The organism is Nocardia sp. NPDC041819, assembly GCF_055590505.1.
Genome location: NZ_JBVJAP010000007.1, coordinates 181,051 through 238,721 on the forward strand (window position 1 = coordinate 181,051; position 57,671 = coordinate 238,721).

General features: G+C 64.4%; 31 protein-coding genes and 1 pseudogene (1 of these 32 running past the window's edge). 20 read left to right on the top strand and 12 right to left on the bottom strand.

What is annotated here, in order from left to right; genetic code table 11:
• Positions 1-292: 292 nt before the first annotated feature.
• Positions 293-2,566, top strand: a complete 2,274-nt coding sequence (locus ACZ6DL_RS21430; protein WP_466053492.1) for a hypothetical protein — start codon at positions 293-295, stop codon at positions 2,564-2,566.
• A gap of 918 nt (positions 2,567-3,484) precedes the next feature.
• On the top strand, positions 3,485-4,435 hold the full coding sequence (locus ACZ6DL_RS21435; protein WP_466053494.1) for a hypothetical protein: 951 nt from the start codon (positions 3,485-3,487) through the stop codon (positions 4,433-4,435).
• A 431-nt stretch (positions 4,436-4,866) separates the two neighbouring features.
• Here the strand turns inward: ACZ6DL_RS21435 and ACZ6DL_RS21440 are convergent, their stop codons facing one another.
• Positions 4,867-5,001 (bottom strand): hypothetical protein, encoded by a 135-nt coding sequence (locus ACZ6DL_RS21440; protein ID WP_466053496.1) that lies wholly within the window; start codon positions 4,999-5,001, stop codon positions 4,867-4,869.
• Positions 5,002-5,353: 352 nt separating this feature from the next.
• Here ACZ6DL_RS21440 and ACZ6DL_RS21445 point away from each other — a divergent pair.
• The 9 genes and pseudogenes from ACZ6DL_RS21445 to ACZ6DL_RS21485 all read left to right on the top strand — a co-directional run.
• A pseudogene (locus tag ACZ6DL_RS21445) lies at positions 5,354-5,521 on the top strand (bifunctional adenosylcobinamide kinase/adenosylcobinamide-phosphate guanylyltransferase); the annotation flags it as partial.
• A 419-nt stretch (positions 5,522-5,940) separates the two neighbouring features.
• Complete coding sequence (locus ACZ6DL_RS21450) at positions 5,941-6,546, top strand: transposase (RefSeq protein ID WP_466053498.1); 606 nt, start codon at positions 5,941-5,943, stop codon at positions 6,544-6,546.
• A gap of 97 nt (positions 6,547-6,643) precedes the next feature.
• On the top strand, positions 6,644-6,823 hold the full coding sequence (locus tag ACZ6DL_RS21455; RefSeq protein WP_466053500.1) for a hypothetical protein: 180 nt from the start codon (positions 6,644-6,646) through the stop codon (positions 6,821-6,823).
• A gap of 391 nt (positions 6,824-7,214) precedes the next feature.
• Complete coding sequence (locus tag ACZ6DL_RS21460) at positions 7,215-7,457, top strand: transposase (protein ID WP_466053502.1); 243 nt, start codon at positions 7,215-7,217, stop codon at positions 7,455-7,457.
• Positions 7,458-7,871: 414 nt separating this feature from the next.
• Positions 7,872-15,857 (top strand): SpvB/TcaC N-terminal domain-containing protein, encoded by a 7,986-nt coding sequence (locus tag ACZ6DL_RS21465; protein ID WP_466053504.1) that lies wholly within the window; start codon positions 7,872-7,874, stop codon positions 15,855-15,857.
• 19 nt (positions 15,858-15,876) lie between these two features.
• On the top strand, positions 15,877-26,598 hold the full coding sequence (locus tag ACZ6DL_RS21470) for a Tc toxin subunit A-related protein (protein WP_466053506.1): 10,722 nt from the start codon (positions 15,877-15,879) through the stop codon (positions 26,596-26,598).
• A 345-nt stretch (positions 26,599-26,943) separates the two neighbouring features.
• Positions 26,944-28,578, top strand: a complete 1,635-nt coding sequence (locus tag ACZ6DL_RS21475; protein WP_466053788.1) for an ISL3 family transposase — start codon at positions 26,944-26,946, stop codon at positions 28,576-28,578.
• Positions 28,579-28,763: 185 nt separating this feature from the next.
• The gene (locus ACZ6DL_RS21480) at positions 28,764-28,943 is read left to right on the top strand and encodes a hypothetical protein (protein ID WP_466053508.1); all 180 of its coding nucleotides are present in this window, start codon (positions 28,764-28,766) and stop codon (positions 28,941-28,943) included.
• A 253-nt stretch (positions 28,944-29,196) separates the two neighbouring features.
• Complete coding sequence (locus ACZ6DL_RS21485) at positions 29,197-30,255, top strand: dTDP-glucose 4,6-dehydratase (RefSeq protein WP_466053509.1); 1,059 nt, start codon at positions 29,197-29,199, stop codon at positions 30,253-30,255.
• A 98-nt stretch (positions 30,256-30,353) separates the two neighbouring features.
• Here ACZ6DL_RS21485 and ACZ6DL_RS21490 read toward each other — a convergent pair whose 3' ends face one another.
• The 5 genes from ACZ6DL_RS21490 to ACZ6DL_RS21510 are packed head-to-tail and all read right to left on the bottom strand — an operon-like array spanning position 30,354 to position 36,023.
• Positions 30,354-31,157 (bottom strand): class I SAM-dependent methyltransferase, encoded by an 804-nt coding sequence (locus ACZ6DL_RS21490; RefSeq protein ID WP_466053511.1) that lies wholly within the window; start codon positions 31,155-31,157, stop codon positions 30,354-30,356.
• 2 nt (positions 31,158-31,159) lie between these two features.
• Positions 31,160-32,773 (bottom strand): carbamoyltransferase family protein, encoded by a 1,614-nt coding sequence (locus tag ACZ6DL_RS21495; RefSeq protein WP_466053513.1) that lies wholly within the window; start codon positions 32,771-32,773, stop codon positions 31,160-31,162.
• 5 nt (positions 32,774-32,778) lie between these two features.
• Positions 32,779-33,723 (bottom strand): NAD-dependent epimerase/dehydratase family protein, encoded by a 945-nt coding sequence (locus tag ACZ6DL_RS21500; RefSeq protein ID WP_466053515.1) that lies wholly within the window; start codon positions 33,721-33,723, stop codon positions 32,779-32,781.
• Between the two features lie 6 nt (positions 33,724-33,729).
• Positions 33,730-34,839, bottom strand: a complete 1,110-nt coding sequence (locus tag ACZ6DL_RS21505; RefSeq protein WP_466053517.1) for a DegT/DnrJ/EryC1/StrS family aminotransferase — start codon at positions 34,837-34,839, stop codon at positions 33,730-33,732.
• Positions 34,836-36,023: an NAD(P)/FAD-dependent oxidoreductase gene (locus tag ACZ6DL_RS21510; protein WP_466053519.1), complete on the bottom strand. Its 1,188-nt coding sequence runs from the start codon at positions 36,021-36,023 to the stop codon at positions 34,836-34,838. The genes ACZ6DL_RS21505 and ACZ6DL_RS21510 overlap by 4 nt, the downstream gene beginning before the upstream one ends.
• A gap of 380 nt (positions 36,024-36,403) precedes the next feature.
• Between ACZ6DL_RS21510 and ACZ6DL_RS21515 the strand changes: the two genes are divergently transcribed.
• Together ACZ6DL_RS21515 and ACZ6DL_RS21520 are read left to right on the top strand one after the other, a co-directional pair.
• The gene (locus tag ACZ6DL_RS21515; RefSeq protein WP_466053521.1) at positions 36,404-37,618 is read left to right on the top strand and encodes a hypothetical protein; all 1,215 of its coding nucleotides are present in this window, start codon (positions 36,404-36,406) and stop codon (positions 37,616-37,618) included.
• A 255-nt stretch (positions 37,619-37,873) separates the two neighbouring features.
• Entirely contained in the window at positions 37,874-38,428 is a 555-nt protein-coding gene (locus tag ACZ6DL_RS21520; protein WP_466053523.1) for a hypothetical protein, read from the top strand.
• A 348-nt stretch (positions 38,429-38,776) separates the two neighbouring features.
• Here the strand turns inward: ACZ6DL_RS21520 and ACZ6DL_RS21525 are convergent, their stop codons facing one another.
• From ACZ6DL_RS21525 to ACZ6DL_RS21550, 6 genes are all read right to left on the bottom strand, one after another.
• Positions 38,777-39,376 (bottom strand): hypothetical protein, encoded by a 600-nt coding sequence (locus tag ACZ6DL_RS21525; protein ID WP_466053525.1) that lies wholly within the window; start codon positions 39,374-39,376, stop codon positions 38,777-38,779.
• A 228-nt stretch (positions 39,377-39,604) separates the two neighbouring features.
• Positions 39,605-40,066, bottom strand: a complete 462-nt coding sequence (locus ACZ6DL_RS21530; protein WP_466053527.1) for a hypothetical protein — start codon at positions 40,064-40,066, stop codon at positions 39,605-39,607.
• Positions 40,063-40,206, bottom strand: a complete 144-nt coding sequence (locus ACZ6DL_RS21535; protein WP_466053529.1) for a hypothetical protein — start codon at positions 40,204-40,206, stop codon at positions 40,063-40,065. Before ACZ6DL_RS21535 ends, ACZ6DL_RS21530 begins: the two co-directional genes overlap by 4 nt.
• Before the next feature lie 741 nt (positions 40,207-40,947).
• Positions 40,948-42,486 carry a UvrD-helicase domain-containing protein gene (locus ACZ6DL_RS21540; protein WP_466053531.1) on the bottom strand — a complete coding sequence of 513 codons (1,539 nt, stop codon included), beginning with the start codon at positions 42,484-42,486 and terminating at the stop codon, positions 40,948-40,950.
• Positions 42,483-44,462 carry an ATP-dependent nuclease gene (locus tag ACZ6DL_RS21545; protein ID WP_466053533.1) on the bottom strand — a complete coding sequence of 660 codons (1,980 nt, stop codon included), beginning with the start codon at positions 44,460-44,462 and terminating at the stop codon, positions 42,483-42,485. The genes ACZ6DL_RS21540 and ACZ6DL_RS21545 overlap by 4 nt, the downstream gene beginning before the upstream one ends.
• A gap of 1,065 nt (positions 44,463-45,527) precedes the next feature.
• Positions 45,528-46,442, bottom strand: a complete 915-nt coding sequence (locus tag ACZ6DL_RS21550) for a hypothetical protein (protein ID WP_466053535.1) — start codon at positions 46,440-46,442, stop codon at positions 45,528-45,530.
• A 358-nt stretch (positions 46,443-46,800) separates the two neighbouring features.
• Here ACZ6DL_RS21550 and ACZ6DL_RS21555 point away from each other — a divergent pair, with 358 nt between their 5' ends.
• The 7 genes from ACZ6DL_RS21555 to ACZ6DL_RS21585 form a co-directional block, all read left to right on the top strand.
• Complete coding sequence (locus tag ACZ6DL_RS21555; RefSeq protein ID WP_466053537.1) at positions 46,801-48,015, top strand: DNA cytosine methyltransferase; 1,215 nt, start codon at positions 46,801-46,803, stop codon at positions 48,013-48,015.
• Positions 48,016-48,181: 166 nt separating this feature from the next.
• Positions 48,182-49,153 (top strand): DUF4928 family protein, encoded by a 972-nt coding sequence (locus ACZ6DL_RS21560; RefSeq protein WP_466053539.1) that lies wholly within the window; start codon positions 48,182-48,184, stop codon positions 49,151-49,153.
• A 65-nt stretch (positions 49,154-49,218) separates the two neighbouring features.
• Positions 49,219-49,578: a very short patch repair endonuclease gene (locus tag ACZ6DL_RS21565; RefSeq protein WP_466053541.1), complete on the top strand. Its 360-nt coding sequence runs from the start codon at positions 49,219-49,221 to the stop codon at positions 49,576-49,578.
• Between the two features lie 121 nt (positions 49,579-49,699).
• Positions 49,700-50,536: a GIY-YIG nuclease family protein gene (locus ACZ6DL_RS21570; RefSeq protein WP_466053543.1), complete on the top strand. Its 837-nt coding sequence runs from the start codon at positions 49,700-49,702 to the stop codon at positions 50,534-50,536.
• A 68-nt stretch (positions 50,537-50,604) separates the two neighbouring features.
• Positions 50,605-51,000 carry a hypothetical protein gene (locus ACZ6DL_RS21575; RefSeq protein WP_466053545.1) on the top strand — a complete coding sequence of 132 codons (396 nt, stop codon included), beginning with the start codon at positions 50,605-50,607 and terminating at the stop codon, positions 50,998-51,000.
• A gap of 291 nt (positions 51,001-51,291) precedes the next feature.
• Positions 51,292-54,351 carry a hypothetical protein gene (locus tag ACZ6DL_RS21580; RefSeq protein ID WP_466053547.1) on the top strand — a complete coding sequence of 1,020 codons (3,060 nt, stop codon included), beginning with the start codon at positions 51,292-51,294 and terminating at the stop codon, positions 54,349-54,351.
• A gap of 8 nt (positions 54,352-54,359) precedes the next feature.
• Positions 54,360-57,671, top strand: the 5' portion of a protein-coding gene (locus ACZ6DL_RS21585; RefSeq protein ID WP_466053549.1) for a DEAD/DEAH box helicase. It continues 1,965 nt past the right edge of the window; only the first 3,312 of its 5,277 coding nucleotides appear in the window; the start codon lies at positions 54,360-54,362; its stop codon lies beyond the right edge, outside the window.

Genomic DNA, 57,671 nt, shown 5'->3' on the forward strand with positions numbered 1-57,671 from the left:
CACGACAGAGACTCGCCGCTGGAGTCGGCTTGACCGGCCGACTCACAACCCCCGAAAAACGCGTAGTGCCCCCAGTTGACGGCTGAGGGCACTACCAACAACACAACCCTGAAGGCTGCTGATGCCAAGCACCCCCAAGGGTAGCTCACGCCTGCGCGCACCATCAACCGCTGCCAACCGCAGCGGCGACCACGCACGCCCTCCTGAAGCCGAGCTACCCGCTGTACCCGAAAGCCGTTCGCGCACAACCGGTAATGATCAGACTGATGCCGCCGCGGCGCGTGCGGTGTTCATGCGGTTGGCACCCGTGCTGGCCGCGCGCCGCTCGATGCGCCTGTGGAACCCGAGCCTGGGGCGCTACAACGACCACGCCCGGACTCTGACCCGGAAACTGCCCGATCAGCCTGCGGCGGTGCCGATCTATCGCGACGGCCGCACCCGACTGCTGGCGCTGGATTTCGACAGCACCCGCGACGGCACCGCAACGGTCGAACGCGACCTCCAGCGCTGCCTGGGATGGGTTCGGGAGGCCGGCGGCCGCGCGATCACCGACTGCTCCACCAGCGGCGGCCGCCACATCCTCATCCCGCTGCCCCTCGGGGTCACCCTCGACCTCGCCCAGGCCGAAGCCCTCGTGCGGCTGCTCGCTGCGCGGCTGCCCAGCCTGGACATCACACCGATGCTCAACCCCGCCACAGGCTGCATCACCCCGCCCGGATCACGCTGCAAACAAGGCGGATACCGCCGACTGGACGGCACCATCGACGACGCGATCGACACCCTCACCACCCGATCCGCGCCCGGCTTCGTCACCCGACTGCACCACCTGCTGGCCGGAACCACGCACGACGCGGACACCGCGCGCGCAGCGTGCGCGACTCCGCGCGCATCACGCGCGGCCAGCACGACCGCGCACGCCATGCAGCTGTGGGAAGGGGAAGGCGAGCGTGCGCGGTTGCGCGCGGAATACCGCCGCCACGGCCCGATCTCCGCCACCGTCGAAGCCTTCGCGCGCGAGGGCGCTGCGCCCGCTGATGGCCGCTGGATGACGCGCGCGGGTCGGCTGGATCGCTCCGCGGCACGCCAATCCGTGCTCGCCGCCGCGGTCGTGCGCGGCTACTCCTACCTCGACGTGCGCGCCCAACTGCCTACCGCCGGGGGCAGCTGGCGCGGGTTCGCCGACGCCTACCACCGCTACGGCCGCGGCGGCGACGCAGCGATGCGCCGTGACTGGGTCTCCGTCTGCCGGTGGGCCGAGCGCACCGTCCCCGAATTCCTGTCCGTGGCGCACAAGACAAAAGACACAGGGGGTACACCCCGGCCCCGCCTGGCGGCACACCTACAGCAGCGGTGGCTGGCGGCCGCGACGCTGTGGGTGCACGCGCAGTGGCCGAGATCCCCGCGACGGTGGACCGTGCTGACAGTGTTGCAGGCATTGGCATGGGCTTCCGCGGTCAGCGGGCAGATCGCACGTGGCGTGCCCCTCGCCGAGTTCGGCGGCCGATCCCTGTCCCTGGCCGCGGGCGACCTACCCGAATCCACCGTATGGGGCGTCCTACGGGAACTGCGCGACCTACCCGGCGCACCGATCCTCCGCATCCGCCCAGGCCAACGACTCCTCGCCGACCGCTACGCCTTGGTCACACCCCACCACGGCGTCCACCCCATCCGCCCCGACGAGGCTCAAATCAGCCGCGCACGAGTGGAACCCGTCCATCCCGCCTGGTCAGTCCTCGGCCTGTACTGCCGACATCTATACGAACTCATCACCCGCGAAGGGCTCACCACTCCAGCCGACGTGTTCGCCGCCGCTTCCATCAGCCTCAGCGCCGGATACAACGCCGTGGCCGTCCTCACCACCGCCGGACTGATCACCCATACCCACGGACGCCTACAACCCGGGACTACCAGCCTCGACGACGTCGCGCACGCGCACGGCCTCCACCACCGGCGCATCGAACGCCTCACCCGTCACCACCAACACCGCTCAGCCTGGAAACACTGGCTCCACCAGCACACCGGAGGCGACCATTGCCACGCTCAACTCCGCGCCGTGGCCAGGCAGCAGCGGCCGACCGACATAGCCACCGCGCTCCACCGAACCGAGGCACGAAGAAACCTCAACCCCTGCGCAGGCACCGCAGCGTCTGACGGATCCCGACTCGGGAGCGCCCGTGAGGCGGAATACCAGCCCCATGTGTTTACACCCGGCGCAGTGGCGGTTGCGCCCACCGTACGGGGCGGATCCGCGCGCGGCGTGCGCGCCATGCCCGAGACCGGCGACCGCGAGCGCAGTGCCTGGCCCAGGCTGTCCGCGCAGCGCGCGCGATCGTCGGCCAGCACCATCGATGAACGCGCGCACACGCCATCCGGCCCCACCTGCCCGCGCGTCCCAGTCGAGATCTACATGGAGACATCCGCCGCGCCGATCGCTGGTGGGCGTTGGTTGATCGAAGCAGACTCGACTGTGATCTACGAGCGCCCCACCGGGGTGAAGGTGGCTTCCACTGTTCCCGCAGCCCTCCTTCGGAACTCACCATCATGGAGACGGGTTCGTAGCGGGTGATCGGCCGAGGTGGAGCCGTCCGTAAACCGAAGAGTCACCGTGTTTTCGGTGTGTCGGCATGTAACGGTCGGCGCTGTCGCGGCGAATAACAGCTGGGTGCAGGTGTTGTGGTTACCGCTCCGGTGGCCGGTACCCGACGTTGGATGCGCGCGCTGCCGCCGAACCAAGCACACGATTCCCCTTGCCCGGCGGCAGCGCCCCCACTGCAGGGTGCCCACTCCTACCCGGTGAGCGGGTATCGGGCTCATGCCGGGCCCACGGTAATCGGCGGCGTGACCACCATCCACGCCGCCACGGTGGAGCGCACAAGCTGGCCGATGAGGTGGCCGTCGTTGATCTGCTCGAAGTGCGGTGGTGTCCGTGCGAGGAGGGCACTGCTACTTCGAGCCGGGCAGAGCCCTGGCCAGCCCGGCCCACACACGGCAGCCGGTGAGAGGCACGCCATGAGAGGGCCACACCGATCAGGCTGGCGGGCAGCCGCATTGAGGAGCATCTCACTGGTCCCCTGGACCCAATCCTGGCCGGGCCCCGGCCCCGAGACCAGTCGCACCTAGCCGATGCGTGAGTGCTGCTCAGTTGAATCGGCTTGATGTGGGCCAGGTGCCGTGCTCGTATTGAACGATGTATGAGGGATCGTACTGGTCGACCGAAGCCGGTCTTCGCCTCAAGGATATTTACCGATCCGTATCAACGCTGCGGCTTGGCCTCGATCAAAACCCGATTACGAAGGAGACGAAGGGAAAAGCGCGCAAGCGAGAACTCCGTGATCGCATGCTCCGGGACGCCGCCACGTGGCATCGGATGGACGAAAAGTACGGTGGCCGGTGGCCGCGTTCCCGGGCGCACCTTGCGCTGGACATCTGACTACGCACAACCAAGCGTGACCCCGCCCGCATCGACAAGTACTGCAAGTGGTTATTGGACGAACTCGGCGGCACACATGGCGATCCGATCGTGTACACCGATGACCGGCAAGTAAAGATGCTCTTCGCTCGCCTTCGCCGCGATGCGGACGAGCCGTCGATCTACGTCACCGCGCAGACAGTGGCGCAGGTGCGAGAAGGGCTTCGGCGCGTCGACAACCTCGATGCCCGATGGACGGTTGGCCATGCCAACTGGCAGCTGGACATGCACAGCGATCGGGATGACGGCTACTACGACGGCGTGCCCGTCGGCTTCTGGCACGCGGTCGGCGCAGATGCTGACACCATCGATGAATTCGCCCTTCGTGACCACGTTCGGCGCCGACTACGCGACCAGCTTGACAGCTTGGCGGTTACCGACCAGCTGTCGTCGTCCACAGTGTTCGCTTATGCCGATGAACGTTTCCGCAAGCGCGCACGCCTGCCGGCCACGAACGAGGCACTACACCGGCTACTGGACTATGGTCTCGCCGTCAATTTGGGTCCGTTACCGACACGACCAGGTGAATCTTCAGCATTCAAGACGCGGACAGCTTTCGGATTGGCCAAGCTGTTGACCAGGCGGCCCTGGATGACTCCGTTGTTGCCGTCAGTCGGAGTCACGGTGTTCTACCTCGAAACCGGTGCAGGTAAAGACCTCGACAACATCTTCGGTGACCCCGAGATTTTACCGATCTTCATCGACACAGTGAGGCCGCCCGTCTCCCCGTTGGCGGACCATTCACCGATCGACGATCTACGAACGTGGCGGGAACATGACCGCGACCGGTCTCCCACGGCCACCGGCGACATAGCATTCATCGAAGCAGTCGCGTTGAAAGACATCACGGATGAACGACTTTTGCCTGGCGCCGTCGTTGTAGCGCTCTCACACGGGGAACGGTTGGAGAGCTGGTGGGACAGCGCGCTCGGCTTTCTGGACGATGACAACGACGGAGCCAACTGATCCGCGGGCCCCAAATCGCAGACTCGGAGCTTGTCGATCGGAAGCAGGATCGCGCGCAAGACCGGCAACGACTCCCCGCTCGGAGTGAGTCGTGGTGTGCGCGCAGTGCGCGACACACTCGAATCTGGGGACATCACAAGCCTATCGCGCGCGATCGTTGGTTAGTGCAGTCTGTGAACGCACGCTCGGCATCCTGTCCGTGCGCACGTGGTGGTCGCGATCCACAGAGAAGCGGCGGCCGCCGCGCCCATTCTGGGTGGACGCTGGTAGACAGCGTGGACTCGTCACACGCCTGTACGCGGTAGTGGCCGAGACCGCGCGCGGCATACACCATCCCGAGCGCGCCGCGCGCGACAGCGCAATCGCGCGCGGGCCTGCAAGTGTGGGAGGTGAGTGCGAGCGAGCGCGCGGAGTGCCGCCGCGGCCAGCCATCATCCCGGGACCGCGTCACCCAACGGGTAGTCAAGGTCGGCGTCGATGGCGGGCCCGTTGTCGCCGCTATAACCCTCGGTGCCGGTCCCCGCCACCGTGGTAATGGCCTCGATAGCGATAGCTGCTGTGCTCATGGAAGCCTCCGTCTTCTCGAGTTCCCGGATAACGACGGTGCATCACAAGTGCTGTGAGGGCACCGCTTCGTGGTGCCCTCACGCAGGAATACCCCCCCACCCCCCGAATACCCCACAGACAAAAAAGCTACGGAGAAAACGAGGGCTGACCTGTGATGATGCGGTTGCGCTACGGAAATGAAGCAGTACTGCCGATGGCCAGAACAAGATCATCAAGCTGAGCTTCGGTGCGCCTACGAGGGGTTATCCACCCGAGGACCAAGCAATCCCTCGGCCTGGGCTGTGAGGCGACACGAAATCGTCAGTTGCTGCGCGACATCAGACGAGGTGGCCGATTTGATCGCTCAGCTTGAACAGGCCAGTGGTGATCGTCAGCCCGGAGGTCGGCATGGGCGTCATTCCCGCCACGCGCTCCGGCCGCCTCTTCCGCGACGAGATCGGCATCCTCAACCGGCGCCTCGCCCAGGTCTGCGAGGAAGCCTTCCTCGTCGTCGCCGGGCTCCCGCTGCGACTCAAATAGCGCCGCGCGCTGCACTGCCGCCCCGCGCCGGTGCGCGAGCCCGCTCGACGAGATACGACCCGCCGTGCAGGTGGTCCGTAGACCCCTATTGTAGCGCCGCACAGGAAGCGCTGAAACAACAGCCGGCCACGCAAGGCGCGACTCATGGCATCACCTTTTGACCAGCCAGTGTCGTTTGCCACCGTTGTGGGTTCTGGCGCAGGAAACGTGACGGCGCGCTGGTCGGAGTGTTGCAGTCCGACGGTGGTCAGTGGTAACAGTGACATGCGTGCGCTGGTGATCTTGTCCGAAAGTTGTTGCCACACTTGGACTCTGTGGTGATCGGGGACGTCCGGAGCGACGGCGATGGGGTGGTCGTGGAGGCTATGGTTGCCACGCCGATGGCCCGGTGCTCTGGATGCGGAACAGCGTCTGGGCGTGTGCATTCCCGCTACCGGCGCCAGCTGGCCGACGCTGCGGTTGCCGGGCGCACGATGGTTCTGTCGCTGGTCGTGCGACGCTTCTTCTGCAGGAATACCGATTGTTCGGCAAAGACTTTCGCCGAACAGGTGGACGGGCTCACCGCCAAGCGGTCACGTCGGACCAACCAGCTGACGTCGATGCTGACCACGATCGGACTGACCCTGGCCGGTCGAGCCGGCGCACGCTTGGCACAGCGGCTCGGATTGTCGGCCAGCCGGGACACGCTGCTGCGACTGGTCCGTGGAGTGCCAGATCCACCGGTTGGCGCGGTAAAAGTGCTGGGTGTCGACGATTTCGCCGTCCGGCGGGGCCGCAGGTACGGCACCGTGCTGCTGGACATGGCCACGCACCGCCCGATCGACATCCTCGCAGATCGGGAGGCCGACACCTTGGCAGTGTGGCTGTCGGCGCATCCGGGGATCGAGGTCATCACCCGGGATCGCGCCGGCACCATTGGAGGGCGCCCGGCGCGGTGCGCCGCAAGCTACCCAATGTGCCGATCGCTGGCATTTGTGGCGGAACCTGGGCCAAGCGGTGGAGAAAACGGTCATCGCGCATCGTGATTGCTTGCGCGAATCATTCACTGCAACAGCAGGTTTCCGCAACACACCTCGACCTGTCCGATCGGGCCGCGTCGAGGCCGCCGATTCGGTACCGCGGGTGGAAGTATCCGAGGTCGGGGATCGGTTCGCGCAGTTGCGGGCCCGCACCATCGAGCGTTATCGCGCGGTGCAACAGTTGCGCAGCGAAGGCAAGGGCCTGCGCACGATCGCGAAGAGCTTGGCATCGACCGGAAAACGGCCCGGCGGTTCGCCACCGCGGTCGATCCGGAAGACGTGATCGCCGCTGCCACCTCCCGGGCAGCGCTGCTGGACGATTTCGTTCCGCACCTCCTCGCGCGGTGGAACGCTGGATGCACCGATGTCACGGTCCTCACCAAGGAGCTTCGCCAGCTCGGCTACCGAGGCAGCCAGCGCACCGTCTACCGCTACCTGCAGCCCTACCGCGCCGGCCGGAGGAAGACACGGCCCGCGGTGGTCCCGTCGGCGGCGCCGAAGATCCGCACCGTGACCGCATGGATCATGCGGGACCCGGACACACTAGCCACCGACGATGCTCTACAACTCGCAGCAATTCTGGCCTGCTGCCCGGAACTCGAGGCCACCCGCCGCCACGTCGGCGCGTTCGCTGTCATGATGCGCGACCTGCGCGGTGACCCCTTCCTGAGTGGATGGCACAAGTCCGCGCCGATGATCTGCCGGCGCTGCACTCGTTCGTCAACGGACTCGAACACGACTTCGCAGCGGTCACCGCCGGGCTGACTCTCCGGTGGAGCAATGGCCCTGTTGAAGGCACCGTTAACAAACTCAAGCACCAGAAACGCCAGTGCTTCGGCCGGGCGAAACTGGATCTGCTGCGCAAGCGTCTGCTGCTCAGCCACGCTACCGTCGACCAGCACCGCCCGGCGAAATGATCACGCTTCCCGCGCCCGGGCCCTTCACCCTGGCAGGCGACACGAACCCTCTCGACGCACCGTGCACAACCAGGGCTCGGCCCTAGCGGAACTCAATGCACGGAACTCGGCTACTTAAGACTACTTATCAGCGAACGGTGCTTCGGCGAGCACGGACACCTACTTAACACAGGACCGTCGGGGGATCTCACGCCAGATCGGTGCCGGGTCCTGATGCGTCGTTTGTCAGTTGGCCGGGTCGAGGCGACGGTGTGTCGTCCCGACTCGGCCGTCGGAGTGTGGGATTGTTCGTGGTTCGAGTCAACACCTTGAACTGAAGCTGTGATCGATCGCCGTGCGTCGGAAATCGTGTCGACAAATCGAAGCTAATCTAAGCCGCATCTGCTGAGAACAGGAACGGGCAAAGGGGGCATCGTGGAAAATGCTGATTCGCGGATCGCGCGTGATGATGTCGCGCCGGCTGTCGGAATGAGCAACCCCAAACAGGCCGACAATGACTCCTTCTTCGTGTCCGCGCCAACCGTCTCACTGCCTAAGAGCGGCGGTGCCATCAAAGGCATCGGCGAGAAGTGGTCGGTCAACGCCGTGACCGGCACCGGTAGCCTGGCCGTGCCCATCGAAACCTCGCCCGGACGGTCGGGGCTGCGCCCGGAGCTGTCACTGACCTATGACTCCGGCACGGGCAACAGTGTGTTCGGTCTCGGCTGGCAGTTGTCGTCCGCAGCAGTAACGCGCAAGACAGACAAGGGAATTCCCAGATACCGCGACGCTGAGGACAGCGACGTCTTCGTCATGACCGGCAGCGACGATTTGGTTCCCGTTGACATCGCGGGAGCCCGCTTCGAAGACCGGACCACGGCACCCGGGTACGTGATACACCGGTACCGTCCGCGCATCGAGAGCCAATTCGCGCGCACCGAGCGCTGGACACGGCTCAGCGATCCCGCCGACGTGCACTGGCGCTGCTGGTCGCGAACGAACGTTCTGACGGTATTCGGCCGCAACACGGACTCCAGAATCACCGATCCCGAAGATCCCACGCGGATTTTCAGTTGGCTCGTCTGCGAGACGCGCGATGCCTACGGCAATGCCGTTCTCTATAACTACAAGCCTGAAGATGCAACGAACGTTCACCTCAGCGACGCATGCGAAGTCAACCGAGGGATATCCGGGGACCCTCGCCGCAAAGTCGCTCGGTATCTCAAGAACATCACTTACGGCAACCGTATTCCGTTGCTGGCCAACGACGGAACCCGTCCGACGTGGCTGACAACCCAACAGATCGCCGACGCCCAATGGATGTTCGAGGTCGTCTTCGACTATGGCGAACACAACGAAGGCACACCCACACCCGCCGACAACGGCGCGTGGCTGGCTCGCCTCGACCCGTATTCGACCCGACGGGCCGGCTTTGAGATCCGCACCCACCGCCTATGCCGACGCGTACTGACGTTTCATCATTTCCCCACCGAGCCCAACATCGGCACAAACTGCCTTGTTCGCGCCACATCGTTCGCGTACGACGAGAACCCCATCGCCACTTTCCTGACCTCTATCACCCCCAGCTGCCATCGGCGCGTCACCGGCGGCTATCTCTCCCGCACCATGCCGCGACTGGAATTCGACTACAGCCAGCCCGTCGTTGGCACCGCGATAGGCGACATCGACGAAGCCAGCCTCGAGAACCTCCCCGCCGGTGCATCAGGCCCGCCCTACATGTGGGCCGACCTCGACGGCGAAGGACTGACGGGACTACTGGCTGAACAGGCCGGCGGCTGGCACTACAAGCGCAACGAGTCGCCACTGAATCGGACGGCCGCAGCGCCAACGTGGGACGCTCGCTTGGCCCCGCTGGAGACCATCGATCCGATCCCCAACGCGGCACCACTGTCCGACAACGCCGTCAAGCTGCTCGACCTGGCCGGCGACGGGCGCCTAGATGTCGTCGAATTCGATGCGCCGCTGCGCGGCTTCTACGAGCGCCGTGACCGCACCGGCTGGCACGTACTACGTCCATTCGAGGCGATCCCCAACATCGCGTGGACCGATCCGAACCTGCGCTTCATCGACCTCACCGGTGACGGACTGGCAGACATCCTCATCACCGATGATGATGTCCTGACCTGGCATGCCTCGTTAGGTGAGGACGGCTTCGCCGATGAACAGCGCAGCTCCCCCACCCCCGACGAGGAGCGCGGCCCGCGCGCGGTCTTCGCCGACTCCACCGAGGCAATCCTGCAGGCCGACATGACCGGCGACGGATTGACCGACATCGTGCGCATCCGCAACGGCGAAGTGTGTTACTGGCCCAACTGTGGGTACGGCCGTTTCGGCCCGCGGATTCCGATGAAGGACTCACCGTGGCTCGCCTCGGCGGAGGAATTCGACGCCCGCCGTGTCCGGCTCGCGGACATCGACGGATCCGGACCCACCGACCTCATATATCTCGGGTTGTCCACAACACGATTCTGGCGCAATCATTCTGGCAACGGGTTCAGTGAACCCACCGAGCTGATGACGCTACCTCCGGTGGACAACATCGTCACCATCACGACAGCGGACATACTCGCCAATGGCACCACGGCACTCGTCTGGTCCTCCGCGATGACCGACGGTGTAACGGCGCCTATGAAGATGCTCAGTCTGATGGCCGACGGCAAGCCCCACCTGTTGACCAGGGTGCGCAACAACCTTGGCGCCGAGACCCGCATCCACTATGCGCCCTCGACCTACTTCTATCTCAAGGATCGAGCCGAGGGCCACCCCTGGATCACGCGCCTTCCATTCCCCGTCCATGTCGTCGAACGCGTCGAGGTCTACGACCGAATCAGCCACAACCGGTTCGTCACCCAGTACAGCTACCACCACGGCCACTTCGACGGACAGGAACGCGAGTTCCGCGGCTTCGGCCGAGTCGACCAACTCGACACGGAAGAACTCGGGGCGCTGCGACCGCCAGGCGCAGCCCCGGCAGGAGACAACTTCAACGAAAGTTCCTGGACTCCACCAACCTTGACAAAGACGTGGTTCCACACCGGTGTGCACGCCGGCCACAATCGGGTGTCCCGATACTTCGCCGGTCTGTCCAACGCGGGCGACCTCGGCGAGTACTACCGCGAGCCGGGCTGGAATGACCAACAGGCCAGTGACAACCTCCTCGACGACACCACTCTGCCCGATCTGCTGACTCCAGGCGAAGAGGCCGAGGCCTGCCGCGCACTCAAGGGCTCGATGCTGCGCCAGGAACTGTACGCACTTGACGACACCCCCGCCGCGAAGCATCCATACCTGGTGACGGAACACAACTACACGGTCGTGATGTTACAGCCCAAGAACCACAACCGAAATGCGGTCTTCTTCGCGCACGACGCTCAGGTGCTGACGTACAACTACGAGCGCAACCCCGCTGACCCGCGGATCTCACACCAAATCACCCTGCAAGTCGACGAGGTCGGCAACGTCGTCAAAGAAGCGGCCATCGGTTACGGCCGACGTACACCCATCGCCACCGAGTCGCTGGAGCCGGCCGACATTGATCGCCAAGCGCGCACCCTGATCACCTACGCCGAGCACCGGATGACCAACGCGGTCAACACCGGCACCGACTACCGAATCCAGGTGCCGTGCGAGAAAAGAAGTTTCGAGCTAGCCGGCTACCCCGCCTCCGGTGCCGCGGGACGCTACCAACCCTCGGACTTCATTGCATCTGGTACCTCCACCCCGCTCTTCGACAGCGAGATCGTCTACGAAGCGACGCCGACCGGCGGACGCCAACGCCGATGCGTCGAACACACGCGAACACTGTTCCGGCCCAACGACTTCGGTGCCGCCGCGGGTGACCCCGACGCCCTGCTACCCCTGGGCGCCATGCAATCGCTGGCCCTGCAGGGACAGAGCTACCGCCTGGTGTTCACCCCGGGGCTGCTCGCACGCCTCTACACCCGCAACGGCACCTCGCTGCTGCCGGCCAACCCTGGGCTCCTCTTACGCGGCGCCGGCCCCGACAAGGGCGGCTACATCGACAGCGCAAGCCTCACCGCAACCGGGATCTTCCCCAACACCGATGTCGCCAGCTGGTGGTGGGCACCGTCGGGGCGCGTGTTCCTCTCCCCCTCCACCACCGACACCGCCGGCGCCGAGCGGGATTTCGCGCGAACGCACTTCTACCTCGCCCACCGCTACCGCAGCCCGTTCGAACACACGACCAGAGTTAGTTACGACACCCATCTGTTGCTCGTCGTCGACACCACCGACCCCGTGGGCAATCGCATCACCGCCGGCGAACGCAGCGCTGGAGGCGTCATCGACCCGACCAAGCCCGGCAACGACTACCGAGTATTACTGCCCGCACGCGTCATGGACGCCAACCGCAACCGCATTCAGGTGCTCTACGACACGCTGGGCATGGTCGCGGCCACCGCCGTGATGGGCAAGCCGGAGCAGAACCTCGGCGACACCCTGGCTGGGCTCGATCCCGACCCGCCGACTGCCGACGTCCTCAACCACATCGACCACCCGCTGACGAACCCGCAGGCAATCCTCGGCGGAGCCACGAACCGCGTGTTGTACGACGTGTTCGCCTACCAACGGACGCAGGCGCTAGCCCAACCACTGCCGGTGTGTGCCTTCACCGTCGCACGCGAGACGCACGCCAGTGAACCGGCGCCTCCCGGCGGGGTGAAGATCAACGCGGCCTTTGCCTTCTTCGATGGATTCGGTCAGGAAATCCAACGCAAGGTTCGCGCCGAACCGGGACCGGTACCCGCGCGCGACGCCGCGGGCGCGGTCATCGTAGGCGCCGATGGCCAGCCCCAAATGACCGCAAACGCGGCTGACCCTCGCTGGGTGGGCAACGGCTGGACCACGTTCAACAACAAGGGTAAGCCGGTCCGGCAGTTCGAACCCTTTTTCACCAACCGGCACAGATTCGAATTCGATGTCCGCATCGGCGTCGGCCCCGTAACGTTCTACGACCCCCTTTCGCGGGTGGCGGCGACATTGTTCCCCGACCACACCTGGACCAAGGTGCGCATCGGTGCCTGGCGCACCGAAAGCTGGGACACCACAGACACATTGACCGTCACAGACCCAGGAAAGGACGCCGATGTCGGCGACTTCTTCAGCCGGCTCGACAACGACCTGTACCTGCCGACATGGCTTTCGCTGCGGCAGAGCGGCGCTCTGGGACCCGCCGAGCAGGACGCCGCCACCAAGTCGAAGCCGCTAGCTATGACTCCGGCGGAGTCCTACACCGATCCGATGGGCCGACCCTTCCTCACCGTCGCGCACAACAGAACCAACTACAGCGACACCGCCCCGGTCGACACCCGCCTGCGGTCCGTGGTCGAGATCGACATCGAGGGCAATCCCCGTAGCTTCACCGATGCCGCCGACCGGTTAGTCCTGGCCTGCGACTACGACATGGCTGGGCACCGACTGCGATCCGCGACCATGGACACCGGAACTCGGTGGCGGCTGCTGGACGCCACTGGACAGCCGCTTCACACCTGGAACGAGCGACGCAATGATCAGCGCACCGAGTACGACTCGCTTCGCCGACCCGTGGCGACATGGCTGTCGGAGATGGGCACACCCGAGAAACTCCTCGGCCGCACGGTATACGGCGAATCTGTACCGACGCCGGAAGCGCAGAACATGCGTGGTCAGCCGGTGCGCACCTACGATCAGGCCGGCGTTGCCGTAGGCGACGAGTTCGATTTCAAAGGCAACCCGTTGTCCGCCTCCCGTCAGCTGACACAAAGCTATGACTCCGTCGTGGACTGGTCGCAAGCCGTCGCGCTGCAGCCGGAAATCTACGTCACACGGTCCCGCTATGACGCCATGAACCGCATCGTGCAGGCGGTGACTCCCACCGACCCGGTAACCGGCTCCGGTGTCAGCGTCGCGCAACCGTCGTTCAACGAGGCAGGCCTACTCGACGCGATGCACGTCTGGCTCGCACGAGCGGGCGCCCCTGCAGGGCTGCTCACCACCGCCAGCGCCGACATGGCCGTGATCACCAACGTCGACTACGACGCCCACGGCCGCCGCACCCAAATCGACTACGGGAACCGCGCCAGCACCAAGCTTCAATACGACCCACTCACCGGGCGGCTTCGCCGCAGGCTCACCACACGCCCGCCGGCGACGTTCCCCAACGACTGCCCCACTCCAGTGCCCGTCGATTGGCCCGGCTGCCAGATCCAGAACCTCAGTTACACCTACGACGCGTCGGGGCGCCTCACCGCGATCAAAGACAACGCTCAACAAACCATCTTCTTCGCTAACCGCCGTGTGGACCCCGACACCGGCTACACCTACGACGCGATCGGTCAGCTTCTGGAAGCCACCGGCCGCGAACACCTCAGTGTCGGCGCTCCGACATCCCACGACTACAACGACGCCGCGCGCACCAACCTACCGGTCATGGGTGACGGCAACGCGGTAGGACGGTACCGCGAACGCTATACATACGACCTCAGCGGCAATATCTCAGCTCTCAAACACGTTGGAACCTCGCCGATTAACGCCGGCTGGACTCGCGAATACGTGTACACCGAACCCAGTCGGCTACAACCCACCAAGACATCCAACCGGCTCACCCGCACCGTCGTAGGAGCGCAGACCGAAACCTACAGCACTGGCGGAAACGGCTACGACGCAGACGGCAACCTGCTAGCCGCCCCCCAATTGTCGGCGATGCAGTGGGACTCCTCCGATCGGTTGGCTATGACTCAGCGGCAGGCGGTCAACGCTTCCGACGCCGACGGCATCGCCCACGCCGCAGAACGGACCTACTATGTCTACGACGGCGCCGGATCCCGCGTACGCAAGGTCACCCGCGCGGCAACAGGTCAACTCCGTGAGGAACGAATCTACCTCGACGGCATGGAAATTCACCGCCGCTACGGTGCCAACGCCGTCATCCGCGAGACCCTGCACATCAACGACGGCATCCACCGGATCGCGATGGTGCAGACCCGAACGCAAGGCAACGAGCCCGGAGTGCCGGCCAGAAAGACCCGATACCAGCTGCCCGACCACCTGAGCTCATCCACGCTGGAACTTGACGAGAACGCTGCGGTCGCCTCCTACGAGGAGTTCACCCCGTACGGCAGCACCGCCTACCAAGCGGTCAGCGCCAACATCGAAGTGCCCAAACGCTATCGGTTCACCGGCATGGAGCGAGACCCTGAAACCGGCTGGGAATACCACGGCGCTCGCTACTACGCGCCATGGCTGGGCCGCTGGATCAGCGCCGACCCGATCGGCATCGCCGGCGGCACCAACCTCTACAGCTACGTGCACAACAACCCGACCGGGAGCGTGGATCCCACGGGCACCGAAGACAAACCGATCACCCCCAGCGCAGATTGGCAAGCCGAAATCAAACGGCTGGCCGGCGAAGCGCGAGAAGGCCCGGTGCTTTACATCGCACCCGACGGCTCCGTCCAAACCATCAAGCAAGCCCAAACAACCGTGCTCTACGCACGCGGAGGAGTCGCCTACGACGAGCCGCAACCGACTCCCGCGCCTCCGCCACCTCAGCAGCCGCCACCAGAGCCCGATCACCACCTGGGCTTCTACCCGATGACTCAGGCCAAGGAGCAACTGCAGACTCAGGCAATGGAATCGTTCAAACGCGGCCAGATCGCCCAAGGCCTGATCGGTTGGGGGCTCAGCGAATTCATGAAACCCTTCGAAGCCGCCGAACTACTCATGCCCTACAACATTCCGGATCACTTCCTGTCCGCCGGCCAGTACGCGAAGCGCTGGGTGTGGTACGACATGCGCGGTCAATCGGCGCGCGGCCTGTGGGAGCTGTTCAAAGGTCACAGTGAAGCCAGCGCAGCCGTCGGCTCCGTGGAATTGATGGGAGCCGCGGCCTCTGCGCTCATGCCATCGGGCCTGAAGCCGTTGCCAGAACCGGTGATCGGCGGTGCATCGGGCAAGCCGCAGGCCAATCAGACGCTCCTGAACACCGAGCGGGGCTACCAAGGCACCGACAACTGCACACGGTGCACGGCGGCGTGGCTGGAAACCATCCAGTCTGAGGGCGAAGCGGGCGAATTCCACTCCAGCCAGTACCCCAAGATGGATCCCAATAAGCGGAACGTCGCCAACATCAACGAGTGGCTGCGACAAGAGACAGCGCTTGAAATCGGTGAACAAGGCGTCACGAACAACATGACCGGCGAGGGCGTATACGTCGTGCACCTGAACCCGTTCGTCATCCCGCAGAACTCGCCCGTGCCAGCGATGCGAGGCACGCTGGCCTCACCCCATGTGATGGTCGGCTGGAAAGTATTCGGCGAAATCACCCTCTACGACCCTCAAATCAACGCGGTCTGGCCGTCATCGACTCCCTATATCGCGTTTCCCACCAGCCTCAAGTTCTGACCCTCCCGAGGAGGACACCATGCAACTCGACGGACGAATTCTGCGTCCGGGAGACACCGGCGCCGACGTGGCGCGCCTGCACACAGAACTGGCTGTGCTCGGTTTCGACATCCCGCCCACCGAACGTCGGCGTAAACAGTTCGACGCGGCCACCAAAGACGCGGTGGAGTTCCTGCAGCAGACCTTCCCATCTGATCTGGCGGCATTGGCATGGGGCGGTGAGGCCGGCGTTGTCGATGTCGCCACGGCGCGGCTCATCGACAACCTGGTTGCGCGGCGGCGACCTGACGTATCCAGTCCACCGCGTCACCGCGTCGATGGCGTCGTCTCCGACCGATCGGGCCATCCATGCGCTGGTCTGACCGTGCACGTCTACGACCAGAACGTCACCGCCAAGAGGAGTCTGGGCAGCGACGACACCGACGCCGACGGCATCTTCGGCGTGTCGTTCGACTTCCCTGACGATTCCCCCGGCGAGACGCGCGAAGACACAGCCCCACCGCGGCCGGATCTCGTCTTCGAGGTGACCGACGAGGATGACTGCGCGCGCCCGGTGCTCGGAATTACCGTCGCCACCTTGTCGGGTGAGGTTGCTGTGCCTCCCATCGCACCAAGCCCCGACGCGCCGCTCATTCTCGTCAACAGCGCGCCGCAGGTTCGTGTCCGGCTGTACGTCGACGCCGCCGACGGAGAGCGTCCGGTCTCCGAACTCGAACGTGTCCGTGCCCGGCTGGCTCCTGCACTTCGCGGACTGCCATACCACCAGATACAGGAAAGCGATGGCCGCTACCAGGTGTCGTTCCTGACCGCGGAGACCGGAGTGGTGCGCGAGCTGATCGAACGATTGATCGCCGCTGCGCACGCCAGCCGACAATGCGGTGAGCACGGACACGAGATATCACTGGCGGTGTTCTACGGACTGGCCTACGCCGGGCTGGGCAGTCAATTGGCCGCACTGGCTCAACAGACGCGCGCCACGCTGAGCCGGGGCCTCCGCGATGCGGTCAAGGCCATAATCATTCCCCACCGCGGCGGGGAACAGATCGAATCCGACATCGACCATCTACTCGTCGCGGCGACCGATCAAGCGTTAGGCACCGCGAATTCCGACAACCCCAGCGGGCGTGACTGGTTGCAGATCGTCGGGCTTTCGCCACAGCAGCAACGCTTGCTGTTTCGCCGGCTGACCGATAGCGACCAACCCGAGGACGTGATCTGGCAACAGATGCGCGACGACCCCGAATTGGGCGGAGCAGCACGCGTCAACCGGGCGGCGCTCGTGATGCGTCTGGCAGACTTCACCGAAAGCAATGCGGCACTCGTTGATCTGCTGCTGCACCACGATTCCACGAATATCCGCACCCCCGACGACATAGCTCGCCTCGACGAGCCGACGCTGCGCAGACTGGTCGACAGCGCGGGGTTGCCCCCGTCCGCCGAACCCGGCGACGACGAGGACGCGGCGCGCGCCGCATACGTCCAGCGCCTCTTGCACGGGGCGCAGATCGCGTGGCCCACGACAGCGGTGGAGACCACCATCGCCCGTCAGCACGCTGAACTGAACGTCGACCCCGATGCAGCGCGATGGCTACGCGCCGCCAGCCGGGCCGCCTACGCCGGCGCAGCGCCGCCGTTCGACCTCAAAGCCAGCCACATCGATCGCTACATCGCCGAACACGGTGAAGCACTTGACATTCACCCCGAAAACCCCGAACGCACCCGCGCCGACCTCAAACGGCTCCAACGCACCCTGATGATCGCTGACAACGCGAACCACGTCGCGCCGCTGCTGCGGCGCGGACTGGACTCGGCGGCCACGGTGGCCAACATTCCCGCAGCCACCTTCATCGCCGAACACGCCGACACGCTCGGCGAATCCGCGGCCGATATCCACCAGCGCGCCACCGATATTCACCTCGCCCACCTGGCCATGCACACCGCCGTCATCGGTGCGGTTACCCAGGTCCGCGCCGCCGGCCCGGCCGCCCCGCCGCCGGTGACCGTGGCCGACATCGTCAAGACGATCCCCAGCTACGCCGACTTCTTCGGCGAACTGTCGTTGTGCGACTGCGATGACTGCGAGTCGGTGCTCAGCCCCTCGGCCTACCTCGTCGATCTGCTGCAATTCTTGTCGCGATCAGCCAAGAACGCCGCAGGCAAGACCCCGCTGGACATTTTGCTCGCCCGCCGCCCCGATATCGAGCACATACTGCTCACCTGCGAGAACTCCAATACCCCGATGCCGGCGATCGACCTGGTCAACGAAATTCTGGAGACCATCGTCGTACTGGGCCACGTCGACGCGTCGGCCGCCCACGACACCGGCACCGCCACCCCAGACGAGCTGGCAGCCAACCCGCAATTCACCCTCGAAGCCGCACGCGACGCCCTGCGTGACGCGGCGTATCCCATCGACTTGCCCTACGACCTTCGGATGCACACCGTGCGGGCCTTCTTGAAATCATTGGGCACCAGCCGATTCGAAGTGATGGCTACCCTGCGTCAGGACGCTCTGCACACCAACCCCGTGTTGGCCACCGAGGAGGCCATCGCCAGTGAAGCCCTCGGACTATCGAAGCTGGACTTCGAACTCATCACCGGCATGCAGTACGGCGGCGCCGGCGCGCCCGTCGGCACCTTGGAAGACCTCTACGGCCTGGACGTGACCAGCCTGGTGCCTAACCTGGGCGCCGGCGCTACTGGCAACGCCGTACGGGTCCTGCAACAGAAACTCATCACCTACGGTGCCATACCCACACCCGCGATTACCGGCGTACTCGACGCCGCAACCCAGGCCGCGCTCATCGATCTGCAGACCGACGCCGGGCTGCCAGCCACCGGCACCACCGACGCCGCGACGTGGAACGTCCTCGACGGCCTAACCCCAGGCATGGGACCTGGGCTGTTGAGCTGGGTCACCGAATTCCTCCAACGTACTCAACGTTCCTACACCGACCTGGTGGCCCTGCTGCAGACGCGCACCCTCAACCCCGGTGCCACCGGTGTCGCCGCGCTCGGCCCGACGAAGGTCACGTGGAGCGACGTCGCCGCGCTCGCCGCCACCGGCTTCACCACACCGAACGCGGCGATCATCGCGGGCGCCGCCGTGCTCGGGCTGACCGTCGCCGAACTTGTTGACTGGCTGCACGACCATTACGACCAGCTAGCCGCCACCCTGGTCATCGCATCACCTGACAACGACTGCGATCTGGCCAATGCCAGACTGCGGCGCGTTGACGGCGCCACCGTGTCGGCCGAGACGTTTATCGCCATCAACCGCTTCCTGCGGCTGTCGGCGCGCACGGCACTGACCATCACCGACCTCGACGTCACGTTGAGCGCCTTTGCCGAGATAGGCATCACCGGTACCACCGACGCCAACACCCCGCTGTCACTGGCTGCGTTGCAGCGCCTAAAGGAACGACTGTCGCTGACCGTACCCGAAGTCGCCGTCTTGCTCGGACACCTGCAAACCGGCAGCCAGTCGCTTCACACCGCGCTGTTCCTCAACCGCGCAGCCCTTGCGCTGGACGACAGCTTCGAATTGTCGCTGGACGGAACCGAACTAGCGTTGGCCGAGCCGATTGACCAGCACGTGCCGGCCCTGCTGGCCGCCTTCCGCCTCACCGCAGACGAGCTCGCCCTCATCCGCACCGACGCCGGTCTCAGCGGCACCGCCGACATACTCACCCTGCACCGGCTGGCTGCGATGTACCGCTACGCGGTGCTGGCTCGCGCGCTCAACATCGAGGTCGCTGACGTCATCACCATGCGGGCGCTGGGCACTGTAGACCCCTTCGAATCGGTGACCCATCAGCCGCTACGGCTGGAACAATTCGTCACCGCCATCGACACCGTGTCCTCAACCGACCTGACCATCGCCGACGTCGACCAACTGCTGCGCCACCTGTCCCGCACCGGATCCACTGACGCCGACGCTGAGGAGCTCACCTACCTTGCCGCCACCCTGCACGGCGGGCAAAGCGATCTTGCCGCAGATATCGGCGAAGAGTCCGGCATGCCGGTCGAACGGTTCCGGACCTTGCTGGCCCAGCTCGTTGGAACCGAAGCAGTCGACCGCTTTCTCGGGATCACCACCGGCTCAGCCACATTCACCGCCGCCTACGCCGGCACGCCCACCGCCGCGCAGATCACCGCGCTGGCCCCCAACGTCACCGTCGAGACCGATGCGCAGCTCATCAGGTTCACCCGGGTGGCCATGCCCGCAGGAGCCACTGTCACCCTCGGCGCGCTCACCGACGCCGAGAAGGCGACCCTGCAGGCGGCCGCCGCAGGCGACGCCGGCCTCGTCGACGCCATCGGCATGCTGCACGCCGCACCTCGCAAGGTCCTCGACGACGTGCTGGCGGGCATAAGCGGCGGGCCCGCTGTGGCGGCCACTATCTTGGCCACCGGTGCTGGCGCGCTGAACGTCGAAGCCAAACTGGCCTACGTCGTCGACGAGTTACTCCCCTACGTCCGCGAAGCGCTGGCCCGTTCCCTGATCAAACAGGAGCTTCTGGTGTTCACCGGACTTCCGGCACCGACGCTGGCCAACCTGCTCGAGGACACCACGCTGGCCACCGCCCCCGGTTCGACCCGACCGCTGGTGACGCCGCTACGCGATCTCGAGCACGGCGGATGGTCGGCGAAGTTCTTCGCCTCCACCACGCTCAGTGGTGCGCCGCTGGCCACCGCCGAGCTCGACTCGCTGAACTACCCGGCCGCGACGGTCGACTTCGGCCAAGCCAGCGCTGTTGGCAGCGCGCGGTTTTCGGCGCATCTGCTACCCCGCAGCCCGACGGCTATCGCGATCGAGGTTCGCGGCACCGGAACTCCCACCCTCATCTGGAACGGTGCGACGGTGCCGGCCGTGCAGACCGGACAGCTATGGCGCTTCGATGCCCGCAGCGTCGCCGCCCGCAAGCGCATCGCGATCACTGTGGAATGGCGACGCACCGCCGCCGGGCCCACCGAGCTGACGTTGGCATGGATCAACGGCACCGAACCACGCAGTCCCCTGCCGGCCCGGCTGCTGGTGCCCGAGAGCCGTTTTCGCAGCGCGGTCGCAGCTCTCACTCGACTCGACAACGCCGCCCGCACGGTGCGCGGTACCGGACTCACGTCAGCACTGCTGCGACACGTCGCAGCGCATCCCGCCGCGTTCGACGGGTTCAGAATCGACGCGCTACCGCTCTCACGCGAGGCGGCGGCCGCCGTCGATGCCGCCGCGCCGATCCTGATGCGCGGCTTGCTGCGGCTGATCGGCCTGCACAAACTGTCGCCCAAGCTACGCGGCGACGACGCGCTGATCGCCATAGTGGGGTCAGGGTCGATCGCCGCCGCCACCCCGCTGATCGCGACAGCGCTGGGTCTCGACGCCACCGATGTCACCCTTCTGTTGGGCCCCACCGGATTCAACGCCGCGCCGGCACATCTGACGGACGGCAGCGCGTTGAGACTGCTCACCCCGGCGGCGGCGCTGATCCGCCGCGTCGGTATCTCGGCATCGGACCTATTGAAATGGACCACCACCGCCGTGGATGCCGCCCAAACCGAAGACGTCAAACGCGCAGCACGAGCCCGCTTCACCGACACCGACTGGCTGGCGCTATCTAGCGGGATCAACGATCCGCTGCGTGAAGCGTGGCGTGATGCCTTGGCCAGCTGGCTGGTTGCGCGGCTAAACCTGGCCAACCGCGATCAGCTCTTCGAACTGCTGCTCATCGACACCCAGGTGTCGGCATGCGTGAAGTCCTCACGCGTGCTCGATGCCATCAAGGTCGTCCAAAACTTCGTGCTCCGTGTGCAACTGAATCTCGAGAACTTCGGCCCGGCCCACGCCAACACGGTTTTGCCCTCGGCGATCGACCGCCAAATCTGGGCGGAGAAGAAGTTCTACCGCGTCCAAAACGCCGCCCGCACCGTCTTCATGTATCCCGAGAACTACATGCTGGAGCTGCAGCGCGACAACATCACAAGTCAGTTCCGGTCCTTCATCAACGACGTCGGCCAAGCCGACCAGTCACCTGACGGCATCGAAACCGCATTCCTCAACTTGCTCAAAGGTGTCGACGAGGTGGCCCGGCTGGAAATCTGCGGCGCCTGGGCCCAGGGCTACGACGCCGGCGCCCAACGAGAAGTCGACCTGGTGCACCTCATCGGCCGCAGCACCGTCGGCGCACCCTACTCGTACTATTACCGACGCCTCGAGAACGACAGCCACTGGACACCCTGGGAGCGTGTCCCGATCGATATCGACACCCTCCACGACGGCAAGGTGGAAGGGGCACATGTCGTCCCGGTGATCTGGAACCGGCGGCTCTACGTGTTCTGGCCCATCATGGAGGTCAAACCCGACCCAAGTTCCGGCAGCGGTAACCCGTTGGCCGAACCGCAGGCGCACAAAGACTGGCGCAAGGCTCACCAAGCATGGGAGGCCGCGCACGCTAAATGGCAACAGGACTACGCGAAGTGGGCTGCCGACAAGGCCGCGTGGGAAGCCTGGAACGCCGCGCACGGTAAGTCGCTGTTTTGGGAGATTCCACCACCAACGGAGCCCGTCGAACCGCCCGAGCCCGACAGTACCGAGGCCATCCGCCCCCAAAGCACCCACATGGAGATCCGCATCGCGTGGTCGGAGTTCTTTGACGGCCGCTGGTCGGCCAAGGAGGTCTCCTCGCTGACATTGACCTCCAGCAACGTCCACCCCGAGCAGTACGTGTTCTCGGCGGTATCCATTTACGACGGACGACTTTTCGTCGAGTTCATCTGCCGCCACCTGGTCGTGCAGTGGGTGCCCAACCCCAGCAAGGGCGGCGGCTTCATGAAGATCGAGAACACCTCCGCCGATCAGAGCGCCGACCGCGGCACCTTCGAACTCAACGGCATCAACGGACGCCTCAAGGCGACGTCGGCGACGCTGGGTATGGGGCCAGGGCAGACCGGAAACCTGTGGATTGTGCAGCCCGACAACACGTTACCGGTGTTTAACACCTTCGAGCTGCGCCCCGGCGGGTCCGGACTGACCTTCAACATCGGCGACTATCTGCCGCTGAACGCCCGGCTGATCCCGACCCCGGTGATGAACGCCCGTCGCCAGCCCCTACCCGTACTGACCCGCTCGCCCAGCACGTACCGCGTCACCCCGCCGCACCACTACGCCCAGTACGTTTTGCAGGGGCCGAGCTTCTATCAGGACTTCGACCGCACCTACATCGTCACCCGCGTCTACGGGCTGCCCCGCGTAGTGGCGGGGCGGGACTTCCTGAGGCGGATGACCTTGGAAGCCTCGAAACAGAAATTCAGTGACCTGCTCGTCAGCGAATTGCCCGATAAGCCCATCGATTCCGTGCTGGCACAGCAACGATGCATCTACGGGCCCGCCGTCGCGGCCAACCCGCCGCTGGCGTTGGCAGCACAGGCGCTGTCCCGCGATACGGTGCTGCTTCCCGCCGACAAGATCACCGTCACCGCCGCACCACGCACCATCACCGCCGTCGACAAGATCACCCTCAACGCGCCCGCCTTGCGCCCGGATCTGGTCGACGAGGCCATCCACACCGTGCCATTGGTGCGGTTTCGCAACCTTTTTCACCCCCACATCACCGAATTCATCCGCCGACTCAACCAGGGCGGTGTTCCCGCGCTGCTGGCCACCGGCACCCAGCAACTTAGCAACGACGGCGGCGGCAACCGCTTCGCCGCGGAATACCAACCGACCGCCAACGTCACCACGCCTTACCCAGCCGAGATCGTGGACTTCGGCGACGGCGCGTACGCCCAGTACAACTGGGAGTTGTTCTATCACGCACCGATGTTGATGGCCGACGTCTTCGAAGCCGCAGGAATGTTCGACGACACCGAACGCTGCCTGCGCTATGTGCTCGATCCCACCGCCGGCACCGCCGCCAGCCCGCCCGGGGCCACCCCGGCGGAATTCTGGCAGTTCTTGCCGTTCAAAGGATCCATCCCGGCACGCATCCAAGAGTTGCTGACCGCGCTGAGCTACACCGGCACCGACCCGGTGAAGCTGCAACTGAAGTTGGAGGCCACCAAACAGATCGACGCCTGGGAACGCGATCCGTTCAACCCATTCCTCATCGGGCGACTGCGCCCCGGCGCCTTCCAGAAGCATGTGCTGATCCGCTGGGTTCAGCACCTGACCCTGCGTGCCGAAACTCTGCTGCGCAGTGAACGACCAGAGCCGATCAACGAAGCGGTGCAGATCCTCGTGTTCGCCGCCAACCTTATGGGGCCCCGACCGCAACGCGTTCCCGAACGCACCCGCCGCGCCCCGCAGACCTACGCCACCCTCAAAGCCAAGCTGGATCGGTTCGCCAACGCGTTGGTGGCGCTGGAAAACGAGTTTCCCTTCAGCGCACCGGCTCCCACGGGCGGCGGTGCCGGTGGAGGTCTGCTGGGCATGTCCGAGGCCCTGTATTTCTGTATCCCGCCCAACGCGCTACTGGAGTCGTTGTGGGACAGGATCGCCGATCTGCTGTTCAAGATCCGCCATTGCATGAACATCGAAGGCATCGTGCGCGAACTGCCGCTCTACGAACCGCCGATCGATCCCGCACTCCTGGTCGCGGCCCGTGCCCAGGGCCTCGATCTGGCCAGCGTCCTGGCCGACCTCGGCGCACCCTTGCCGCAGGAGCGCTTCGACACCTGCCTCGATCAGGCCAACCAGGCGGTGGAGGACGTGCGCCGTCTCGGTGCGGACCTCAAAGGCATCCTCGACGTGCGCGACGCCGAAGAGGCGACGCTGCGCCGCGCCGAACAGGACCTGCAGCTGCTACGCGATCATGTGCGCCAAACCAAGCTGCGTGAAGTCGACCAGGCCAAAGCGCAAATCAAAGCCCTCGAGGAGGCCCAACATCTACTCGAGACCGTGCGCATCCCTTACTACATGCGCCAACTGGGTCTCACCGAACCGTCCCCCAATGGTGTGATCGCCGACGCGCGGGTGGTGCTGAGCTCCTCAGAACAGGGACGCATCGATGCGCTGGGCAACGCGCGATCTATCCTGGCCGAAGCCAGCCAATATTCGATGGCGGCCAAGATGATGAGCGCCATCCCCACGATGATGACCGGCAGCGCGGGTATCAGCTCGCCGGTACTGGAGATCTATCTCGGCGGGCACATGCTTTCCCTGGGACTGGAAGCCTTCGCACAAAGCAAGTCCAACAACGCCGCCGACGCCACCCACCACGCCACCCTGTCTGAAATCCGGGCCACCGTGGAACGACGCGCCCAGGAATGGTCACTGGCCCTGTCTACAGCCGTCGGTGAATACGCCCACGGCGAAAAACAACTCGTCGCCGCTCGTATCGCGCTGGACCTGGCCAACGTCGCGCTCACCTCTCACGACAAAGAAACCGAGTTCGCTGCGCAACGCCTGGACTTTCTGAAGAACAAGGACACCCGGCTGGTCCACCAGGACTGGCTCAAGCAAGAGATCGGCCTGCTGCTTGGGCAGTACTATCAGCACGCGTTCGACCTGTGCAAGCGAGCCCAGCAGGTGTATCGCTTCGACACCGGGGACCCTAACGCCACCTTCGTGGAGTTCGGCTACTTCGACAAGTCCCATCACGGACTGCTCTCCGGCGAGCGGCTGGCCCTGGCGATGCGCAAGATGGCGCGCGCACACCGCGACCAACAGCGCTACGAGTACGCGCTGTCCAAGCCGATATCCCTGGCGCAGCTCGACCCGATGGCCCTGGTTTCGTTGCGCGCCACCGGATCCTGCGAATTCGATCTCCCCGAATCGCTGTTCGACGCCGACTTCCCCGGCCACTTCATGCGCCGCATCCGCTCGGTGGCGGTCACGATCCCCTGCGTGGCAGGCCCCTACACAACCGTCAACGCCACACTGACACTGCTCAACAGTCGCATCCGCCGGACCAGCGCGCTCTCGCCGGCCTATGCAGAGCAGCCCAACGACCCACGATTCACCTATTACCAGGGTGTGGTGCGCTCCGTGGCGATGAGCCACGCCCAGGAGGACACCGGCCTCGCGCCGGACCGTAACCGCAATCGACTCGACCCGTTCGAGCGGTTCGGCCTGATCAGCCGCTGGCGGTTGGAGGTTCCGCTGGACACCAACGCCATCGACCCGCAGACGATCGCCAACGCCCTCATCCGCGTGGACTACAGCTCGCTGGATGGCGGTGCGCTGCTGCGCGACGCCGCGCGCACGGCCAACATCGTGCCTCCCCGGAAGAACCAGTCGCAGCTGTTCAGCCTGCGCCATGAGTTCGCCAACGCGTGGCACCGCGGTCTGCGACCCGCCAATGTCCTTGCCGCCGAGTCGATTTTCGAAGTCGACTTCGACGTCGAGCGCTTCCCCTACCTCATGCGCGCGCGTCGGCCGAGGATCACAGAGCTTACGGTGATACTGCAGGTCGACGACATCACCGCTTACCAGAGTGGCGCGCCGTTGCAGGTTCAACTCATGCTGACCCCGATGGCCAACGGTGCCCTGGCGGGCGCTACGGTCACCCAGACCGTGGCCCTGCAGTCGGTGCCCACTCGGCTCGGCGGGCTGCCGATGGCAAGAGTCAATATGGCCGCCAATACCCCGGCGCGACTACAGGTCAAAGCCACCAGCACCGACATCGGTCTGCTCGATGCCCGCTTCATCGAAGATATCGGCGCCGGAGCCGATCTGCGCCACCGCCTCAACACGCGAACGGTGCGCGACCTCAACGTCATCGCCACCTATGACACCCAAACATAAGGCACCGCAACGACTTTACCGTCGGCCAACGGTGTTGGCGGCAGGGGTTTGTAGGTACGGCGCACGATGACGGCCCGGATCCACCGTACTGAACTGCCGGGCGCTTCGGCAGGGTCGTGGTAGACCGGGTAGCAGATGGCTGCCGCGCCGGTGACCAAAGCAATTTGCGGGGAATCGGCCACCTGTCGCCGGTAGCGGGAATGCACACGCAGCGAAGCGGTCCCACATGCAGGTTCTGGCGCAAACAGTGTGATTGCGCCGTTCGGCGTGTTGCCGTTGGATCCGGCGCCGAATGGGTGATGGTGGCAGGCGTGCGTTGATCTGGTCCGAAAGTTGTTGCCGCACTTGGGTGATCTGCTGATCGATGATGTCGATATCGACGGCGATATGGTGGTCGTGGAGGCGACTGTTGCCACCGGACTGGCCCAGTGTCCTCGGTGTGGAACAGTTTCCGCGCGTGTGCATTCCCGCTATCGGCGGCGGTTGGCCGATGCCGCGGTCGCGGGCCGGAGGCTGGTGTTGCGGCTGGTCGTGCGCCGCTTCTTCTGCCTGAACAACGATTGTGTGGCAAAGACTTTCGCCGAGCAGGTCGACGGACTCACGGTGCGTTGGTCACGGCGGACGGACCAGTTGACCTCGATGCTCACCGCGATCGGGGTGGCCCTGGCGGGTCGAGCGGGTGCACGGCTGGTAAGCCGTTTGGGTCTGTCGGCCAGCCGAGACACCCTGCTGCGGTTGGTCCGCAGAGTGCCGGATCCGCCGGTCGGTGCCGTCAAAATATTGGGCGTCGACGATTTCGCCGTCAAACGCTCCCGCAGGTACGCCACAATCTTGCTGGATATGGTCACCCACCGGCCGATCGATGTCCTCGACGGCCGCGAGGCCGATCCGCTGGCCGTATGGCTGTCGGCGCATCCAGAAATCGAGGTGATTACTCGAGATAGGGCGGGGGCGTACGCCGAGGCCGCCCGCCGCGGCGCGCCGCAGGCCACACAATGCGCAGACAGGTGGCACCTCTGGAACAATCTGGGCCAGGCGGTGGAGAAAACCGCGATCGCGCACCGGAGCTGCCTCACTGAATTATCAACTGCCAGTAGCGATCCCACCGATTCGGTTCAATGCACTCCGGCCGTGGTCGACGCGGGCGGAACTGCCGATCCCGCGACAGCGCCGCCCGCCTCTCCTCGCAGCGAAGGGTATTCGCGGCTGCGTGCCCGCCCCATCGAACGCTACGAGGCGGTGCAGCGGCTTCGCGCTCAGGGCAAGGGATTACGCACCATCGCCACCGAACTCGATATCGACCGGAAAACCGCTCGCCGGTTCGCCATTGCTGCCAGTGCTGAGGACGTCATCGCCGCCACAACGGCCCGCGCCGGGATGCTGGACGAGTTCGTGCCGCACCTGCTTGCCCGCTGGAACGCCGGGCACACCAACATCGCGGCCCTGACCGCCGAACTGCGCGAGCTGGGCTACCGGGGCAGCCCCAACAACGTCTACCGCTTCCTGCGCCCCTACCAAGCCAGCAAGGCATCGACCCGCCCTGCTGTCGCCCCGCCACCGAAACCAAGAATCCGCGCGGTGACCGGCTGGATCATGCGCAATCCCGACACTCTCCCCGGCGCCGAAAACCAGCAGCTCACCAAGATTCTCACGTGCTGCCCAGAACTCGCCGCCACCCGCCGGCATGTCGGCGCCTTCGCGGCCATCATGCGTGACCTGCGCGGGGACCGTCTGCCGGAATGGATCGCACAGGTCCGTGCCGACGACCTGCCCGCGCTGCACTCCTTCGCTACTGGCCTCGAACACGACTTCGCCGCTGTCACAGCCGGATTGACGCTGCCGTGGAGCAATGGTCCGACCGAGGGCACAGTTAATAAACTCAAGCATCTGAAAAGGCAATGTTTCGGTAGGGCGAATCTCGACCTTTTGAGAAAACGCATCCTGCTCACTCACGCAACCGCTCAGCATCTCGGCAGATGATGATCACACTGTTTGCGCCAGAACCCACAACGGTGGCAAACGACACCAGCCAGTTCCTGCCAAGATCTTGACGCAGGACAGTCGAGTTCGCGCGCACCGGCCACGGTTGACGAAAGTTCCCGGACGCTCACTAAGACCGGCCGCAAGCACCGTACTGGTCGGTATGGCGAGATAGGCTCACCGGCATGGTGCAGGTCGGCGACAAGGTGCTCTTGGTGGCGGGCAGGGTCTCGGTATTCGAGGTCTTGGAATTCGAAGACGAGGATCATGCGCTCGTCCAGGCGGTGCTCGACTCGCCCGGCAGCTACCCGTTCAGCGTCCGCACCGACAGCCTCGTGCCAGCCGAACCCGCGGCGGGGTACTGAACGCTCGATCACCGAGCTTGTGACCTGAGTCCAAGCTGAGTAGTTCCTATCATCGCGTTCGTGTACGCGGTGTCCGCGCGACGCGCGCAGCCATCAGTTCGGCGCTGGGTCGATGTCCGCGGCCAGGTCGTGAGCTGTACGCCGAGTTGGTCGACGGCGGCTGCGCCGCTACCCCGAACCACGAACCAGACGAGGGTCAGTGGCGGTGTCTGAGGGCTCCGTAGAGGCGCGGGGTCGGCTAGGCTAGCCAGCCATGGCCGTCTACCTCGTCACCGGCGCCGCGGGCTTCATCGGCGCGAACTACGTGCATTTCCTGCTGGAGCGGGAGCCGGAGGCGCGGGTGGTGGCGGTGGACTATATCGGGTTCGCCGGGAACCTGGCCAACCTGGACCCGGTGATAGAGCGGATCACCTTCGAGAAGGCTGATATCGCTGATCTCGAGGTGATGGAGGCGATCTACCGGCGGTATCGGCCGGATTTTGTGGTCAACTTCGCCGCCGAGTCGCACAACGATCGCGCGATCCTGGGGCCGTCGGCGTTCATGCGGTCCAACGCGCTGGGTGCGCAGGTGATGGCCGAGGCCAGCCGTCTGGTGCCGGTGCGGTCGCATGTGCATGTGTCGACGATCGAGGTGTACGGGGAGCTGGCGCCGGGCGATGAGTGGTTCACCGAGCGCAGCCCGCTGAACGCGAAGACGCCGTACTCGGCGGCCAAGGCGGCGGGTGATCAGATGGTGCGCGCCTACATGGCGACCTACCCCGAGATGAACATCCGCCTGACCCATTGCGCGAACAATTTCGGGCCGTATCAGCTGCCGGAGAAACTGATCCCCCTGGCCGTGACGAACGTGCTTCGCGGCCGCAAGATCCCCGTCTACGGCGACGGGCTGCAAAGTCGTGACTGGCTGCATGTGCTGGATCACTGTGAAGCGGTGCACCGGGTGCTGCATGCGGAGCTCGGGCCGATCCCGAAAGCGGCAGCGACCGATCCGGGACTGTTGCCGATCTTCGACATCTCGGCACGTCAGGAAGTAACGAACCTGCAGATTGCCCGCATGGTGGTGACCGAGCTGGGGCTGGACCCTGAGGAGTGGATCGAGCACATCGAGGATCGCCCGAATCACGACCGCCGCTACGTGATCAATCCGCAGAAGCTCGAGACCGAGCTGGGGTGGCGGCCGGTACGGCAGTTCGAACCGGAGATCGCCGCGACGGTCCGCTGGTACCGCGACAACCGCGAGTGGTGGGAACGCATCCTCGCCGACAAGGGCGAACTCGGCTTCAACTGGAGTCAGGTGGGTTCGGCTCGATAACGGCGGATGACGTGCCGGGCGCACGCCTGACAACGTTGATCGGCTGATGCGTGGGGACACTGATCAGCCCGCGACCTCGGTGCGCCCCGCCTGTCCGGCTATCGGGTGCTGGTGAACACGGTGTAGCCCTTCGCGTCGCGCCACGGCCCGCTGTTGTTGGCCGTGAACCACGACCGCACCTCGTCCTCGACTCGGGCAAGAATCACATCGTGATGTGGGTGCTGAGACGGTACTTCGCAGGTGAACCGCAGGATGACCTGGGCGTATCGCATCAGCGATTGCACGCTGGGGAACAGCAGGGCGTTGTCGCGGCGGTGGAGGGTGACGTTGTCGAATGTGGCCCGCATCAGTGGCGCCACAGTGGCTGCGGTGACCGAGTCCGGCTGGGCGGGCTTGGCGGCCCATACCGCTGAGGCCGGTTGTGGGGTGAATCCGTGCGGTGCCGCGTGGGCGGTGACGAGGGCGTGGATGCGGGGTGCGGTTTGGGTGTGGTTGATGCTCACGCCCACTCGTCCGCCGGGGCGGGTTACCCTCCGTAGTTCGCGCAGCGCATGGGTTGGGTCGGGTAGGTAGTACAGGACATGCTTGGCGGTGGTCCGGTCGAACGCCGCCGCGTCGAACGGTAGCTCGTGTGCGCTGGCTCGGTATGCGTGTAGCCCGCGGGTGCGTTTGGTGGCTTCGACCGCTTCGGGTCGGATGTCGATGCCCACCAGCTGTCCTCGATGACCGCTGTGGCGTAGTTGACGCAGGAATTCGCCTGTGCCGCAGCCGACGTCGAGTATCCGCTCGACTCCGGTGAGCGTGAGCGCGTCGGCTACATCGATATCCAGGTCGTAGGGGTGTTGGGAGTAGCGCTTGTGGATGGTGATCTGGTCGGCCAGCAGCGCGAGCGACTCGTCCACGTTCAGTGCCTGTCCTTGGTGATGATGTAGGAGCCGAGCACCAGGGCGTCGGCCGGGCACGATCCGAAGAACGCCAGGGCGTGGGCTGGGTCGGCGACGACGGGCTCCCATCCGGAGTTGAGGCTGGTGTTCAGCACCGCGGGCACCCCGGTGAGCTGATGGAATTGTTCGATCAGCCGCCGGTACACGCCGGGACCGGGCGGCACGCTCTGGGGTCGGCTGGTGCCGTCGACATGCGTGGCCGCCACGATCGGGGCACCGCAGGCGGTGGGCAGCGTGAACGACATGAACGGAGCCCGAATATCGTTGCGGCCGAAGAGTTCCGGAAGGTGCTCGGCGAGCACCGACGGCCCGAAGGGCCGGAATTCCTCGCGTCGCTTGATGCGGTTGACTCGTTTCCGCATCGCCGCCGAAGACGGGTCGGCCAGCAGCGACCGGGCACCCAGCGCGCGGGGTCCGAATTCCATGCGACCAGAAAACCAGGCGACGATCTGTCCCCCGGCCAGCAGCTGCGCCGCGCTCGCAGCGGGGTCCTCGGTCACCCGATAGGGGATCCCGCATTCGCGCAGCACCGATTCGATCGTGTCATCGCTGTAGGCCGGACCGAGGCGCGTGTCCTCCAGCCGGGATGGGCGGTGGCCGTGGGCGGCGGCGACCATCAGCGCCGCACCGAGGGCGGTTCCGGCGTCTCCGCAGGCGGGAGCGGCGTACACATCGACGAACCCGCCGTGGGTGAGGAGTTTGCCGGCGGCGACGGAGTTTTCCATGACCCCGCCGGCGACGCACAGATGTGTGTCGTGGGGCTGGCGGTGTCGTTCGACCAGTTCCCGCACCGCGTTTTCGATCGCGGCTTGGGCGGTGGCGGCGACGTTGGCGTGCTCGCGGTGCAGCGCGCCGCCGGGCAGGCGCCGGGGCGGGAAGCCGGGCAGGGTGTCCTCGGCGATCATCGGCAGCTGATCGGTGTGAAACAGCGGGTGCCGGTGGAACACCTCCCGGTGCAACAGCGAGGTGTTCAGGTGCGGGCGCCCGGCATCGATCGACAGCAGCGGCTGCTGGCGGTAGGGGACGCCGTGGGCGGCCAAGCCCATGACCTTGTATTCGTCGTGCTGGCTGCGGTACCCGAGGTATTGCGTCATCGCCGCAGCGAACAGGCCGATCGAGTCGGGAAACGGCACGGTCTCGACCGGGGTGAGTGTGCCTGCGTCGCCGCGGAATACCGCCGCGCAGATCCCGTCTCCGGCCTGGTCGGCGGTGACCACCAGGGACTGGTCGAAACCCGATACCAGATACGCTGATGCCGCATGCGCGAGGTGATGATCGACGTACTCGACCGGGGGCACGTGCCCGAACTGGTACCACAGATACGCCTCGAACCGCGGACCGAAGTCTCGCCAGGTGGCGCGCGGGAATGCGATCACATCCACCTCGTGCATGCTGATCCCCGCTACGCGCAGGACGAAGCGGATCGCATGGTCGGGCATGAGCCCGACGGCATGCTTGTAGCGCACGAACCGCTCCTCCTCCGCGGCGGCGACGATCCGGTCGTCGTGGACCAGCACGGCGGCGGCGTCGTGATCGGCGCGGCCGAACGTTCCGTGAATGCCCAGTACAAACACAGGACTTACCCCTCACTCGCGGCGAGCTGCCGGTAGTAGGCGATGGTGCGGTCCAAGCCCCCACGCAACCCGATGCGCGGTGCCCAACCGAATACGGTGCGGGTCTTGGCCGCTGTGGTGATCTGGCGTTGCGGATCGCCGCGGCGACCCGGGACGAAGTCGATGTCGGTTGTGGGGCGACCGGCCTGGGCGAGCACATGGCGGACCAGGCTGAGCACGGTCCATTCACTGCCGGTGCCGATGTTGAACGTTTCGCCGTGCACGTCGTGTTCGGTGAGCGCGGCAGCGGCAAGCAGTTCGCACACGTCGGCGACGTGGATCCAGTCTCGCCGCGCCGACCCGTCCCCGGCGATACTGATGCGCTCCCGCGCCAGTGCGCGGGTGATCGCGACCGGCACCAGCCAGCCCGGGTATTGGTCGGGGCCGTAGATCGTGACCGGCCGCAACACCACCACCGGCAGTGCCTCGCTGGCGTGGAATGCCGATAGGTACGCCTCGAACGCGGCCTTGGCGGCGGAGTAGATGGTGGTGGGCCGGACCGGGTCGGTCTCGAGCAGATCCTCGGAGTCGTTGAGGCCGTAGACGTCGGCGCTGGACATGAACAGCAGCCGCCCGATCCCCGCGTCCGACAGCGCCCGCAGGTAGCCGATCGGGTCGTCACCGACACCGTCTTGCGGGTGTGCGGCGGTGTTGACCTCCGCAGCCAGGTGGATCACCAGATCCCCGGCGCCGATGAGCCGCGCCGCCACCCCGGGCGCGTAGATGGAGGTCTGCTCGAAGCTCACGCGCTCATCGGCGAGGATCCGCGGTGGGATCTTCTGCACCCGGTACTGGAGCGGATCCACCAGCACCAGCCGGTCGAAGCGCTCGAACGCGGGATCACGGTGGATGCGGCGCAGCAGGTTCACGCCGATGAATCCGGACGCTCCGGAAATCACGATGTTGGCCAATGGATTTCACCCCTTGCACACGATATTGATGCTGGTCGTGACGGCGTCGATCACCCGGTCGACGGTGGCGGTGTCCATCCCCCGCCACAGCGGCAGGCAGATGTGACGGGCAGCGAAGTCATCGGCCGCTGGGAATCTGTCGCCGGTGTTCAACTCGGCGAACACCGGCTGCACATGCAGTGGTGCCTCATACACGCCGCGCGCCAGCTGCACACCGCGCTCCACCGCCGTGCGGGCCAGCCGCTGTCGGTCGATGCCGGGGCCAAGCAGCGCCACGCATTTGTGGCCGCTGACCCGCGAACCGCCGCTGATGGCGGGGAAGGTGAGGCCGTGTCCGTCCAGGTGGGCGGTGTAGTGGTCGATCACCATCCGACGGGCGTCGATGTCGCGGTGGAGGTGGTCGAGGTGCGCGAGACCGGTCGCGGCGCCGATCTCGGTCATCCGCCAGCTGTTGCCCGCGACGATGTGGCGGCCGCCGCGGTCCTTGCCCTGATCGCGGTACATCCGGGCCATCTTGTTCAGGTCCGGGTCGTTGGTCGTGATCGCGCCGCCCTCGCCGCCGGTGCTGACCACTTTCGTCGCGAAGAACGACCAGGCCGCGGCGTACCCGAAACCGCCGGCCGGTTGTCCTGCCAGATCTGAGCCGTGGGCGTGCGCGGCGTCCTCGATCAACGGCACCCCGGCCCGCTCACACAGCCCGGCCAGGCGCGGCAGATCCAGGGACACGTAGCCGCCGATGTGCACGACCACCACCGCAGCCACCGTGGGAGTGAGCAGCCGTTCGAGATCGGCGATGTCCGGATACAGACCCGAGTCATACAGCCGCACCCGCGCGCCCGCGTGCAACGCTGCGGCCGCGGTCGCGTAGTTCGTGTTCGCCGGGACCAGCACGACGCGGTCTCGGACATCCAGAGCCCGGAATATGATCTCCATCGCGGTGGAGCCGGAGTTGACCGCGACCGCATAGCGCGCGTCGGCCATGTCGGCGACGGCCGTCTCGAACGCTTCGGTGTGCGGGCCGAGCACCAGCCGCCCCGAGCGCAGGATCTGCTCGACCGACGCCAGCACGGTAGCGATCTCGTCGGCCGGAAGCGCCGCAGTGAAGGGTGGGATCATCGCGCCTGCACCTCTCGGTGCGCGGCCCACGGGGACACCGCGACCAACTCGGCGGCCTGCTCGTCGGAGACCGGGTGCTGGACCGGCAAATCCAACGGCGCTCTGCTGCCGGTTATGTGGGACACGACGTCGCGGGATGCGTGCAGCGACAGGGTCATCTTGCCCGGCAGCACGGTCCACAGCCCGCGGATACCTTCCTTCGTGCAGTGGTCGATGACCGCGTAGTTCGGTGCGGTGCCCCACTGATCCCGCTGTGCCCCTGGGTGCTCGGTTTTCGAGCACACCCAGGCCACACCGCCGTCGTGGTCGATCACGCCCGGCGCGAACCATTCCCTCAGCTCAGCGTCGAGGGCGGCGACCTCCGTGGCCGGGACCGGCCAGCGGCCCGGCCGGTCCACCCACCGCTGTACGCCGCCATAGCGTGAGGCCAGCACGGTCCCGGCCGCCGCGGCGGGGGCCAGTGCCGGCCAGCCGAACTCCAAGCCGATGATCGGGCGCGGCAACTGTCCTGGGTAGGCCATCATCATTTCCAGCCGCGAACGCAGTTGTGCGCCGATCACCGAACCGGCGGTCTCCAACAATGGCTTGGTGCCGATTCCCGCGCAGACCACGACATTCGCTGTGTCGATGCGTCCTTGTGCGGTATCGATGGCCCGGACACCGCCTTTGCGGACGACGATGCGGTGAGCACCCGTGGCCACGGCGATCTCCACGCCCAAAGCTTCGCACCGTGCGGCGAGTTCACCCAGCAGCGCGCGGGTATCGATGACCAGCTCACCGACAGCGCACGCTGCAATGTCGCGTCCCTGGTCGCGGAGCAGTTCGCGAATCTCCGGCGTTTCGACGGTGTGGTGGCCGATGCCGTGGCGCCGCCACAGGGTTTCGTAGGTGTGCACAGTCTCAGGGCGCGCCAAGTACCAGCACGGTTGTGTGGTGACCACGCATTCGGGAAACGAGGACTGGTAGGCGATTTGCGCCTGCCGGCACGCAGCGACGATCTCCGGATGCCAGCGCGCATACAGCGCGCCAGAGTGGATCATGCCGTGATTACTGGTCGTCGCTCCGGATCCCAGCAGTCCGCGCTCGAGCAGCACTACTGTCCACCCGGCAGCGGCGAGACGAGCGGCGGTCATCAGCCCCGCGATACCGCCGCCCACGACGACGCAGCCGACCGTGCGTGTCATCTTCGACCACCCTTCCAGCCCTAGTTGGAGGGCACCAGGCGCCGGGGCGCTCACCGGATACGCATGTGATTCACTGGCGTCACCCCGCGGGGAAACGCGGTGGTTCGGGGCGCAGGCCCGGCGCCTGGTACTGGATCCAGCCTCACGCAGCGAATGTGCCTGGGCGACAGCGTCGATCGGACAAGCGGATGTGCGGAATCTGCGGTCGACACCACCGCAGGCGGCCTACAGTGTGTCCCGTATCAACGCCTATCGGCGCACGTCAAGGGGTGGCCATGGCCGACAGTTCGAACTTCGCGTGGAACACACCCGAGTTCCGTGCTTTCCTGGCTGCCAGACGTCCAGGCCACGCATTCATGTTGGTCCGCAAAGCAGCGGGCATGACCCAAGCCGGATTCGGTGATCTCATGAACTGGGACCGCACCCACGCCGGACGTGTCGAACGCGACGAGGTCGCAACGATCTGCGACATTTACCAGATGGGTCGCACCGCTGATGCCCTGGGCATCCCGCGGCTGGCGTTGCTGCCGGCCTTGCTCGAAACGTCCGACGTTGGGAACATCGAAATCACCGACAGCGAAGGAGCCGACGTGGACCGTAGGCAGTTCGGGCAGGCCAGCGCATTCATCCTCGCCGCCGCCCTCACCACCAACCCGGCCGCAGCGACCTCCCACGCCGCGGCTGCCCGACTCGTGGGATCCGAACACGTGCGCTACCTGGCCGATGTCGCCGACCAGCTGTGGGCACACGACAACGACTTCGGCAGCGGCGGACTCCTCCAGGACGCGCTCGACCAGTTCTCCATCGCGAAGCGACTGCTCGACCACGCCGACTACGATCGGGGCACCGGCACCGAACTCGCCGCTGTCGCAGCCAATCTCGGCCTGGTCAGTGGTTGGCTGGCCTACGACAGCGGCGACCAAGCCACCGCCGCCATCTGCTACAAGGACGCGCTGATCCTCGCCGAACGCGGAGGGGACGACTCACTGGCCGCCGATATCATCGACGCCCTACGGCAGCAGGCATGGACCGGCGGCCGGATGCGTGAAGCCCTCCAACTGAGCCTGCGCGCCAGCGACCGCAGCCGCCACGACCCCTCCGCCCGCCTGCAAGCGCTGCTCGCCGCCCGCGAGGGCGTCGCCTTCGCCGCTATCGGTGACCGCAGCCAATGCGAACGCGCCCTCGCCGCCGCCTGGCGCCAGGTCGATCGCGGTCTCGACGACGCCAACGACCCGATCCGGCTGCACTACATCACCGAATCCGAGATCCGCACCATCGAAGCCCACGCCCGCCGCTACCTCGGCCAGCACGACAAAGCCGTCACCATCTACCACAGCAGCGTCATCAGCGGCACTCATCCGCCCCGCGACGAAGCGTCCTACCGGGCCTACTATGCAACCTCCCTCGCCCTCCTCGGCGACACCACCACCGCACTCACCGAAGGACTCACCGCTCTCACCATGCTCGAAGGCCCCGTGCAATCGCCCCGCCTGGTCAACGAACTTCGCCCCGTCTACCTCGCCGCGCAGCAATCCCGCAGCAATGACGCTGACCAGTTCAGAACCCGATTCGACAACCTCAATTCCGCCGCGTAGGTCATCGCCGAACACCATCAACAGATGCGCGGTTCGAACACGCAGCAACGATCTTCGCCTCGACCGCACCGTGACTCGGCACCTACGGTCGTGCGCCGGCAGACGAGGACCACCATTGCTCGCTCGGCTTCTACTTGCCGAGTCCGCTGAACGACTCGCTTCTGCGGCACTCGATCCACCGTCGCGGTAAATTCCTCAAGGGGGCGGGTCACAAGCCCGCCGAGGCACCAACGGGGGGGAATTCTGATGGGGAGCGTGTACGAATCCGATCTGGACGACGAGCGCGTCATCGACGAGTACCGCGCAACACCCGAGTGGGAGAACGAAGACGGCGACTTGGCCGAACACGGCCAAATCTCCGAGGTGGATCTACGCCTGCTGGGCTACCGCAAACAGGACCTGGAGGCAGTATTCGGACCTCGAACCGAGCGGACCAAGGCTGGCCGACCGGTGTGGAACTTCGAGCATGTCAAACAGGTCGAAGCTGAGCGGTTCGGGCCGTTCGCCGGACGGATCAAGAAGCGTTTGATGGCTTTCGACGATCTCGATGCTGCCTGCGACGACCTGGAGGAACTCTTCACCACGATGGCGACGACGACCTCGATCCTGCCGGGATCATGCGTCAGTACATCGATGCGCTGCCCGCAGGCTCCTACGTCGCGATCACGCATTTCTCCGAGCCCGACGACGGCGGCGAGGCGCACGAGATGGCCATCGAACTCCAACGGCGTTTCACCGAAATGGGCTTGGGCTGCGGCTGGCACCGCACCTGCGAGCAGATCCCCTCGTAGTTCGGTGATCTGGAACTGATCGAGCCCGGCCTGGTCGAACTCGACAACTGGTGGCCGATCGGTCCCGCGAAACGCCTGCGGATGACCGAGAAACGTCTGATGCTTGGCGGCGTGGGCGCAAGCCCATCCGAAACGGCAACATGACACACCTTCTACGTCGCTGACTCCCCTGCTGCGAGGCACAGCCGCCAGCGGGACGCCCTTATCGCACCATCTGTTCAGGAACCCACCTCTATGCCTGAAGACCACAGCCCTTTCATCCGGACCGACATCCCCCACTCCGCGCGGAATCTGGAACTACTTTCTCCGGACGAGCATCTCCGAAGATCTTGTGTTCGGGTTGTCCCGCATGTCGGAGTCGCCAGAATCAGCTCGCGTCGATCACCTCGTCGAGTGCTGCGCGTGCGACACCGATGAACTCGCGGTGGGCAACCAGATAGTCGAGTCCGGTCGTCTCGGCTGCCCTGGCCCGTTCATGGGAGGCTTCCACCGAAGCTGCATGTGCTTCACCATATTCTTGTACTTCCCGGACCAGAACAGACTGCACTCCGACTAACTTGTAGGCCGCTTCAGCAACGTCCGCTGGTCCTTCGAGCAAAACCTTGTTCCCAGCGTGCTCCGTCTCTTTGAACAGTCGCCTGATTTCCACAACCCGGGCTTCTTGAACTGGCACCGATTCGGGCGCTGCGCGGCGGTCACGGAAGTACTGCTGGTTAGCCCGATCTGCGGCGTTGAGGGCATCGAGGAAGTCGATGTAGGCAGACTGGCGGCGCTCGCGGCACCACCGGAGATGCTCGATCCGTACTTCGAGAGCTCGGTCGCCCTTTTGAGTCAGCTCTTGCCGCGCCTGCTGCCGCTCCAAGGCAGCCTGTCGGCGGTTTTCGGTGCGGGCCGAAATGATGGCCGTGAGCGAAGCCCCGAGGGCAGTTCCCAAAACACCGACGACTGCAACCAGAACACTGATCATGATTTATCAGCATGCCAAAATCCGTTGCGAGGCACGGGGAATCGTCGACACGTCGGGCGATGCGGCCCTGACGGTGTCGGTGTTCACGATGTATGCCCGGTTGGCTTTTGATCCGGTCGAGAACGATGCCGCGGGCCGGTCGATACGCTGCCGGTCCAGTGGCGGATGGCGCCCTGGGTCCCGCACATCACCCGAGAAATACCGAGGTTGTCGGCCTGAGGCTTGCCGTCAGTCCCGCCATTTGTCTGCGGCTATCAGTGTGCGGCCGGAGTTCCAGTCGATGGCCCTGGTGTTCCGATTAAGATTCAGGATGGTTTTGCGTCGGTCGGCGGGTGCTTCTTCGTCGGTGACGAGGAGAAGCACCTCGCCGCCGGAGTACTCGACGCGGACGGTGAGACCGCCGCCGCCGATCTTCGTGTCCGATACGGCCGAATGGTGCAGGCTGTCGAGCCCGGCGGCGTGCTGGGTCTTCGGCTCGACGCGACCCGTAAACCGGCTGAGCCTCAGGATCACATCACGCCGACCGGCGGGTGCCTCATCGGTGATGGTGAGAAACAACTCGCTACCCGAGTACTCTGCGTGAACCGTGAGGCCGCCTCCGACGAGCTTGGTGGTCGACCCCTCAGCGTGACGGAGGCTGCCGAAACCGTTGCGACCGACACCATCAAGTCGGCTCGGTTTGGCCCTCATCGGATTACCTGCGTCATCTCCGCGGCGTGCTCGTGGGTGACCCGCGCCGGTGTGTAGGTGTCGAGCCGTGCGACGGCCGCTCCTGTGAGCGCGGGTAGCGTCACCAGGGCCTCCTTGGCCTCGCGAGCTTCGTTCCACATACAGGAGTCCCTCTCGTTATATCGCGCCGGTGATGCCGAAATATGTTGCGGGTAGCCAGCTGTGAGTCTAGTCTTCCGGATCGCGGGTATCGAGGCGGATGGTTGGAGGACTCCGGGCACCACGGCGGGCACGTCCGAACTCCGTGGTTATGGCAGGCAGAAGTGAGCAGAAAGGTCGTTCAACGGGCAAAGCGGGTGATCCCACGTGCGACCAATACCGTTCGATCGATTTATAGAGGGCACCGGCCGACAGTGAGCCCGAAGGATGCCCGGTAATGCCGCGAACTTGAGAACTTGGTCGTGGAAACTGGTGTCGCGCCCCTGCAAATCCAGTGACAATGCAACACGTGAAGGGGTGCCGCCGGGCAAGTTTTCGAGGGGAGCGACGGTGAGAAGTTGTTGCGGTTTCGGCTGGCACGTAGGCTGGTGGCGTGGGAATACGCCCGGGCTCCTGTTGCCCTGGCGACCGAGTAGACCGCGAGTTCGTGGAAGTGAGTGTGTCCAAGTGTCCGCCGTACCAGAAAGCGATCTGTATCCGCATTGCTGGAATGAGATTGATCCGGGCGGCATCCGGAACCAGACGCTGGGCGGTGACGATCGCTTGCATGGTCTCCTATCGCACGCAGTGCCGAACATTCTTCGACGGTCCCGTTCACCCGGCTCGTTCACCCTGCTAATCGGAAATACGGAAAAGGGGCCGGCTCAATATGGCGTTCAAGCCAGAGATTCACTGCGGACGAGCTATCGACCGAACGCCGCGCTAATCTCTACGGTTTCCACCCGAGCCCGCGTGCAGGCAACATAGAGCACACGGTGCGGCTCTCGATCTCGACGAAGTCCGCGCTTGAGCCACCAACGATCAGTGGTCGTGAGGCAGACGCCGACTCTGTCCCATTCCCGACCTTTGGCCTGATGCGCAGTCATTCCCGGTACACATGCTGTACCGATACGGAGACGCTCACCGATGGCCCATAGTTGCTGCAACATAGCGGCGTTCGGCTCTGTAGGCAGAACGGCGTCTATGTTCGGCCGGTGGAAGATTTCAACGAGATAGTTGTAGGCTTCGATGAGGTCGGCTGAATCCGCTGCGTCGGCGAGTCCTTGAAGGGCTTGCATGAGGCTCGGGCGTATTGCTTCGAAATCGGCATCGGTCAGTTTAAGAGCCGACATGGCTTCGGCTTTGAAGACCGCTCCCGTTCCTGTGAGTTGGCGGGCGGAAAGGTCGAGAAGGATGGTTGCCAGCGCGTATGGGGATTCGTTGCTCGCGGGCCCCCATGCGAGCGGTATGACTTCGGGCCGAGCGCAAGTCCAGAGCTGTTTCCACGTCGCGGCGATCACGACGTCACAGTCGAATCCGGAAACGACGACTGGCAACTCGATCCCGGTGCCGGATCGCAACGCGGTGGCCAGATCACGCTGCTCTTGGGAGCGGAAACGGAAGGATCGCGACAGGTGCAGCGTTGTCATGCGCAGCGTTTGTGAGAGTTCAGGAACCCGGTCCGGGCTCGCACCTCGGAATCCGTAGAGGGCCTGCCAGGGATCGCCAATAATGGTGATCTCGCAACCGGCCTCGGCAGCTATCGTAACTAACAGCAGATCCAACTCGTTGGCGTCGTATACTTCATCGACGATCAGACAACGAATGGTTTTATTCAATCTCTGCCGGACGCGATCGCGGATAGGCTCATGATCCAGCGCGGTGTGCAGGACGGATCGGATGTCCTCGTGGGTGCAGTGCCCGTTGGCTAGCTGGGATTCCACTTCTCGGCGGTCCGGAACGGGCTGACGCTCGACGGTCTTATCAGCAAGGTTGATGGAGCCATTCACGTAGGTCGCCACCGATGTTTTGTATCCCTCCTTGTCATGGCGGATCAGCGCCTTCCACGAGTCATGGACGGTGAGCTTCGTGTGGCCGCCTGACCATGCAATCAGTCCGGTGTCGAGCAGATCCTCAAGCAGGACCTGGATGAATGTATCGATCGTGACGACTTGATGTGGCCAGCGAAGTGCCGAAGGACCCCACAACGCCGCGGTCCTGGTTCGCAACTCGCGCGTGGCGGACTTGGTGAAGCTGACCGCGACGACTGCCCGATTGTCACGTGAACCGCTCTCGGTTAGCTGCACTCGATATCGCAAGCATCCGAACCTCTGTGCTGCGACCGTCGTCTTTCCGGAGCCCGGCGCGGCCTCGACCAATACAGTCGGCAATCTGGTCCCGGCAGCGATTACCTGCTCGACGGTCAACGGAGGAGATCGCAACTCGACCTTGCTGCTGGTCAATCGGCCTCCGAAGCCGAGTCACAGAAAGGCGATTCCTCGTCGCCTGCCGTGCCCGGATTCGCACCGATATCGTCGCCGAAAAGAAACTGTAGAGCGTCCGAAATACCTTCGGGTACGGTCACAGGGGCGGCGTTCTCGACTGCCAGCGTAACCTGTTCGGCGACGGCCAGCGCGAACTCGCCTTTTTTCTTCGCACCCTTTCCAGCTGCTCGGACCTGAGCGTTGTTCGCCACTTTAGCGCTCTGGAACAGGGCAAGGACCGAGTCGAATGTCACCGGTTGCGTCTGGAGGAGGCCGAGTTCGGCGAGTGCTGCAGCAATGAGGTTTTCGTTTCCGGGTACGAGTGTCGGCTCCAGCGTGGGATGGCTCAGGAATACGCGAACGATGTCGCCGTCGTGTTCGCTCAGCCAGGTCGGGGGCGTTGGCTGTTCGTGGACTTGTTTGTCGCTATCGGTGAGGATAGCGAGCCGGTTGCACAGTTCGTGGTCTCGTGTCGCCAGCAGTCGCACAGGCCAGGATCCGACCTTGGTTCCCATCGCGGTGATGGTCAAGGCGTCGACGAACGCTTGTTTGTCGAGGCTGGCGCCTGCCCACACGCGGGCGAGTTCACGGATAAGCGCCACCTCGGTGACACCTTCGACGAGCAGGACTCGTTCGGCGAAGATCGCGGCGGTGCGTGTAGCATCCAAGTGCAGCCGCGTCTTTCGCATCACTTCGTGTTTCTGGTTCATGGGGATCGTGGCGATGGCATGGCTGATGCGTGCACCGTTGGATCTCTTGCGCAGGACGACCAGATCCTCCGGCCTGGCGGCGGTGATTACCTCCGGCGCGTGGCTCGACAGGATGATCTGCAGTTCAGGTCGTTCCTGCACCGACCTGCGCAGATGACGAACCAGTCGATACTGCAACTGTGGGTGCAGATGAGCCTCGGGCTCTTCGATGATTACCGTCGCATGGAAAGGGCTCTCCTGGAAGAACGAGTCCTCGACCAGCCGCGCCTCCTCGGCGGCCTGTGTCAGTTCTCCCGCGGCCTCGCTGAAAGTCTCGATATCTTCATCACGGCCTGATCGATCGAACTCTGGCGAGACGGCGAATCCGAATTCGGGAAACCCGCTCGGACCAATCGGCGCGGACGACTGTGATGACGCGACAGCAGTCGCGTCCGGAATCGCAGCCAGGACGACCGCCATATGTAGCAGATTGACGTACCCGAGCCCGGAAACCTCCAGTGGCCGCGCGTAGGGTCGGCCTTCCATCACCGCCAACATCAGTTCCAGGACGCGGGCGAGATACCCGTCATCGACACGCTGACCACGAACGTAAGGCCAGTGCTTCGACACTCCTGCAGTGAGCGAGATCAGGTGATTGGTGATGCGCTCCTCGACTGCTTCGATGACTGGATCCTTACTGAGATCTTCCAGAAGCCTCCACGCGCGCATCCGAAGTCCGGTCAGATTCCTTGTCTGGCTCAAGCGTTGTTGCTGCGCGCGAAGCAATTCCACCAGGATCCGTGCTTCACGCCGCGCGAGTTCATCCAATGGATTGCGATGGGCCGGAAGGTAGAGCAACTTGATGGCGCTGCTGAAGTCCGGGGGTGTGATCGACCACTGCGAGCGAATCGCCCCCAGGCCTCCGGACAGGGTCCTCGACCATGTCACTGCCTTGTCTCCCGGGGCCAGGCCCGTGTAGTGCGAGAGAATCTGCTGCCCGAGTGGCCCCTCGCGGCCCGTGCTTTCGAGCTCGTAGTCGATCTCGACCTCGCGGACCCCCTTCCCGAGGGCTGCCGAGCTGAAGCGCCCCAGGCTGGGGAAGACTTCACCGTGTCCGAGGTAGGCGGCATCGCTGAATGTAGTCTTCCCGGCGCTGTTCGCACCCACGAGCACCGCGAACCGTCCGGGTAGACGCACCTCGATCGGCGCTTCGACACTCGCTCGCAAACCTTGGACTCGCAGGCGACTCAAATGCACTGTCAGCACCCCCTTTCCGCTACACGGCCGATCGCTGAGCTTACCTACGCCGGACCGACTTACCACCCTCGGCTCGGTCCCATTCACATCGGCAGCCGTACGACAGGGCTACTGCTCAGGGCCATCCGCCCAGACGCTATAGCGCACAATCGGCGACATAGTTGATGAGATTCAGCGCGGTTCACGCCGATGAAGCCTGCTGCGGCGGTCATGAGGTAGACGGACATGACTACCGGGTGCTGTAGGTCGGTGTGGCGCAAGCGGCACAGGATCAGGTATGTCGTCGCGGTTCTCAGCAACGCGCCGGTCGAGCTCGCGATGGTGGTTAAGACACGCAATCAGCCCGACAGCCAAACCTTTTCCGACCTGGGGCGGAAGGGGTGTCGCTTCGACGGGGGGTTGGGATTCGAGCGGTTCTCACAGGCATCTCACGTTTCGGGCCTGTGGAGACCCAGGCCTACCGCTTGAGCACGTCTCGATTGTCCGGAACGGTCTCCGGCGCGTCGATGTAGTGCGCCTTGGACACCTCGCGGGTATTGCCGGCCTGGTGGGCGGCGCGCTCAGGGTCGTCGTAGGCGTGATCGAGGCGATTCCGCGGATCCGGGGACGACGCGGGACGTCCCCGCCGACGCCCGCAGGCCTTTATGCCGACCCGGCTACGACCACGACGAGTACCGGATGTTACTGCACGACAAGCGGTTAGGGCCGTTCATCGCCGTCGCGGCGTCGAGCACGGTTCCGGCTTGGGCGTGCAACGGTCGGTGATCGAGTAGTCCTTCCTGCACTGGTTCCGGCGGTTACTTGTGCGTTGGGAGGTTCGCGACGACAGCCGCGAAGCTTCCTCAGCCTGGCCGACGGCATCAGCCGCCAGCGCCGACTGGTCAGCCTCTCGCTTTCTTAGGAGTTCTTAGCGAGAACGAGAAGTATGGGACACCTTGGGCGCTGCCAGCGGTTGACCCCTGCCTGACGTGCCCCGCTGGCTCGGACCGGGCGCTCCTCCTGAAATGGAACCTCTGCGAATGGCCCGTCCCGCGGGCCAGTCGTTGTCATCCGGGTTTCAACCGCAGAGTCACGTCATGGCACGTTTCCACGCTTCCGGGCAACACACTTTCCGGATTCGAAGTGGTAACGGTCCCCCTCAACGCGTGCGCGGTCGTACAGCTGCTCTAGCAACTGGTTGACTGCTGAGGTCGAAAAAAGACGGACTCCATTCACGCGGCGGCAGTCCTCGTCGACACAGCTGATCTCGAATGTCGGAAGATTCTCATATGCCTGGTTTTCCCAGTGCGCTGATTCTGACGTGTTCTGCTTCCGGTCTCTCTCGATGATGTCCCGAGCAGCTTCGGTCCGTGGCCGGGATTCAATCTCTCCTGCGAACGCACTGACTCGCATCGCGATTCCGCCGATCAACACCGTCATGTCGGCCTTGAGCTTCCAGTCCGCCCGTGGATCGTAGAGCACCATTCCGAGCTTCGCCTTGTCCTCGATCGCTTCGACTAGGCAGGCATAAAGATAAGTTTCAGCCATCCCCGACTCGTACCAGACCCCGATGCGGTGACGCATCCCTGGCAGAAGGGGCTCCGAAAAGTACCGCGCGAATCGCTCCTTCTCTGGATGATCCCTCGTGTACGCCTTCTTGCACTGGTCGAAGAACGATTCGAAGGAGAAAAGTTTGTAGCCAGTGCTGTGTCCATAGAGACACATCGCCGAGAACAGCGCACGCCACGCCGGGAACTCGCCATTCTGAGAGCCCTTTCGCGGCCACACGCGGGAGTCCCGCGGCCCCGGGTTGACGAACTCCGGCTGCTTCCCCAACTCCTGCAGGAACCGGCGGGCAAACATATCAACAGACATCAAACTCCTGTCAGCCAGCTCGAAGAGATGATCGGCGATCACACGGCCGCTGACTGCAGGTCGCAAGCCGGTCACTCCGAGCCAAGGCGGGACGCTTCGACGAACTGTCGTCTGCGTATGCTCGACGACCCCCATGCCTGCTCCCCGCTGTTACGAACGAACCAGCCCGGAGGATAGAGGAGACCACTGACAAGTTCCGCCCAGCCGAAGCGGCGCTCCGCCAAGCGCCATCTAGCTGCGAAAACCTCCAAGGCACGCGCCGAGGCGCTCGACAGCATGACCGAGTATCGACAGTCGCAGGGCCGACACCGATCCGACACGGCGCAAGCGCCCGGCCTGCGACACCATAATGACAACGCTGTAGTTTTGGGATCGTCTGCCGATCCGCGGGCCGCCGACCGCTTCCCAGGTAAGCGGGTCGGCGAAGCCCGATCGGTTTCGACGCAGGTCGGCGGCTTGATCGGGACGAGCGGCGAGATGAGAGAGGGCAGAGATGCACACGTTCTACGAGTTCTTCGCCGGCGGCGGCATGGCCAGGTCCGGGCTCGGCCAGCAGTGGCGTTGCTTGCTCGCCAACGATATTGACGCCAAAAAGGCCGCTAGCTACCGCTCGAACTGGGGGGATGACCATCTCTTCGAAGGCGATGTCGCCGACCTGACCCCCGAGCATCTGGTCGGCGACGCCGACTTGGCCTGGGCCTCTTTTCCGTGTCAAGATCTCTCGCTTGCGGGGCCAGGGGCGGGATTGAGTGGCGCTCGATCGGGCGCATTCCATCCCTTCTGGAAGCTCATGCTTCGCCTACGTGAGCAAGGACGCGGCCCCGCTATCGTGGTACTCGAGAACGTCGTCGGCGCGCTTACGGCCGGTAGGGGCCAGGACTTCGTCAACCTCGGTCGGCATCTACGCGCGGGAAATTATCGGTTCGGCGCCGTGGTGATCAACGCTGCGCACTGGGTTCCACAATCACGTCCGCGGTTGTTCATCGTCGCCGTCGACCGCGACGTCGTAGTGGACCCGCGGCTGGAGATTTCCGGGCCGGACCCGACATGGCACACAACGGCCCTGGTGGCGGCAGCGCACCGCTTTATGGCTGCCGATCCGGAAGGCGAAGACTCGTGGGTGTGGTGGAACCTCCCGGCTCCTCCCTCCACGCGTGACCGCTTCCAGACCTTGGCCGAGTTGATCGAGCCCGGAGACCCGACCGGCGTGCCCTGGCACACGGCGGGCGAGACCGAGCGTCTGCTGGCAATGATGAACCCGGGAAACCGGGCCAAAGTGCATACCGCCGAGCTGCGAGCCAAGGCCACCGGCGAGCGCATGGTCGGCACCGTCTACAAACGGATGCGTCCCGAAGGCCCGGTGATCGACGAGACCACGGGCGCCCGCGCTAAGGTACAACGGGCAGAGGTTCGCTTCGACGATATCGCCGGATGCTTACGCACGCCCGGCGGCGGGTCGAGTCGGCAAACCATCCTCGTCATCGAACCGGACCAGGTCCGTTCGCGCCTGCTCTCACCTCGTGAAGCCGCTCGGCTGATGGGGCTCGACGATGACTACGTGCTGCCTGAAAGGTACAACGATGCTTATCATCTGGCAGGTGACGGCGTTGTCGTCAATGTGGTCCGGTTCCTTGCCCGTAGCCTGCTTGAACCGTTGCTAACGGAGCAGTCAGCGGCTCTTGCCGAGCAGATGAGGATTCCGGCATGACCACAACCTCCTGCCGCTGACCAGACGCTTGGCGGCGGGGTCGATCTCAGGCGGATTCGCGAGTCAGGTCATCGGCCACTGGCACAGGTGACCTTGTCGAACCCCCGTTGAACGACGGGCGATCCTTCGAATCCCTGTCCAGGGCGGCGTCTGTCAAACTGTCTGCGTGACCGTCGAGGATCTGACCGCCGCCCTGCGCGACTTCGTTGCCGAGCACAAGTTCGACAACAGGGGTGCCCTGTCGGTGGGCCTTTATCTCACCGATCGCGCTCGGCAGGGTCTGCCGCTGGACCCAGAGGTGCTTCTGACCGATGGGGGCGGGCAGGTTTCAGGACTCAACGCGACTGCGGTCAACAGGATCTTGAAGCGCAATGGCATCGATCGGCCGCTGTCGCGCATGGGTGGTCGGAGCAATCGCGCAAGTCCGGCCCAAATGCGCCTATACGTCGCCTTCCTCAACGAACGCAACGGCATTGGTCCCGTCAACCTCGACACGGCGGAAGCCTTCTGGATAGACCGGGTCCGTGAGAAGCTGGCGGCGAAACCGCTCACCCTGCAGCTCGACCCCTCGAATGGTATGCGCTCAGTTATCCGCGACATCATTGCCCAGGCAGAGAAACGCGATACCGAAGCGCCGGGTAGCCGGTATGCGGGCGCGGTCCTGCAGCATCTAGTCGGTGCAAAGCTCGACTGCGCCCTTAAGGGGAAGGTGGAGGTCGCCCACCACGGTCACGCCACAGCCGACCAGCACACCCATAGGGCAGCAGACTTCGTAGTCGAGGACGCCGCCATCCACGTCACCGTCGCACCCAACGAAAACCTCATCCAGCGGTGTCGAGAAAATCTCAGCGAAGGGTTCCGGCCGATCATCGTCACTACCTCCTCGAAGAAGGGCACCTCCCTGGCCGAAGGGTTGCTGCTTGCCGCAGAGCTGACGGACAGAGTCGATGTCTTCGATGCCGAGCAGTTCATCGCGCTGAACCTGTACGAACTCGCCGGCTTCGCCGAGCGTCGCCGAAGTGACGTCATCCATGAACTGGTAACCAGGTACAACGCGATCATCGAAGAGTTTGAGACAGATCAAGCGATGAAAATCGACGTCAAGGATCGGCGGAAGCCGAGCCCTGTTGACGAATGACTGAATCATCCGAGCAGCGCAGCCGCACCATGCGAGCGGTGCGGTCGCGCGACACTACACCCGAGATGGCAGTTCGCCGATATCTCCACGCTGCGGGGCTGCGGTATCGGTTGCACGACAACAACCTGCCGGGCAAGCCCGACCTTGTATTTCCCTCACGGCGAATAGCCGTGTTCGTCCATGGCTGTTTCTGGCACCAGCACCCCGGCTGCAAACACGCGACCCGACCCTCGTCCAACACCGAATACTGGACCCGCAAGCTCGATGGAAACGTCGCTCGCGACCGTCGTCGACTCGACGAACTCCGCACCCTCGGCTGGGACGTGCTCATCGTTTGGGAGTGCCAGACCCGCGACGACCGAGCCCTCGCCCGCCTCGCCGAAGCCGTCACGACCAGCCGACATGGCAATCACAACCCTCCGTAACTCCTACCGCGTCGCCGGAACGTTTCCCGCCGGGTAGCATCCCCACCGATCAGTCGACGAAGATCATCGCTGCTCCTATCGGTCGTACGGAGCAGCCGGATCGTGCTACCGGGGGAGTCCGATGTCCAGTCATGGGAAAACTTCGCTCAACGGCGTTCAGAAAGCGCCCAAGCGGAACGAGTTGCCTGCACCTGATGTTCGAGACTTCCGCAGTTTGCTGAAGGATTTCCTCAGCGCGAAGGATGATCAGGGCCGCACTTGGGCCTCCGCCAAATGGGGCGTGTATGCCTTCTATGATTACGACGGTGAGCCGATTTACGTCGGACAAACTAATGAGCAATTGCGTGTCCGAATTCAACGACATCTGACCAACCAACGCACCGATGCCGTCGCGATGAGGATTCTCGACATTTTCGAAGTCGCCGAAGTCGCAATTTGGCCGCTATGGGAATACGAGGACGTAACTAAAAATAATGACAAAGACGCTTTCGCAAAAGCCCTGCGCCATCTAAACCGGTGCGAATACACAGTCTACCTCGACGCTATCGATAATTCGCGTTACCACGCCATCCTCAACGAAAAGATCCCGCCGGTGTCGCCGCGCTGCGACCTCCCGGCCTCGCTCCGGCTGCCTCTGATCTCCGCGGAGGTACGCGCTGAGCGCGAGCATCCCGACATCCGCATTGCGCGCCGGGCGGAGGCGATCTCCAGACTTGCTGCCGTGGCTCGCGAACGCGGCGAGGTTTCGCCTGGACTACGGCGGGCCCTGGTTGTCCAGGCAGTGCGGCTGACATACCTCTCGGCGCAACGACTGGCCCGCGTCGAAGGAAGGACCGAACCTGAGCCGAAGGCTATTGATGTGAAAGCCTTGGTTGGTTCGGTGCTCCAGGATTCCAAGGCGTCCAAGGAGGCGAACGACGATCTGGAAGAGTCGAGCTTCGAATTAGAATTCGACTGACCCCACGGCCCGAAATCCACTAGGTCTGGCTCCGAGTAGTTCCAGACGGCGATCACGCAGGGAGCATTGTGAGCACACGGGAAGAACGCATCGCCGAATATGAACGCAACCTCGCGCAGATCTATGCCCCGGAACTGAACTACCTCGCCGATCGCCTGCAGGAGCCAGGCCGGGTTGTCAATACCGGCGGGGGATGCATGGCGATTCAAGCGCGCATAGACGAGCTTGCAGGAACCTCATATTCGCTTGAACTGCTGGCGACCACTACCGATCCAGGTCTCGCGGAGGAGCGCAGCGAGATCGTTCACTGGCTCGTCGGCTTGTACGACGCCGACGAAGGCGGCGAGGCGCTCGCTGAGGGGCACGACGTTGATACCTTCGAAGCTGCCTACACCCTGGCGCTCGACAACCTCCGCAATGGAGTTCCGCCCACCGACCAGCCCTGCGCCTGTTTTGACGAGTGATCGACCGGCACGCTTCCAGTCGATCCAAGGGCAACGCGCGTCCCGATACGTCATGAGCATCTCCATCCAAACAAGCTGGGCCGCCCTGCACGAGGTCGAAGCCGACCCCTCGCTCTGTCCCGGAAGTGCCTGACCGCTGTGCTCCAGTAAGCGCTGCGTAACCAGCGAACGCCTTCAGGCGATAGTTCCAACTGGAGTGGCTGGATGGATGAGCTCAAATCCAGCTCGCAGCTGATTGTCGTAGCTCTAGGCTAGGGTCTGCGCCAATTCAGCCCAGTTGCGAAGGGTGCCATGGTTACACGTCATCAGGGGAAGCAGCGAGGCCGCGCACAGGTCTCCGCGCGGCGCCGCCAACTGCCCGACGACTACCTCCGCTGGAATGCCGCCATCGCCGAGGTCATCTACCCTCCCACCGACGAACCTGTCCCGGCCTATATGGATCTCGAAGCCGATAGGTTGAGGCAAGTAGCTCATGCGGCCCAAGTCGACGGCCTCGAGCCGCGCGCGGCGCTCTCGGCGGCTGTGCGATCGGTGACCGTCAACGCGGATGGAACCTTCTCGCTGCAGTGGCTGGTTGACGAGTCACGCCGTTGCGGCCGGAAATCCACCAGTCAGCCTCCCTGCCTGGCCTTCCTGGCGGCGTCGGTACTTGCTGCAGAAGACATGGGCAATGCCGACGGGGTCCTCGCTGCGCATGCGTACTATCCACGCCTAGCGCGGCTGCTCTCACTTGCCGACCACAGTCGTGTTCGTCCGCAGTACACGAATTCGGCGGAGTTCCTTTGGGGCTGCCTCAACACGTGGCTTGAGAACCTCGAAGGCGAACGCGGGCTTCCCACCGCCTATGCGCTGACACACAGATACATCGGACTTCCGATGTCTCAGGCCCTTGTCAGAGGAGGAGACCGGAAAAGGCTGCCCCAGATGTTCGTTCAGTTTGGGCTTAACCCCGGTATGCGGCTGGCTCCTGAGGACCTCGTCACCTACCTCGACACGTGGATCAATTCGGAGAAGTCAGCGACATCGGCTGCGCTTCGCAGGCTCTGGCGACGCAAGGAATCTCATGACCGGATCGCGGCTATCGCCGCCGTCGAGTTGGCCAACTGGGATGGCGCTATCCAAGGGTCTTCCAACGCCACCGTCGGACGAGTACTGCTGCTGGCCAGCTTGAGGAATAGCTGGCGGGGACAAGCGTTGGACCTTGCCCTCGGACTTCGGCCGCTGATCAGCGACACGGACGGACGCGTGGAGGTCCTGCAGACGGCCGGCCAATGGACCGGCCTCGCGTTCAGCCCGAACATCGGAGGGCTATGGCGCACTACCTACGCCGATACGATCGACTTCGGATCGATGCTGAGAGGGCTGGTCAGGATCAGGCACAACGGAGGGAACGACGGGGTCGAATACAAGCGGTTTCCGACCAATGTCGTTCCCCTCGTCTACGACGAATTGCAAACCGCTTATATACAATCCGAGCGGCTACAGCTCGGAGTCGACTCGCTCTTGCTCGTTCGCAGCTCAGGGGGTGCCTCTGCAACGGGCACGCTGACCGAGGTCGAGCATGTTCTGGAGGAATGTGCGCGCCCAGGATACTCGAGGATTACCGACATAGCAGGTCTCCCCGAAGGATGGGTTCTGTTCACCGATGTTCAGTTGTTCAAGGCTCCGATCGGCAAGATGCGATCGAATGAGCTGGTGCCGCTCGCACAGAATCAGCTCACCATCGCCGGCGGGCTACGGATTCCATCACGTATTCGCAAGTGGTCAAGCCTCAGTCCCCCGGAAATACGGGCCACCGCGCAAGGAGATACACGACTCCGCATCGTCCTCTACAAGGACCCGGACAAGGAGCAGATTCTCGAGGAATCCTCTGACAGCGGAACGCTCGTCGTCGGTTTGAGCGAGCTCGAGCTGACGGACGGCGACTATCATGTTGAGCTGTTTACCGGCGATCACAGGGCCCCTACCCAACACGTCAGCCTCCGGCTTCGTTCCAGCAACGACGTCGATCGGCTGTGGCGCCACACCGCGAGGCTGGTCTACTCGCTGCAGACGCCACTCGGCGCGCTCACCGCCTCCGAAGACGAGCACGGCGACCTGTTCGTCGACGGACTGGTCACAGTAGGCGAATCCGGCGTGGCGTCGAGCGCCACGGCGTCGAGCAGGCTGTTCTGGAGTAGCCCACGGCAGACCGCGCCTCCTGCGACAATTCAGATAGGCACGCCAGACCCGACGTCATGCGTTGTGACCGGAGCACATCGCATGATGCTGCCGCCCGCACTAAGTTCGGCCCACGCGCCTAAGCTGATCGATGGGACGTGCTCGCAGTGCGGTCTTGTTAAACGCTATCCTTGTTGGTTGCCGCGCAATCGAGGCGCAACTAACAAGCCCCTGCGAGGACCGGACGTTCCTCCCGAGGTAACGGTCTCCGACCTGCCCGCAGTGAAAAAGGAGCCTCTCAACTGGACTGCTGCGATTGATGCGCTGATGCACCTGGGAGGCGGCGCCTACTTCTCCCTGCAGTCTGTAGCTGCCCAACTCGACGGGTCAGCGCTATTCACAGACGCGTTCACCCGTCATCTCGAGGCGCTGGGGCATATTGCGATCGAGCGGAACGACCGTGGCCAGCCTCTGCGTTGGGAGATCTCGCCCACCTGCCTGGCCGAGTCCCAGTCGGGAAGCCATCGGCTTGTAGGGTTCTGGCCCAGAAGCGCGATACACAACCTGACCAAATCTCAGGACTCCCGGCTGCAGTCAGTGAGCACGGAGGACGGCGTACCAGCTACCTTCCTAGTCGCGACAACCCGAAGCGAAGCCGAGCGCATCGCAGAGGCCGAAGATGCGGCTTTTGCGCCACGGGCCGGCGCGGCCATGCTCGAAGCGCTGCCGCGGCTATCCGAGGTGGCCAAAGCGCTGCCCCGCACCTCGATGCCGGGATTCGACTCCCTTGAGCGGTTCAACCTCAAATCAGCAGGCTGGACGCCATGCGTCGACCCATCGACCGCAGGCGCATACCGGTTGCGACGAGGGTTCGAAGTCCTCTACCTCTACAGATCCAGCGACGACGTCACGGCAGGTCGAGCAGCCATCACCAGCGTCTACCTGGCAAAACACCTCGCTGCCAACGAGGTCGGCAAGACCTTCCTCTTCTATCTGGCAGAAACGCATACCGTGCTGACGCCCCAAGGATGCGACCTGCCGGGACTTTATAGTCGTGCGGCCGTAGCGTTCTCAGGCCAACTTCCGATGCCACGAGAGGTGACGATCCACAACCACAAGCGAAAGTGCTTGTCATACAGATCGATCGACCAGGCCAGCGCCGACCTTCTTGTCACGTTGTTCACCACATAGGAGCATTCTTGAGGCAGATCACTCCGCCGACACTCGCCCAAGGGCTCAGGGACGCATACCTGCGCTACTTCGACACGGCCTTCTGGTTGAACGACGAAACCATCATGGCGGAACGGCGCATGCTGCTGGAACGTCCAGGCGCCCTCATCGGCAAGGTCATGATCGAGCCGGTCGTCCCCTACCCCAACACGGCGCTGTTGTCCGACGTCGCAGCGCAGTCCGACATCCCTGCCTCTATCGCCGCCCGGATCGCCGCTGCGCTCTTCCCAGGAAGCGACCCCCATGCCTTGTCGCTGCGCGAACATCAGGCTCAATCCATCCTGCATCACTTCCTGCCAGGAGCCTCCCCCGGACGAAACGTCATAGTCACCTCGGGCACGGGTTCGGGCAAGACCGAATCCTTTCTCCTGCCGCTGCTGCTCCGCCTGGCTCAAGAAGCATCGACATGGCCCGTGCAAGATTCGACTACGCCCTGGTGGCAATCCGCGCCTCCTCGCTGGAGTCCCATCCGAGAACGCGAGACGCGCCTCCCGGCCGTCCGCAGCCTGATCCTCTACCCCACGAACGCTCTCGTCGAAGATCAGATGACCAGGCTTCGCCGCGCCGTCCGGCTACTTCGCGAGGCTGACCAGCTCCATCCCATCTGGTTTGGCCGATACACAGGCAACACCATCGGTGGCAAATCGTCAACGAAGCGTGACAAGGAAGTAGCCGACCAACTCCAGGCCTACGCACGCGAATACGACGACCTCGTCGAAGCCAAGAACAACGGCCGATCCGACGTCGACCTGAGCCAGTTCGCGGATCCCCGATCAGGCGAAATGCTCACTCGCTGGGACATGATCAGCCACGCGCCCGACATTCTGGTCACAAACTACTCGATGCTCAACACAATGATGATGCGGCACACCGAAGAAACGATCTTCGAGCAAACCGCACACTGGCTCGAGAGCAGCGCAGACAACGTGTTCACCCTCGTCGTCGACGAGCTGCACCTCCACCGCGGCACGCCAGGCAGCGAAGTCGCGATGATTCTGCGGGCGCTGCTTCGACGTCTCAATCTTGCGCCCGACAGCCCTCAACTCCGTGTCATCGCCACATCGGCCTCGCTCACCGACACCGAAGACGGGCGTCACTATCTGGAGCAATTCTTCGGACTCGCTACAGACACCTTCACGATTCAACCAGGCAAGCAGATTCCGTTGTCGCCGCCGGGAAAACTCGATCCAGCACGGGTTCAGACTGGCGAGATAGACCCAGCAGCATTGACGCATGCGATCGCCGCGGCATGCGTCTCCAACGAACAACGTCTTCGCGCAACGGCATTGGATGACATCGCGGATCGTTTGTTTCCCGAGCGCGACGATTCGGACTCGCTGATGGACACCGTCTTCGATCAGCTGGTCGAGACGGACTTCGCGACGTCCGAGTTGACGCCCATCCCTGTCCGAGCTCACGTCTTCGTCCGCGTCCCTCACGGCATGTGGGCGTGTAGCGACCCCGACTGCACAGGCGTAGCCGACCCGTCTCCCGCGCGACGCATCGGCCGCTTGTACACGACCCCGACCAGCGCATGCAGCGATTGCGGGGCGCGCGTACTGGAATTGCTCTACTGCTACGAGTGCGGCGATCTGAGCCTTGGCGGCTACCTCGTCGATGATTCCCAAGACGACCGCTCGATGGAGGTCTTGCTCTCACCCACCCCCGTGACAGAGAGCCAGAGCGCCAAGCCTGTCTTCCTGCGCTCGACCCACGAGTTCCTGTGGTATCGGCCGGGCATTCCAGCAGATGTTCCGACTTCATGGACGAAAGAAGGAGTCAAGCTCGACTTCGCTCGGGTGGCATGGGAACCGAGACTGGGACTCGTCTCTCGAAGCGGCGCAGAGCCAACGGGGTTGAGTCTGACGTCAGCGGGAGCGGGCCCGGACGACCGGATCCCGGCCCTGCCCGACCGGTGTCCCGCATGCGGTTATGCACCCAATTTCTCGAAGAAGCAGGGCGCTTTTCGAGCAGGCCAGGTGTCGTCTGTGATCCGAGCTCACACGTCTGGCACAGCGGCCGCAACCCAGTTGTACCTGTCGCACCTGGTGCGCTCACTGGCCTACGGCCAAGAAGACAACGCTGCATCGGAAGCAAAAACGATTGTGTTCACCGACAGTCGCGACGACGCAGCGCGCACGGCTGCCGGAGTGGCGCGCAATCACCACCGCGACCTGGTACGCCAAGTGCTCAGACGCGAACTGGCAGCAGGAACGCACCCTGTAGCTGCATTGGATGCCTTCCTCGCGGATCCCGAAAGACTTCAGTCCGAACCCGAGATCGCGGCTGGATCCTTTGCACGCTTGAAACAACGGACCGGCATGCCCCTCACCGAAGCTGAGGAAACCGCGCTGGCCAACGCGCTGCGCAAACTCGAAGCGCGCACCACCGTGGGTTTCCTGGAGATGTGCGACCGCATCACCGACTACTTCGTATCCATCGGAGTGAACCCCGGGGGCACGGACCCCGCCAATCAGCACCTCGAAGATTCATCGGACGGCACGACGCCGTGGTATCGAGCATTCAGGCCGCCGGAGAAGGGACTGTGGGAAGAACCGCCGCTCACCCAAGGCCAGGACAAGCTGAAGTCGGTGCTGCGCTCCTCGGTCGTCGAGGCCGCCTTCGATCGCGCGCGTCGCGATCTCGAGTCAGTAGGCATCGCCCGCGTGCACATCGACGGCTGGAAGCCGAAGCCCGGCCCGCTGAAAGCCGAGGAGCAGGACCAACTGCTCGGCGCAGTCCTCCGCATCCTCGGATTGTGGGGCCGCACAGAGGGAAGCAGGCGCGCAGGAGTGACCTCCTCCGCCGACACCCCGGCGCCAGTCCGCAAGTATCTTGCCGCCGTCGCGAGAGCGCGCGCAGTCGATCTTCAGCAACTCAACAATCAGCTCCTCGAGCTGACGAACGACGACGCCGTCGCGCGGGCGCTCAGCGGCTGGCTCCTGAGGACGACCGCAGCAGACTCGACCCTCGTCTTCCAGCCCGCCGGCGACCGCGTGTGGCGCTGCTCTCGATGCAATTTCGCCCACCTGCATCCCAACGCAGGAGTCTGCGCGAACCGTCAATGCTTCGGCAGCGATCTACGAGAGGCCCCGCTATCGACAGACGACGACTACTACGCCTGGCTGGCGCATGAAGATCCGCGCCGTATGAACATCGCCGAGCTCACAGGCCAGACAAAACCGTTGTCGGTGCAAAGAGACCGACAGCGTTGGTTTAAAGGCGCATTCACCCGTCGCGAGAACGCCCTGACCCGCGAACTCGACGTACTGTCGGTCACC

Excerpts from the sequence above, each read along its gene's own strand:
- ACZ6DL_RS21430 (WP_466053492.1), top strand. The coding sequence starts at position 293 with ATGCGGTTGGCACCCGTGCTGGCCGCGCGCCGCTCGATGCGCCTGTGG.
- ACZ6DL_RS21510 (WP_466053519.1), bottom strand. The coding sequence starts at position 36,023 with ATGACACGCACGGTCGGCTGCGTCGTCGTGGGCGGCGGTATCGCGGGG.
- ACZ6DL_RS21525 (WP_466053525.1), bottom strand. The coding sequence starts at position 39,376 with ATGATCAGTGTTCTGGTTGCAGTCGTCGGTGTTTTGGGAACTGCCCTC.
- ACZ6DL_RS21460 (WP_466053502.1), top strand. The coding sequence starts at position 7,215 with ATGGCACAAGTCCGCGCCGATGATCTGCCGGCGCTGCACTCGTTCGTC.
- ACZ6DL_RS21555 (WP_466053537.1), top strand. The coding sequence starts at position 46,801 with ATGCACACGTTCTACGAGTTCTTCGCCGGCGGCGGCATGGCCAGGTCC.
- ACZ6DL_RS21470 (WP_466053506.1), top strand. The coding sequence starts at position 15,877 with ATGCAACTCGACGGACGAATTCTGCGTCCGGGAGACACCGGCGCCGAC.
- ACZ6DL_RS21515 (WP_466053521.1), top strand. The coding sequence starts at position 36,404 with ATGACCCAAGCCGGATTCGGTGATCTCATGAACTGGGACCGCACCCAC.
- ACZ6DL_RS21485 (WP_466053509.1), top strand. The coding sequence starts at position 29,197 with ATGGCCGTCTACCTCGTCACCGGCGCCGCGGGCTTCATCGGCGCGAAC.
- ACZ6DL_RS21535 (WP_466053529.1), bottom strand. The coding sequence starts at position 40,206 with ATGTGGAACGAAGCTCGCGAGGCCAAGGAGGCCCTGGTGACGCTACCC.
- ACZ6DL_RS21550 (WP_466053535.1), bottom strand. The coding sequence starts at position 46,442 with ATGGGGGTCGTCGAGCATACGCAGACGACAGTTCGTCGAAGCGTCCCG.
- ACZ6DL_RS21580 (WP_466053547.1), top strand. The coding sequence starts at position 51,292 with ATGGTTACACGTCATCAGGGGAAGCAGCGAGGCCGCGCACAGGTCTCC.
- ACZ6DL_RS21440 (WP_466053496.1), bottom strand. The coding sequence starts at position 5,001 with ATGAGCACAGCAGCTATCGCTATCGAGGCCATTACCACGGTGGCGGGG.
- ACZ6DL_RS21565 (WP_466053541.1), top strand. The coding sequence starts at position 49,219 with ATGGCAGTTCGCCGATATCTCCACGCTGCGGGGCTGCGGTATCGGTTG.
- ACZ6DL_RS21480 (WP_466053508.1), top strand. The coding sequence starts at position 28,764 with ATGGTGCAGGTCGGCGACAAGGTGCTCTTGGTGGCGGGCAGGGTCTCG.
- ACZ6DL_RS21505 (WP_466053517.1), bottom strand. The coding sequence starts at position 34,839 with ATGATCCCACCCTTCACTGCGGCGCTTCCGGCCGACGAGATCGCTACC.
- ACZ6DL_RS21570 (WP_466053543.1), top strand. The coding sequence starts at position 49,700 with ATGTCCAGTCATGGGAAAACTTCGCTCAACGGCGTTCAGAAAGCGCCC.
- ACZ6DL_RS21530 (WP_466053527.1), bottom strand. The coding sequence starts at position 40,066 with ATGAGGGCCAAACCGAGCCGACTTGATGGTGTCGGTCGCAACGGTTTC.